This window comes from Alphaproteobacteria bacterium HT1-32, from assembly GCA_009649675.1.
Lineage (GTDB): Bacteria > Pseudomonadota > Alphaproteobacteria > Rhodospirillales > HT1-32 > HT1-32.
Window position 1 is genome coordinate 57,672 of sequence record WJPL01000005.1, and the last position, 43,803, is coordinate 101,474.

At 57.4% G+C, this 43,803-nt stretch carries 40 protein-coding genes (1 of these 40 cut by a window edge); 26 read left to right on the top strand and 14 right to left on the bottom strand.

Annotated features, from left to right (window positions below; all coding sequences use genetic code 11):
- Positions 1 to 711, bottom strand: partial view of a Rieske 2Fe-2S domain-containing protein gene (locus tag GH722_20365; GenBank protein MRG74120.1) — the 5' portion only. It extends 567 nt beyond the left edge of the window; the window shows 711 of its 1,278 coding nt (coding positions 1-711); its start codon is at positions 709 to 711; its stop codon lies off the left edge, out of view.
- A gap of 140 nt (positions 712 to 851) precedes the next feature.
- Between GH722_20365 and GH722_20370 the strand changes: the two genes are divergently transcribed.
- The 6 genes from GH722_20370 (at position 852) to GH722_20395 (ending at position 7,741) form a co-directional block, all read left to right on the top strand.
- Positions 852 to 1,802 carry a 2Fe-2S iron-sulfur cluster binding domain-containing protein gene (locus GH722_20370; GenBank protein MRG74121.1) on the top strand — a complete coding sequence of 317 codons (951 nt, stop codon included), beginning with the start codon at positions 852 to 854 and terminating at the stop codon, positions 1,800 to 1,802.
- Positions 1,795 to 3,000 (top strand): gfo/Idh/MocA family oxidoreductase, encoded by a 1,206-nt coding sequence (locus tag GH722_20375; protein MRG74122.1) that lies wholly within the window; start codon positions 1,795 to 1,797, stop codon positions 2,998 to 3,000. The genes GH722_20370 and GH722_20375 overlap by 8 nt, the downstream gene beginning before the upstream one ends.
- Before the next feature lie 112 nt (positions 3,001 to 3,112).
- Entirely contained in the window at positions 3,113 to 3,985 is an 873-nt protein-coding gene (locus tag GH722_20380; GenBank protein MRG74123.1) for an ABC transporter substrate-binding protein, read from the top strand.
- Between the two features lie 137 nt (positions 3,986 to 4,122).
- Positions 4,123 to 5,118, top strand: a complete 996-nt coding sequence (locus GH722_20385; protein ID MRG74124.1) for a TAXI family TRAP transporter solute-binding subunit — start codon at positions 4,123 to 4,125, stop codon at positions 5,116 to 5,118.
- Positions 5,119 to 5,192: 74 nt separating this feature from the next.
- Entirely contained in the window at positions 5,193 to 7,037 is a 1,845-nt protein-coding gene (locus GH722_20390) for a TRAP transporter fused permease subunit (protein MRG74125.1), read from the top strand.
- The gene (locus GH722_20395) at positions 7,034 to 7,741 is read left to right on the top strand and encodes a class II aldolase/adducin family protein (protein ID MRG74126.1); all 708 of its coding nucleotides are present in this window, start codon (positions 7,034 to 7,036) and stop codon (positions 7,739 to 7,741) included. Before GH722_20390 ends, GH722_20395 begins: the two co-directional genes overlap by 4 nt.
- Here the strand turns inward: GH722_20395 and GH722_20400 are convergent, their stop codons facing one another.
- Genes GH722_20400 through cueR form a run of 4 tightly spaced genes read right to left on the bottom strand, consistent with a single transcriptional unit; the run spans position 7,742 to position 10,466 of the window.
- The gene (locus GH722_20400) at positions 7,742 to 8,206 is read right to left on the bottom strand and encodes a c-type cytochrome (GenBank protein MRG74127.1); all 465 of its coding nucleotides are present in this window, start codon (positions 8,204 to 8,206) and stop codon (positions 7,742 to 7,744) included.
- Entirely contained in the window at positions 8,203 to 9,585 is a 1,383-nt protein-coding gene (locus tag GH722_20405) for a multicopper oxidase domain-containing protein (GenBank protein MRG74128.1), read from the bottom strand. The genes GH722_20400 and GH722_20405 overlap by 4 nt, the downstream gene beginning before the upstream one ends.
- A gap of 24 nt (positions 9,586 to 9,609) precedes the next feature.
- Positions 9,610 to 10,071, bottom strand: a complete 462-nt coding sequence (locus GH722_20410; protein ID MRG74129.1) for a hypothetical protein — start codon at positions 10,069 to 10,071, stop codon at positions 9,610 to 9,612.
- The gene (gene cueR, locus GH722_20415) at positions 10,068 to 10,466 is read right to left on the bottom strand and encodes a Cu(I)-responsive transcriptional regulator (protein ID MRG74130.1); all 399 of its coding nucleotides are present in this window, start codon (positions 10,464 to 10,466) and stop codon (positions 10,068 to 10,070) included. The genes GH722_20410 and cueR overlap by 4 nt, the downstream gene beginning before the upstream one ends.
- A gap of 179 nt (positions 10,467 to 10,645) precedes the next feature.
- On the opposite strand from cueR, the gene GH722_20420 reads away from it, so the two are divergent.
- The 3 genes from GH722_20420 (at position 10,646) to GH722_20430 (ending at position 16,237) form a co-directional block, all read left to right on the top strand.
- Entirely contained in the window at positions 10,646 to 13,111 is a 2,466-nt protein-coding gene (locus GH722_20420; GenBank protein MRG74131.1) for a heavy metal translocating P-type ATPase, read from the top strand.
- Positions 13,112 to 13,294: 183 nt separating this feature from the next.
- Positions 13,295 to 14,827 carry a hypothetical protein gene (locus GH722_20425; protein MRG74132.1) on the top strand — a complete coding sequence of 511 codons (1,533 nt, stop codon included), beginning with the start codon at positions 13,295 to 13,297 and terminating at the stop codon, positions 14,825 to 14,827.
- 105 nt (positions 14,828 to 14,932) lie between these two features.
- Positions 14,933 to 16,237: an FAD-dependent oxidoreductase gene (locus GH722_20430; GenBank protein ID MRG74133.1), complete on the top strand. Its 1,305-nt coding sequence runs from the start codon at positions 14,933 to 14,935 to the stop codon at positions 16,235 to 16,237.
- Positions 16,238 to 16,266: 29 nt separating this feature from the next.
- Here GH722_20430 and GH722_20435 read toward each other — a convergent pair whose 3' ends face one another.
- Positions 16,267 to 17,274, bottom strand: a complete 1,008-nt coding sequence (locus GH722_20435; GenBank protein ID MRG74134.1) for an MsnO8 family LLM class oxidoreductase — start codon at positions 17,272 to 17,274, stop codon at positions 16,267 to 16,269.
- A 106-nt stretch (positions 17,275 to 17,380) separates the two neighbouring features.
- Here GH722_20435 and GH722_20440 point away from each other — a divergent pair, with 106 nt between their 5' ends.
- The 4 genes from GH722_20440 (at position 17,381) to GH722_20455 (ending at position 20,101) form a co-directional block, all read left to right on the top strand.
- Positions 17,381 to 18,082 (top strand): hypothetical protein, encoded by a 702-nt coding sequence (locus GH722_20440; GenBank protein MRG74135.1) that lies wholly within the window; start codon positions 17,381 to 17,383, stop codon positions 18,080 to 18,082.
- Between the two features lie 64 nt (positions 18,083 to 18,146).
- Positions 18,147 to 18,512 carry a hypothetical protein gene (locus tag GH722_20445; protein MRG74136.1) on the top strand — a complete coding sequence of 122 codons (366 nt, stop codon included), beginning with the start codon at positions 18,147 to 18,149 and terminating at the stop codon, positions 18,510 to 18,512.
- A 68-nt stretch (positions 18,513 to 18,580) separates the two neighbouring features.
- The gene (locus tag GH722_20450) at positions 18,581 to 19,075 is read left to right on the top strand and encodes a hypothetical protein (GenBank protein ID MRG74137.1); all 495 of its coding nucleotides are present in this window, start codon (positions 18,581 to 18,583) and stop codon (positions 19,073 to 19,075) included.
- Between the two features lie 69 nt (positions 19,076 to 19,144).
- On the top strand, positions 19,145 to 20,101 hold the full coding sequence (locus GH722_20455; protein MRG74138.1) for a response regulator: 957 nt from the start codon (positions 19,145 to 19,147) through the stop codon (positions 20,099 to 20,101).
- A gap of 138 nt (positions 20,102 to 20,239) precedes the next feature.
- Here the strand turns inward: GH722_20455 and GH722_20460 are convergent, their stop codons facing one another.
- The 4 genes from GH722_20460 to GH722_20475 all read right to left on the bottom strand — a co-directional run bounded on the left by GH722_20460 (position 20,240) and on the right by GH722_20475 (position 22,214).
- Positions 20,240 to 20,989 carry a hypothetical protein gene (locus GH722_20460; GenBank protein MRG74139.1) on the bottom strand — a complete coding sequence of 250 codons (750 nt, stop codon included), beginning with the start codon at positions 20,987 to 20,989 and terminating at the stop codon, positions 20,240 to 20,242.
- A gap of 40 nt (positions 20,990 to 21,029) precedes the next feature.
- Entirely contained in the window at positions 21,030 to 21,287 is a 258-nt protein-coding gene (locus tag GH722_20465; GenBank protein ID MRG74140.1) for a hypothetical protein, read from the bottom strand.
- A gap of 154 nt (positions 21,288 to 21,441) precedes the next feature.
- The gene (locus GH722_20470) at positions 21,442 to 21,780 is read right to left on the bottom strand and encodes a DUF2794 domain-containing protein (GenBank protein MRG74141.1); all 339 of its coding nucleotides are present in this window, start codon (positions 21,778 to 21,780) and stop codon (positions 21,442 to 21,444) included.
- 89 nt (positions 21,781 to 21,869) lie between these two features.
- A complete protein-coding gene (locus GH722_20475; protein MRG74142.1) occupies positions 21,870 to 22,214 on the bottom strand; it encodes a hypothetical protein in 345 nt (114 codons plus the stop codon).
- Positions 22,215 to 22,345: 131 nt separating this feature from the next.
- Between GH722_20475 and GH722_20480 the strand changes: the two genes are divergently transcribed.
- The 6 genes from GH722_20480 (at position 22,346) to GH722_20505 (ending at position 29,752) form a co-directional block, all read left to right on the top strand.
- Positions 22,346 to 22,900, top strand: coding sequence for a redoxin domain-containing protein (locus GH722_20480; protein MRG74143.1), 555 nt, complete (start codon positions 22,346 to 22,348; stop codon positions 22,898 to 22,900).
- 78 nt (positions 22,901 to 22,978) lie between these two features.
- Complete coding sequence (locus tag GH722_20485; GenBank protein ID MRG74144.1) at positions 22,979 to 23,638, top strand: tetratricopeptide repeat protein; 660 nt, start codon at positions 22,979 to 22,981, stop codon at positions 23,636 to 23,638.
- Positions 23,635 to 24,969, top strand: a complete 1,335-nt coding sequence (locus GH722_20490; GenBank protein ID MRG74145.1) for a PQQ-binding-like beta-propeller repeat protein — start codon at positions 23,635 to 23,637, stop codon at positions 24,967 to 24,969. Before GH722_20485 ends, GH722_20490 begins: the two co-directional genes overlap by 4 nt.
- Positions 24,970 to 24,987: 18 nt before the next feature.
- Positions 24,988 to 26,379, top strand: coding sequence for a ribosome biogenesis GTPase Der (locus tag GH722_20495; protein ID MRG74146.1), 1,392 nt, complete (start codon positions 24,988 to 24,990; stop codon positions 26,377 to 26,379).
- Positions 26,372 to 27,229, top strand: a complete 858-nt coding sequence (locus GH722_20500; GenBank protein MRG74147.1) for a peptidase P60 — start codon at positions 26,372 to 26,374, stop codon at positions 27,227 to 27,229. The genes GH722_20495 and GH722_20500 overlap by 8 nt, the downstream gene beginning before the upstream one ends.
- Positions 27,230 to 27,370: 141 nt before the next feature.
- A complete protein-coding gene (locus GH722_20505) occupies positions 27,371 to 29,752 on the top strand; it encodes an AAA family ATPase (protein MRG74148.1) in 2,382 nt (793 codons plus the stop codon).
- 118 nt (positions 29,753 to 29,870) lie between these two features.
- On the opposite strand, the gene GH722_20510 is transcribed toward GH722_20505, so the two are convergent.
- Together GH722_20510 and GH722_20515 are read right to left on the bottom strand one after the other, a co-directional pair.
- Positions 29,871 to 30,266 carry a hypothetical protein gene (locus GH722_20510; GenBank protein MRG74149.1) on the bottom strand — a complete coding sequence of 132 codons (396 nt, stop codon included), beginning with the start codon at positions 30,264 to 30,266 and terminating at the stop codon, positions 29,871 to 29,873.
- 24 nt (positions 30,267 to 30,290) lie between these two features.
- Complete coding sequence (locus GH722_20515) at positions 30,291 to 32,390, bottom strand: hypothetical protein (protein MRG74150.1); 2,100 nt, start codon at positions 32,388 to 32,390, stop codon at positions 30,291 to 30,293.
- A gap of 97 nt (positions 32,391 to 32,487) precedes the next feature.
- Between GH722_20515 and GH722_20520 the strand changes: the two genes are divergently transcribed.
- The 6 genes from GH722_20520 (at position 32,488) to GH722_20545 (ending at position 40,088) form a co-directional block, all read left to right on the top strand.
- Entirely contained in the window at positions 32,488 to 33,552 is a 1,065-nt protein-coding gene (locus GH722_20520; protein MRG74151.1) for a hypothetical protein, read from the top strand.
- Positions 33,553 to 33,629: 77 nt separating this feature from the next.
- A complete protein-coding gene (locus GH722_20525) occupies positions 33,630 to 35,321 on the top strand; it encodes a 4Fe-4S dicluster domain-containing protein (protein MRG74152.1) in 1,692 nt (563 codons plus the stop codon).
- Positions 35,315 to 36,133 carry a hypothetical protein gene (locus tag GH722_20530; protein ID MRG74153.1) on the top strand — a complete coding sequence of 273 codons (819 nt, stop codon included), beginning with the start codon at positions 35,315 to 35,317 and terminating at the stop codon, positions 36,131 to 36,133. Before GH722_20525 ends, GH722_20530 begins: the two co-directional genes overlap by 7 nt.
- Positions 36,097 to 38,100, top strand: a complete 2,004-nt coding sequence (locus GH722_20535; GenBank protein ID MRG74154.1) for a hypothetical protein — start codon at positions 36,097 to 36,099, stop codon at positions 38,098 to 38,100. Before GH722_20530 ends, GH722_20535 begins: the two co-directional genes overlap by 37 nt.
- A complete protein-coding gene (locus tag GH722_20540; GenBank protein MRG74155.1) occupies positions 38,090 to 39,355 on the top strand; it encodes a 2Fe-2S iron-sulfur cluster binding domain-containing protein in 1,266 nt (421 codons plus the stop codon). Before GH722_20535 ends, GH722_20540 begins: the two co-directional genes overlap by 11 nt.
- Before the next feature lie 46 nt (positions 39,356 to 39,401).
- Positions 39,402 to 40,088: a 5-formyltetrahydrofolate cyclo-ligase gene (locus tag GH722_20545; GenBank protein ID MRG74156.1), complete on the top strand. Its 687-nt coding sequence runs from the start codon at positions 39,402 to 39,404 to the stop codon at positions 40,086 to 40,088.
- A 29-nt stretch (positions 40,089 to 40,117) separates the two neighbouring features.
- On the opposite strand, the gene GH722_20550 is transcribed toward GH722_20545, so the two are convergent.
- Complete coding sequence (locus GH722_20550; protein ID MRG74157.1) at positions 40,118 to 40,942, bottom strand: hypothetical protein; 825 nt, start codon at positions 40,940 to 40,942, stop codon at positions 40,118 to 40,120.
- A 371-nt stretch (positions 40,943 to 41,313) separates the two neighbouring features.
- On the opposite strand from GH722_20550, the gene GH722_20555 reads away from it, so the two are divergent.
- The gene (locus GH722_20555; protein MRG74158.1) at positions 41,314 to 42,774 is read left to right on the top strand and encodes a hypothetical protein; all 1,461 of its coding nucleotides are present in this window, start codon (positions 41,314 to 41,316) and stop codon (positions 42,772 to 42,774) included.
- Positions 42,775 to 42,883: 109 nt separating this feature from the next.
- On the opposite strand, the gene GH722_20560 is transcribed toward GH722_20555, so the two are convergent.
- Positions 42,884 to 43,405 carry a hypothetical protein gene (locus GH722_20560; protein MRG74159.1) on the bottom strand — a complete coding sequence of 174 codons (522 nt, stop codon included), beginning with the start codon at positions 43,403 to 43,405 and terminating at the stop codon, positions 42,884 to 42,886.
- Positions 43,406 to 43,803: the final 398 nt, after the last annotated feature.

A 43,803-nucleotide genomic window follows, 5' to 3' on the forward strand; every position in this document is an offset into this window, starting at 1 on the left:
AGCCTTCTTGATCGGACGGCGGATCGCCGCGTAATGGAAGCCATAGGGCGTGCGTTCGATCTGCATGCGCGGTGAACGGTCGGTCGATGGCCGGTACCAGCTTTTGTCATCGGCCGCAGCGCCATCGACGCGGGCCGGTTTCATGTCGGAATGGTGCAGTGATGAAGAATGGGCGGAATCGATCTGTCCTTCTTCGATCTGTGCCCAGTTGCAGGGGATGCTGATCTTCAGAATACTGACCTGAACATCGTCACTGGGTGCAAAGGGCGGGCGCTGAAATTCAGGCATTTCTTCTGCCGGGCCGATATAGGCCCAGACGAATCCGCCACATTCCTGCACCGGATAGCTGTTATGTTTGACCTTGTCCTTGAGGTTGCTCTCCGGCGGCTCTGACGCCATCTCGGTGACGTTGCCCTCAACATCGAACTTCCAGCCATGATAGAGGCAGCGCAGACCGCACTCTTCGTTGCGGCCGAGATAAAGCAGCGCACCACGATGCGGGCAATGGCCGTCCATGACACCAAGCTTACCCTCGCTGTTACGGAAGGCGACCAGCTCTTCACCGAGAATACGCAGGCGTACCGGTGCGCCATCCGGCTCGGCCACTTCTTCTGACATGCAGACCGGAATCCAGTGGCGTTTCATCAACTCACCCATGGGTGCCTTGTTTTCCACCCGACACAGCAGATCGTTTTCTTCTTTCGTGAGCATGACCGGTCCTCCCGCTTGTTTTTTCTAATATCGTTAGATATCTAAGAAAAATGTAGCGCAGTCGAAACCAGCCGTCTAGTATGTTTTGCAGGCCACAGAGAGGGCCGGTGCGGATGGCTGATAAACAGCAGGACCAGGGAATAGAAAACGTCATAATGCTTGATCTGAAAGTTGCTGAAAAACGCCGGCTTGCCGAAGGCATCTGGCTGTTTGATCTGGTTCATCCTGAAGGTAATGACTTGCCGCCTTTCACTGCGGGCGGGCACATTCCGGTGCGTACACCGTCTGGTGCGATGCGCCATTATTCGCTCAGCAACAACCCGTCAGAGCGGCACCGTTATCAGATTGCAGTGAAGCATGAACCGAACAGTCGTGGCGGTTCCCGGTCAATGGTTGAAGAGACGGCGGTCGGGGACCTGTTGTCGGTTGATGAGCCGGGAAACGACTTTCCGCTTGGTGATGCTCCAGACTATCTGCTGATTGCAGGTGGTATCGGCATCACACCAATTCTGGCGATGGCCCGACAACTGACAGATCAGGGTAAAAGCTTTCATCTCGTCTATTGCAGCCGGTCGGCGGATCAGGCCGGGTTTCTGGATGTGCTGAATTCTGACGCGGTCAACGGCAAGATTACCATCCATCACGATGACGGCGATCCGGATGCTGTCTACGACTTCTGGGATTTGCTGGAGACACCGTCAAAGACGCATGTTTATTGTTGTGGCCCTAAACCTCTGATGGAAGAGATTCTGGGGATGACCGGGCACTGGCCTGAATCGGCCATTCATTTTGAAGATTTCTCGCCGGTCGAGCGTACCCGTGCCGAAGATAAGGCGTTCAGCGTTACCCTTGCGAAGTCTGGCCAGAGGGTTGAAGTGGCGGCAGACCAGACAATTCTTGAGGCGCTGCGTGAGGCTGGATTCAAGACAGTTTCTTCCTGTGAGAGTGGCACCTGTGGCACCTGCAAGACGGGTTTGCTGGAAGGTCAGGCGGACCATCGCGATATGGTGCTGATGGATGAAGAAAAGTCGGGCCAGATCATGATCTGTGTTTCCCGGTCAACTGACGGAGATCTGGTCCTTGATCTCTGATACGCCGGTGCGGCTGGGCGTGGCTGGTCTGGGGCGTGCCTTCATGCTGATGCTGCCGACGTTTCGCAATGATCCCAGAGTGCGGCTGACGGCCTGTGCTGCGCCGCGTCTGTCTTCTCGGGAGACATTCCTCCGCGATTTCGGGGGCAGGGCGCATGATACGGTTGAAGCTCTCGCCGAAGACCCGTCCGTTGATGCCATCTATATCGCGACACCGCACCAGATGCACCGTGCTCATGCTGAAGCGGCGCTGGCCGCAGGCAAGCATGTGCTGCTGGACAAGCCGCTCTGCGTTGATCTGGAAGATGGCCTTGCCATCGCAAAAGCGGCGCGGGAAGCCGGGCGTCATGTCATCGTCGGACCAAGTCACAGCTTTGACCCGCAGGTATTGCTGGCGCGTGAACTCATTGAAAGTGGCCGGTTTGGCGATGTCCGGATGATCCATGCGTTCAATTATACAGATTTCCTGTACCGGCCCCGGCGACCGGAAGAGCTTGATACGGCCGAAGGTGGCGGGGTGCTGTTCAGTCAGGGTGTTCATCAGATTGATATTGTCAGGCTGCTGGGTGGCGGACTGGTCCGTTCCGTCCGGGCCTCGACCGGGAAATGGGATGCTGGCCGTCCAACCGAATGCGCTTACTCGGCTCACCTGACTTTTGCGTCAGGGGCATTCGCGTCGCTGACCTATTCGGGCTTTGCGCATTTCGACAGCGATGAATATTGCGGCTGGGTGGGTGAACTGGGTCGCGACAAGAATCCCGACTGCTATGGTGCGGCGCGCAAGGCGCTGGCGGCGGGCCTGTCGCCAGAGCAGGAATCTGCGCTGAAGTCGACACGTACGTACGGCAGCGCCGGTGAAGATCCATTACCGCGGCATAACGAACATTTCGGGTCTGTCATTGTCAGCTGTGACGGGGCGGACCTGCGGCTGACACCGGATGGCCTGTGGATATACGGGCATACAGAGCGGGAGTTCCTGCCCCTCCCGGTGACGGATGTGCCGCGCCGGACAGTCATCGATGCCCTGTATCAGGCAGTCATGAATAACCATCCGCCGGTTCAGACGGCAGAGTGGGGTCTGGCCAGTCTTGAACTTTGCCACGCCATTCTGGAATCGGCATCGGCCGCGCGCGAAATTGAACTGAAACATCAGACGCCGGTGCTGCCGGCAGCGAACAGGGAGGACAGAAATGAGTAAGCTGACATTGTCGATTGCCATGGGTGACTATGACCGTACCCGGGCCATTCATGACGGACGGGTGCAGATCGACGGGGTTGACCCGGTGACCATGCTGCAGGTGCCGGAGGAAATGTTTTTCCGGGCTTTCCGTCATCACGCCTATGACGCTTCCGAGATTTCCTTCTCGTCCTATGTTGTCAGCCTGACCCGCCCGGATCCGCATTACATTGCCATCCCGGTCTTTCTGTCCCGGGCCTTCCGGCATACGTCGATCTATATCAACACGGAAAAAGGCATCACCAAACCGCAGGACCTGAAGGGTCGCCGTATCGGGATTGCTGAATACCAGCTGACCGCAAATGTCTGGGTCCGGGCAATTCTGGATGATGAATATGGCGTCAAACCGTCGGATGTGACCTGGGTGCGGGGCGGCATGGATACGCCCGGCCGGCCAGAGAAACTGAAACTCGATCTGCCATCGGATATCAGGATCGAACAGGCTCCGGAAGGGGCAACCCTGAATGCAATGCTGGCGGCGGGCGAGATTGATGCCTTTGTCGGGCCGCGCTGGCCACGGGCCTTCAATGAAGGTGATCCACGGGTCGGTCGCCTGTTCCCGGATACGGTCGCCGTGGCTGAAGATTACTATCGCCGGACAAAGCTGTTTCCGGTCATGCACCTGCTTGGCCTGCGCCGCAGCCTGGCTGACGAACATCCCTGGCTGCCGGGGGCATTGCTGAAAGCCTTCAACGCTTCAAAGGCGATGGCGCAGGAAGCTCTGGACGATACCTCGGCAACCAAGGTGACCATGCCCTTTGTCGAAGATAACCTGCAACGTGCAAGACAGCTCATCGGCAAGGACTTCTGGTCCTATGGAGTTGCCCCGAATCACGGGGTTCTCGACTATTTTCTTGAGCAACATCACAGGCAGGGATTGTCGCCCCGGCGTGTGACGGTGGAGGAATTGTTCCATCCATCAACCTTCGAGGCTTACAGTTTGTAAGCCTGCATGGTCCCTAACGTTAATTGACAGGGACTCGGAACTGCACTTAGAATACTTAGACATCTAAGAATAATAATTACTCGCTATCAAAACTGGCGGGACTCTGATGTTCACGAACCACTGTCTGGGAGGACAACATGAACAAGACACTCCGGAATATCATGCTTGGTGCAACGGTCGCTGGCGGAATGGCTCTGGCCGTTCAGCCCGCACAGGCCGAATATAATCTGACGCTTTGTGGTGCGAGCCCGGGCGGTCTCTGGTCGCTGCTTGGCACCGGTGTCGACAATGCGGTGAAGGAATCCTTTCCGGGTTCGACGATCACCTATCAGACATCCGGCGGTGGTTTCGCCAACATCGTGCAGCTTGATCAGAAGAAATGTGATCTGGCGATCATTCATGATGCTGAGGTGAAAGCCGCCCTGTCCGGCAAAGAGCCGTTCAAGAGCCCGGTCGACAGCATGCGTACCCTTGCTGTCATGTACACCTGGGCGCCGCTGCAGCTCATCATGTCGAAAGACTACGCTGAGAAGAACGGCGTGAAGAGCATCGAAGATATCGCCGCGAAAAAGCTGCCGATCAATATTCTGCTCAACCGCCGCGGTAATGTGGTGAGTGACATCGGCGCATCCCTGCTGACCGCAGCCGGTGCCTCGGAAGAGAACATCAAGTCCTGGGGTGGCAGCGTTACCTATGCCGCGTCGAAAGAGCAGGGCGAACTGATGCGTGACCGTCGTGCCGATGCGATCCTGAATTCCCTGTTTGTTGGCCATCGCTCGATCAGCCAGCTGGCTTCGGCGATTGATCTGGCACTGATCCCGGTCGGCAAGGAAACCGCCGAAAAAGTCATGAAGGAATGGACCATCGGTGCATTCACCATTCCGTCCGATGCCTATGCATGGGCACCGAACGCAACGGACACCGTCACGGTTTCGGCCCAGCTTTTCGTCCGGGCGGATGCGGACCCGAAAATGGTCACCGACCTGACGGCGGCACTGCTGGATAATGCTGACAAGGTGGCTGGCGTCCATAAGGCGATGAGTGCACTGGATACCAAGCTGATGGCCTCCGCAACTGCGGCGCCTTATCACCCGGCTGCTGAAGCCGTCTATAAAGCCAAGGGTCTCCGGTAGACTCTGATCATCGTTGATCATTACGGGCCGCATACAGACACTGATCTGATGCGGCCCGGTTTTTCTGAAGGAATATAGCGGTGTCCCTGATTGCACTCGCCTTTGATACCGGTCTGCGCCGCAAGCCAGACGGACTGGTTGGTCTTGCCGTCAAAATTTATGCAGGTGCTGTCGCGGCCTGGGTGATCTATGCCGCCGGGTTTTCACGGGAAGATGTGCTGTCGCTGACCATCATCTTTCTGGCCCTGATGCTGGTTCTGACCTTTTTGCTGATAACACCGACCGCAGAAGCCGACCCGCAACGCTTGCCCTGGTACGAATGGGTCCTGGCACTGATTGCACTGGCCTGTGGTGTGTATTTTGTGTCTGAGAGCGACAGTATCGCCCAGCGGATCACCTTGCTGGACCCGCTGTCGGATTATGACTTCGCGGCCTCGCTGGCGATTATCCTGCTGTCGCTGGAGGCCATGCGCCGGACGGTGGGAATTGGCCTGACCGCGATTGTCGTCAGTTTCATTATTTACAATCTGTTCGGCGACCTGCTTTCCGGTCCGCTCAGTCACGGTGAGATTACGCTGACGCATTTCCTCGATATCATGGTGTTCACCACGGATGGGCTGTTCGGGGTGCCCCTGCGTGTTGCGGCAACCTACGCTTTCATTTTCGTATTGTTTGGCACGACGCTGGCGAAGACCGGTGGCGCCGACTTCTTCTTTGATCTTGCGGCGTCCCTGACCGGACGGTCACGCGGTGGTCCGGCAAAGATCGCGGTTATTTCGTCGGGCCTGTATGGCACCATTTCCGGCAGCCCGACTTCCGATGTTGTGACCACCGGGTCTGTCACGATCCCGATGATGAAGCGCCTTGGCTACAACCCGGCTTTCGCCGGTGCGGTTGAGGTTGCAGCATCAACCGGTGGCAGTCTGGTGCCGCCTGTTATGGGAGCTGCGGCCTTCATCATGGCGGAATATACGGGTATCCCGTATGTCGACATTGCCTTTGCGGCATTGTTGCCGGCGCTGCTGTATTATCTCCCGATCTATCTGCAGGTCCACTTGCGGGCTGAAAGAATAGGCCTTGAAGGGCTGGATGCAGACAAGATTCCAAAAATCAGTGCGACCTTGCGGAAAGGCGGCCTGTTCCTGATCCCGCTGATTGTGATTACCTGGACCCTGCTGGAAGGCTATACGCCGACTTATGCCGGTATCTATGGTACCTTGTCGGTTATCATCGTCTCGATGTTCCGGCGTGAAACCCGCCTGACCCCGTCGAAAAGTTTCGACATTCTGTCCGACACCTGCGTCAAAATGGTTGCGGTAACCGGGGCCTGTGCGGCTGCCGGGCTGGTGATCGGCGGGATCACCATGACGGGGCTGGCCTCGAAATTTTCAACGGTGGTATTCCTGCTGTCAGGGCAGAATCTGCTGATCTCGCTGCTGGTGGCGGCCGGTCTGACAATCCTGCTGGGGATGGGGATGCCAACACCCAGCGCCTATATTCTGGCGGCGGTTCTGATCGCCCCGGTCATGGCTGATCTCGGGGTACCGGTGATGGCGGGCCATCTGTTTCTGCTCTACTTCGCGGTGATGTCGGCACTCACACCACCAGTTGCGGTGGCGGCTTATGCGGCGGCGGCGATAGCGGATGAAGCGCCACTGAAGATTGCGGGGATGGCGGTTCGTATTGCCATCGGTGCCTTTATCGTACCCTTCACCTTTATCTATGATCCGGCGCTGATCCTTGAAGGAAGCTGGGTTGATATCACCAGTGCCTTTATTCTGGTTTCTGCGGGGCTGGTCGTTTTTGTGATTGGTCAGGAAGGATATTTCCGGACATCGCTTGGCACTGCCGCCCGTCTGGGCTGTATCGTTGCCGGCTTTGCCCTGATGTTTGCCCGGCCGCTGCTGGGGTTTGCCTGATGACCGGGCATATCGACGAGCTCCGGGCTGATCTGGTACGGGCCAACCATATCCTCGCCAATGAGGAAGTGCTGGATGTCTTCGGGCATATCAGTGTTCGTCATCCGGACAGGCCGGACCGTTTTCTGCTGTCCCGCTCTCTCGCTCCCGGACAGGTAACCGATGCCGACCTGATGGAGTTCGATCTTGAAGGCCGGGTAACGGCAGGCGACCAGCGTCCGTATCTCGAACGCTTCATTCACAGTGCCATCTATGCCGCACGACCGGATGTGCATTCAGTTGTTCATCATCACGCCCCCTCGGTATTGCCTTTCACCCTGACCGATCAGCCCCTGAAACCGGTGTTTCATCTGGGCTCGGTTGCCGGGTTGCAGGCTCCGTTGTGGGACAGTCAGGATGATTTCGGGGACACCTCCATGCTGGTTGCCTCGCCGGAAATGGGGGCGTCGATGGCACGGGGACTGGGGAGCAATCCGACTGGCCTGTTACGCCGTCATGGTGCGATCTGTGTTGGTCCGAATATCCGTCAGGTCACCTTCATCGCGATCTGTATGCGTGATAATGCGGAACTGCTGCTGAAGGCGCTGGCAATCGGTACGCCGGATTACCTGTCTCCCGGCGAAGTCGAAAAGGCAGCGAAGGCACATGACGGCGGTCGACCCGTTCAGCGCGCCTGGGACTTCTGGTCCAGCCGGGTAAGCTGATCAGTCATTCGTGGCCGTCAGTTCCGCCTGCTTTTTCCGTGCCCGTTCAGACCAGCGGGACCGGATATAGGCAAGGACATCCCTGATTTCGTCGTCTGACAGAATACCCTCAAAGGCTGGCATGGCGCTGGTGATGGCAGTGATGCCGTTTTCATCCAGATAGGCCTGACCGCCAAATTTCGTATAGGCGAACAACACGCTGTCCGGATGATGCCATGTATGGCCGCTGTCATCATGTGGCGGGGCGGGCAGGGTATTGTCCGGCCTGCGCTCACGCCAGCCTGGCTGGCCCTGAAGGTTCGTGCCGTGGCAGGAGGCGCAGTTGGCTGCGTATAGCACTGCGCCCTGCACAGGATCGGATGCTGTGGTGGTAACGGGCAGCTTGTCTGTCCAGAAACTGTAGGCTGTGATGATGAGGCCGGTGGTAACAACGGCACCAATTGCTGTGACGATCATTGGTCTCATGATACGCGAAACCAGGTCATCATACCGGCGGCGGAATGTTCGACCATATGACAGTGCAGCAGCCAGTCGCCGGGATTGTCCGCGACGAAGGCTATCTCGGCCGTCTCGCCCCGGTTGACCAGCAGGGTGTCGCGCAGCGGGCCGGTTTTGCCGCCATCAAGAACCTGACGGAAATGGTGCCCGTGCAGATGCATCGCATGTGGCCAGGCCGTCTCGTTGGCCATTCTGATGCGGACGGTCTCTCCCCGTGCTGCACTGAGCAGCGGGTCGGCAGGCATATCGGCCATGCCGTTGAAGGACCAGGCTTTGCCCTGACCGACCAGATCACGGATGCCCATCATTTTGCCGCCCATCATGGCGCTGCCCATACGGCCCATCGCGCCACCTTCCATTTTAAGGTCTGTGAGTCTGGCTGATGCGACATCCCCGAGCGGCGGAAGCAGGTTCGGGGGAAGCGATGCAGGAGTTGCCAGCACTGTGCTGCGGGCACGACCGGTGACGGTGAAGGTTGCCATGGCGTAGCCGCTGTCTCCTTCGGCAGAGGCCAGAAAGGCTTCTCCACCATCGGCAGCAAGTATATCGACGATCAGGTCTGCCCGCTGTGCCGGTGCCAGTGTGATCGTCCCGGCGGATTCCGGCGTTTCAAGCGGCTGGCCATCCAGCGCAATGATCCATCCGGCCATCTGGCGGAGCTGAACTGACAATATCCGGGCGTTTGATGTGTTGATGAGCCGCAGGCGCAGGCGCTCATGCTGTTTTACGTCCAGCCGGTAATCACCGTTGCCATTGACCGTCAGCCAGTTGCCAAGCCGCCCGCCATGGGACCAGTCATGCATGGCACCGAAATTTTCAGCAATGCTGGCATCTTCGGTGAGGCGCCAGTCATCAATCAGCAGAACTTCATCGCGGTCGGTTTGCGGCGGGTTCGATTCTTCGACGATCAGCGCACCATAAAGACCACGGGCCAGTTGTTCCCATGTCCGGTTATGCGGGTGATACCAGTAAGTCCCGGCGTCCGGGGCAACAAAATCATAAAGGAAACTGTCGCCTGCCGGAACAACTTCCTGTGTCAGACCGGGGACGCCATCCATAGCATTGTCGATACGGATGCCATGCCAGTGAATGGTGGAGGCCTGCGGCAATTCGTTGACGAAACGTCGGACCAGTCGTTCGCCCTGCTTTACCCGTAAGGTCGGGCCGGGAACAGTGCCTTCATAGCCCCATATCTTCGTCGGTGCATATTTCTCGGGAGCAATCTGCGCAGTGCCGGGGCGAGCGTGAATTTCAGGTGCCGCGGCTCTGGCCAGATGAACGGGCAGGGCGGCACCGACACCGACAGCGGCTGAACCGGCGAGGAAATGCCTGCGTGATGTTCTCATCTTCTTGTTTCCGGTTTTCTGTTTCTATTTCGGACGTCGGAATTGTCGATGGCAGGAAGTACAGGAAGCCGCCAGTTGCCTGATTGCTGTCATCATCTCCGCCTGCTCAGCCTGTGCTGAAGCGAGCTTTGTCAGAGTCTCCGCCTTGCGCAAAAGGCCGGATGCTTCTGACTGGAAAATATCCCATTCCTCCCAGATTATTGCTTCTGCCTCGCTTCGCATCGTTTTGCTGCTTTCCGGAAACAGGCGGGTCATATTTTCACCGCTATGTTTTGCGATACTGCGAGCCAGAATGATGATTTCTTTCCGGTCATAATTCTCGCCGGAGCGGATGATCCCGGCGATTTTTTTGAGACTGGTTTCCATCTTGGACATCTGGTTCATCCGCTGTTTGACGATACCTGTCGCCCCTTCGTGCGCGGTGACCGGTAGACTGACCAGAATTGCCAGAGCAGCGAGTGAGACACAGGCGATGACAGGGTTCATTCGGCGACCGATGCTCCCGCCAGGTCATTCAGTATGGGACAATCCGGCCGGTCATCGCCGTGGCAGCGTTTCACCAGGTCCCGGAGTGTTGAGCGCATGCTTTCAAGCTCGGTTATTTTGCGGTCAATTTCTGTGAGATGCTGCTGGGCAAGATCTTTGACATCGGCGCTGGCCCGCTCGCGGTCGGCATAAAGAGCAATCAGCGCCCGGCAATCCTCAATCGTAAAGCCTAGCGATCGTGCGCGGGCTAGAAAGGCAAGCTTGTGAATGTCAGGGTCAGAAAACTGTCTGTACCCGTTAAGGTCGCGGCCCGGCGTGATCAGGCCAATATCCTCATAGTACCGGATGGTCTTTGCCGGCAGCCCGCTTTTCTCTGAAACCGTACCGATATTCATGGCCGTTACTCCTGGATATATGCAGATGATAAGGGTTCCGGTAACTGGAAGGTCAAGGTTGTTGCTGTGGATCAGCCGGTCTCATCCGGAATCAGGTTTGTTATGGCGTGAAATGCGTCTCAGAGAGACCTCTTGACCTTCCAGTGACTGGAAGGATTAAAACGGCTGTCATCAGATTAATGTTTGCTTTGGAACAGGCCATGACAACAACGACTGAAACCATCACCCGCGACCCGGTTTGCGGGATGACTGTGGACCCGGCGGCGGACAAGCCGGTGCATAATCACGATGGCCACGACTATCATTTCTGTGCACAGCGATGTCATGACCGCTTTGTCGACAAGCCGGAGGACTTCATTGAAGCAGAAGACCCGGTCTGCGGCATGAGCGTATTCCGGGCGACGGCCAGACATATGGCAAAGCATGAGGGCGGGCGATTTTATTTCTGCTCGTCACGGTGTCAGTCGCGGTTTGAAGATGCGCCGCAGGATTATCTGGGCGACCGGGCAGCAGCCGAGCCGATGCCGGAGGGTACGCAATACACCTGTCCGATGGATCCGGAGATCATCCGGGATGAACCGGGGGATTGCCCGGTTTGCGGAATGGCGCTGGAGCCGATGACACCCTCGGCTGATGCCGGGCCAAACCCTGAACTGGTCGATTTCCGCCGCCGTCTCTGGATCGGGGCACCCATGGCGCTGGCCGTATTTCTGCTGGAAATGGGGCAGCATGTGGGGTTGCCGGTTGTCGATTTGTTTGGACCTGCCCTGCATCTTTGGCTGCAAATGCTGCTGGGTACGCCGGTAGTCCTGTGGGTGGGCTGGCCGTTTCTGAAACGCGGCTGGTCTTCGGTTATCAACCGCAGCCCGAACATGTGGACCCTGATTGCCATCGGTGTTGGTTCGGCCTGGCTGTTCAGTATGGTCGCTGCACTGGTTCCCGGTATTTTTCCGGCCAGTCTGCTGGGCGCACACGGAACGCCGCCAGTCTATTTCGAGGCCGCAGCAGTGATCATCATTCTGGTGCTGATCGGGCAGGTGCTGGAACTGACGGCACGTGACCGCACCGGCGATGCCATTCGTGCTTTGCTGAACCTTGCCCCCAAAACCGCCCGGAAGGTAACGGATGACGGTGAGCAGGATGTGCCGCTGGATGAGGTGAAGGCGGGCGATCACTTGCGTGTGCGACCGGGTGAGGGTGTGCCGGTTGACGGACATCTGGCCGAAGGCTCGTCATCGGTTGACGAGAGCATGATCACCGGTGAGCCGATTCCGGTTGAGAAACGGAAAGGTGATGCGGTCATCGGTGGCACCCTGAACCGGACCGGCTCTTTCGTGATGGCGGCGGCGCGGGTGGGCTCGGAAACGACGTTATCCCGTATCGTTGATCTGGTGGCAAAGGCACAGCGCAGCCGGGCACCGATCCAGTCGATGGTCGACAAGGTTGCTGCCTGGTTTGTGCCGACGGTGGTTGGCGTCGCTGTTATTGCTTTCGCAGCATGGATGGTCATCGGGCCGGAACCGGCCCTGTCCTATGCCATCGTTGCGGCTGTCAGTGTGCTGATTATTGCCTGTCCCTGTGCCCTGGGGCTGGCGACACCGATGTCGATCATGGTGGCGACCGGGCGTGGCGCGCAGTCCGGTGTACTGATCCGTGACGCCGAAGCGCTGGAACGGTTTGCCGGGGTTGATGTTCTGGTTGTCGACAAGACCGGTACCCTGACCGAGGGTAAACCTGCTTTGACGGATGTCATCACGACGGGCGATGTGGCGGATGCCGACCTGCTGGGTGTTGCAGCCGCGCTGGAGAAGGGGTCTGAGCATCCGCTGGCAGAAGCCATTCTGGAAGGTGCGAAATCACGGGATGTGGTGGCAGAAAGTATAGAAGATTTTGATGCGGTCACCGGGAAAGGCGTTCGCGGCAGGTTAGGGGATGTCGAAGTCGCCCTCGGCAATGCGGCGCTGATGCGCGATATCAGTGTTGATATCAGCGCGGTGACAAAGACGGCAGAAGACCTGCAGAGTGATGGCAAGACCGCCATGTTCGTTGCGCGGGACGGGCAGATTCTGGGTGTCATCGCTGTTGCCGACCGGATCAAGGAGACCACCCCTGACGCCATCATGGCGTTGAAGGAGCTGGGGTTGCGGATCGTCATGGCGACCGGCGACAGCCAGCGCACGGCAAAGGCTGTGGCTAAGACGCTGGACATTGATGAAGTTCATGCAGATGTCAGTCCGGAAGATAAGCATGACCTGATCACCCGGCTGAAGAATGAGGGACACAGCGTGGCCATGGCCGGTGATGGCGTGAATGACGCACCGGCGCTGGCGGCGGCTGATGTCGGGATTGCAATGGGAACCGGCGCTGATGTTGCGATGGAAAGTGCAGGTATCACGCTGGTGAAGGGTGATCTGGACGGCATCGTCCGGGCCCGTGCGCTGTCACAGGCAGCCATGCGGAACATTCGCCAGAACCTGTTTTTTGCCTTCGCCTATAATGCGGCGGGCGTGCCGGTTGCCGCGGGGATTCTCTATCCGGTCTTCGGTCTTCTGCTGTCACCGATGATAGCGGCAGCAGCGATGAGCCTGTCCTCGGTCTCGGTTATCGGCAACGCCCTGCGGCTGCGGGTGGTGAAATTGCGGTGAGGTTATGGAAATGCATGCAATGTTGTGCCTGTTTTCCGTGAGCAGGGGAAAAACTGATTTCATCAACGCAAAAATGCATGCAATACTTTCCTGATCAGATGCATATCAAAGGAAAGTCCGATGCCAGACAGCAGCCCGAATCCGTTTGCCCGTGGACCCCATCGTCCGGGATCGCCGGATAGTCTGCCGAGTTTTGCATCACCGCCGTTGCAGTCTGCACGACCGCCGCGTTGCCCGCCTTTTGTCGAGATCACCAATTCTGATCAGTTGCTGCCCTATCTCGAACATGTGGCGCAGCGTCCTTATAACCACGGCCTGAATGCCTGCTGGGATTTGCAGGAAGGCGAGCGGGTCATGCTGCGGGTTGATAACTGGCATTCCGAACTGACCATCGAGGCCTGCAAGAAGATCCTCGAAAAGTACAAGGTGAAGTACGAGATCAAATATATCGACCGGGGGCCGGTGCCGCAGTGGGTCGGGGCTGATGAGGTTGATTACTATCTGTTCCGCACCAAGGAGCTCGCGGAATGGATGGACATGTGGGAAGAGGAAGAGAAAAAGCAGCAATATGACAAGATCCTGATGGGCTATGGCGGACCGGTGCTGGCCGAACGCTACATCAAGATTCAGCGTATGCCTTTCATCACACCGGAAATTCTGGCTTCTCCGGCTCATGCCATGCCGATTGAAGTGCTGAATGCCATTGACCGCTGGACCTGGGACCGGGTGCGAACGGCGAAGCGTGTACGAATTACCGATCCGGAAGGCACGGATATCGAATTCACCAACCATGATGAGTACTGGGACGAAAACCGGGAGTTCTATAACGCGGAGCTGACGGCAGCGACCTGGACCACCAATGAGCATTTCGGGAAACAGTATCTGCCCGGCCATATCACGGGCCGTCCCTGGATGTTCCATCCGTTCAAGGAAGATGGCTGCGGTATCATCGCCGGGACGACCAACCATATCGCCCCCTGCGACTGGACCCGGCTGACCGTTGAAAATTCCAAGATCATGAAGATCGAGGAAGGCGGCGAGTTTGGTGACAAGCTGCGCGACGTCATGGAAAAGACCAAGGACATCCAGTATCCGACCTTCCCGAGCAAGGGCATCATGCACTGGTGGGAAGCCTCCATCGGTACCAACCCGCATATCCACCGCCCCCGGAAAGATTTCCCGTCGGGCTTTGTAAACTGCCTGTATGAACGGGTCCGTTCCGGCGTTATCCATATGGGATTCGGGACCATCATCTCGTCGATGGCGGAACGTGAAGCGGCCCGTGCCGGACATCTGGTCGGCCACTGGCATCTGCATCTCTATTTCCCGACCTATACGACAGAGCGGGAAGGCGATAATGAACCGGTCATCGAAAATGGCCGGTTGCTGGCGCTGGATGACCCGAAGATCCGCAAGCTCTGCGCCAACTATGGCGATCCTGAAATGTGGCTGGATGAAAGCTGGAACCCGGCTGTGCCCGGCATCAACATGGATGGTGAATATTGGGAACATTACGCGAAAGACCCGCTGCACTGGGTCAACACCGAGCTGGAGGTCTGCCGGAACTACCACCCGATGTTTATGAAAATGACCGGCGCAGATGACAAATATTGCCACGGCGCCGGCGCGGACTGGTGGAAGGGCGGCTGTTGTGATCATAGCGGTGTCTCGGCACCGGTATTGCCGGGTAATTGCTGCGGCCACGATCACGACTGACCTGCCGACGGCTGTCCGGATACCTCCCCCGGACAGCCGGTGCTTGGCCCGGGGGCTCTCTGCTCATAGTCTCTCCGTCACGAATAGTGCAGGAGAGGCGAGCGTATGACCGACAGTTATGATGCCATCATTATTGGTGCAGGTGTTATCGGTGCCTGTACCGCCTATGAGATGGCTAAGAAGGGCTGGAAAACCCTGAATATTGATCGCAATCCGTCTGCCGGATATGGCTCGACTTCTGCTTCCTGTGCGATCATCCGGACCTATTATTCCGTCATTGATACCTGCGCACTGGCCTATGAAGGCTGGTTCTACTGGAAGGACTGGGCGAACTATATAGGCTCGCCGGACCCGCGCGGGATGGTGACCTACCACGATGTCGGCTGCATGGTGACAAAGACGGCGCAGAATGGCGAGATGGCCAGTGTTCTCGCCATGATGGACCAGATTGGCTGCCCCTATGAGCATCTGACGCCCGCTGACATGAAGGAACGCCTGCCGTTCATGGATACACGCCTGTATGGCCCGGCAAAGGCCCCGGAAGATCCGGATTTCGGTCTGCCGACGGGCAGGGAGGTGATTGGCGGGGTGTTCTTCCCGCGTGGCGGTTATGTCAGCGATCCCGGACTGGCGGCGCAGAATGCGGAACATGCGGCGCGCGGGGCTGGCGGATCGTTCCTGTTCAATGCTGATGTTGTTGAAATCCGCAGGGCAGGAGGTCGCGTGCAGGGTGTCACGCTGGGTGATGGCCGGCAGATCGATGCGAAGGTGGTGATCAATGTGGCAGGGCCGCATTCTGCCCGGATCAATCAGATGGCGGGCGTGTTCGACAGCATGAAAATGAAAACACGGGCATTGCGGCACGAAGTTGCTCATGCCCCGGCCCCCGCAGGCTTTGATTTTGAGGGAAATGGCTGCGTGACATCGGATAGCGATATCGCGACCTACGCCCGTCCCGAACTCGGCAACCATGTGCTGATCGGCTCGGAAGACCCGGAATGCGACAGCCGCGACTGGGTTGATCCGGATGACTATAATACTGATCTGTCAGATCAGGCACGGACACAGGCCCTTCGCATGGCGCAGCGATTTGAAGGGCTGGGAATTCCCAACAGTATCCGGGGGGTGGTGGGCCTGTATGATGTCACCGATGACTGGATACCGGTCTATGACCGCACGGATCTGGATGGCTTCTATGTTGCTATCGGCACCAGCGGCAACCAGTTCAAGAATGCGCCGGTTGTCGGCAAGCTGATGACGGCTCTGGTTGAGGCCTGTGAAGGCGGTCAGGATCATGACCGGGATCCGGTCGATTTCACCTACGACCATATTGGCCGTACGCATTCCCTCGGTTTCTTCTCCCGCAACCGGGAAATCAATCCGGACTCCAGTTTCTCCGTTCTCGGCTGACCTGAAAGCTCCCGGTCTTCCGTCCGGGGTCAGGCCATTCCGAATTCTCGGGCCAGCAATTCATAGGAACGGCGTTTGGCGGCGGGGTCGTGGCTCCAGGTCAGGACGACGATCTCGTCGACATCATGTTCTTCTGACAGCGCCCGGAGTTTGTCACCAACCTCATCGGCAGTACCACAGATGGCATCCTTGCGGAGTTGCTCCATGCGGAGTTTCTCGCTGCCATAATATTTAAAGTCAGCCAGCGCCTCCGGTGACTGAACCGGGGTCAGCTGGCCCCGGTCGCGCGTGGCTTTCCAGTGGGCACGGGGGATGAACACATGGTCTGCTTCGGCTTTTGTCTCCGCCGCAATTGCCCAGACGCAAAGTGCGACATGGGGTTTTGGGTGGGCTTCGCTGGGCTGATAATTCTGCCGGTAGACATCAAGGGCGCGGGCAACGCCGCCGCCATCTGTAATGAAATGGGCAAAGCAGTAGGGCATGCCGAAATGCGCGGCGCATTGCGCACCATAGTCTGACGTTCCAAGCATCCAGACAGTCGGTGAGGTGTCGCCGGACGGGAAGGCCCGGATGTTCTGGAAAGGATGGCCTTCACTCAGCGGTGAACCGGAGGTCCAGGCCATCAGGTCGCGAACGGCTGCGGGGAATTGTTCATGCGCCCGGGCGGCATTCGGGTTCAGGGCAAAGGCGGTATGTCCGTCAGAACCGGGAGCCCGGCCGACACCGAGGTCGATCCGATCCGGCGCGAGGGCATCAAGCACCCGGAACTGTTCCGCAACCTTGTAGGCAGAGTAATGAGGCAACATCACGCCCGCGCTGCCGATGCGGATTTTTGATGTCCGTGCGGCGATGGCGGCCATCAGTATTTCCGGGGCTGACCCGGCAATGGTGTCATGGTTGTGATGCTCCGCGACCCAGAATCGTTTGTAGCCAAGTGCTTCGGCTGCTTCGGCCATAGCCAGGGTATCGCGGATGGAGTCGCCCTGTGGACGGCCGGCAATGGCGACGGATTGATCGAGGACGGAAAGCTGGAGCATGTTGAAACCATTCGATATGAGTGCGTCTTGCGCTGTTGCCTGACTATAGGAGCCGTATCCGGATGGTAACAGCGGTCTGGCCATTTAACCTGTAATCCGGCATGTCATGACGATGTTCGCGAATCACCTTCTGCACACCTATATGACCACCCGGCTGGCCGGGTCCGACGGTGTCGTGCTGGACCTCGGGGCCTCGACGGCTGATTTTTCCGCCCATATCGTGGGGTTGTATGATCTCGATTGTCTGGCCTTTGAGGCGCATCCCGGAAAGCTGGAGCGGATGGCATCTCATCCCCGGATCAGTCTGTTCAACCGGCTGGTCAGTGGCACTGATTATGAACAGCGCAATGTTGCGGAGCAGGATAACGGCTATGTCTGGGTCAGTGAACTTGAGACCGAGCTGGGTGGTGAGACGGCCCGTTCCGTGAATGTCGCATCAATCAACCTCGCCGGTATTCTGGCGCTGGTCGGAGACCGGCCGGTCGCTTTGGCGAAAGTTGATATCGAAGGCTCGGAATTTGCGTTCTTTGAAGCCGCCACCGACGCCCAGATCCTTCGGGTTGAACAATTCACCATCGAGTTTCATGACTTCCTTGATCCGGCGTTATCGCCTGCTGTCGATGCGGTTCGCCAACGGCTGGAAGGGCTTGGATATCAGTGGATGAAGTTCACCCGCCATACCAACGGGGATGTGCTTGCCGTGCGTGCCGACTGTCTGCCTGCCGGCTGGAGGCTCCGCTATCTGTTTGAAAAATACCGCTCCGGGATATCCCGGATATTGCAGCGGATGGCCGGCAAGGCTGCCTGACGGCTTGTCGCAGGGGGGGCTGCCGGTTCATCATGCCTGAAATGACGAATCAGAAGGCAGGCAGATGAAGCTGATATCAGGAATTGTCGGACTGGCGTTGCTGGGTGTGTCCGGCATCGCAATGGCCGATGAAGAGAAGGCCGAAGTTAAACATTGCATGCGCATGGCCTATGCAATGAAAAGCCACAACTTTGCGAAGTTTGGCGTTCAGGTGAAAAGATATCGCAATATTGCCGGGACGATCCGGGTGAATCTGGCATATGCCGGTATTGATGCAGACGGGGCCGGAACGACCGGGTCTTTCGAATGCCGGTTCCGCTCAACCGAAGTCCGGGCCGGAACCCTGGATGCCGCCACAGTGTTTATTGACCGGGGCAGGCTGACCAAGGAGGCACTGGCCAAATATAACGCTCTGGCAAGGGGCGAATAAGGCCGGCTCTTAACCGGATACTAACCATCCCGAAGGATAGTGCAGGACAGGCACCTGCGATTCGGAACATGGACGGATATACAAACGCTGAAGAACGCGCTCTGGAGGTTGTCCGCCAGCTCGACCGCTTTATTCGTGAAGGACGGACACCCGGCAAGGGGATGAATTACAATCAGTGGCAGGAACTTGCCCTGATGGAAATCACCAACGCTGTCCGCGATGCGGAGAAAACAGTACGGGTTCGTGAACATCATAATCTGCGGCTGGTTTTTACCGTTGTTTCCTGCCTGACCACGATCGGTTTCTGGGGTGGCGGATTGATGGTGAACGCTGCCTGGGGGCCTTTTGCCTTTGCTATCTGGACGGTTATTGGCCTGATTTTGCTGATTACCGTGGCCGACCGGCTCGGGCGTCGGCAGATATCGAAATATAAACACAGGCAACGGCTGGGCCGGCTGGAGCGGATTTCAACGCTTGAAGACGAACTGAAGGAACTGGAGGCACAGATCAAGGATCGGAGAAGCCTTGCAGAACAGCTTGGGGCCGATCTGCGGGGGCATTGATCAATGCGTCCGGTTGCTCTTGTAAGACAGTTCGTTGACGCCTAAACCTGCTGTCGAAGGTCAGGGACTATGGCGCACAAGACACGCAGAGATTACAAATACGAAGATATCAGGGTGCTGCTGGTGGAGCCGTCGCGCAACGTGCGGCTGGCGCTCAGGGCATCGCTGAGTGATCTGGGTTTTCGTGATATTCGCGATCTGGGCGAAGCGTCCAGTCTGCGTGAACGGTTCAGCGAACTGAAACCGGACCTGCTGGTTATCGATACGGCAGACATCGGACCGGAAATCTGTGAGCTGGTTCAGGAAATCCGAAATCAGGAAATCGGCGATGATCCGTTTGTGCCGATCATCACCACGACCTGGGAACCGACAGCGGAACTGGTGCGCGACATCATCAACAGTGGCGCTGACGATCTGCTGGTGAAGCCGGTTTCCGTGCAGAAGCTGATTGACCGGATTCAGGTTCTGATTCGCAACCGGAAGCCTTTTGTCGTCACCAGCAATTATATCGGCCCGGACCGGCGTAAAAGTTCCGAACGTGATTCCAGCATACCCCTGATTGAAGTACCGAATATTCTGGCGCTGAAAGCACGCGGCGTTGACGACTGGGTTGAAATTCAGGCGATCGTCGATGCCGCGGTCGGGGACGTTAATAACCAGCGGATGGAGCGTAATGCCTATAGCATAGCCTTTACGGTCCAGTTGATTCTGTCTGCCTACGAAAAGGCGCAGATTGATGAGGAGATCGAGGAGAATCTTGATCTTCTGGTCCGTGCGGTGACGGATCTCAGTCGCCGGATGGTGAACACACGTTTTGAAAATGTCTCTGATCTTTGCGGTCCAATGCTGGTGGTGGTCAGTTCGTTGCAAAACAGCTGGCGCAAACCGTCCCGCAAGGATCTGGAATTGCTGACGCCGTTGTCTCAGGCAATTCAGGGGGCGTTCAATCCGGACGCAAACGAGGTTGATCTTGCACTGGATATTTCCAGAGCCGTCACCGACTTCAACGCACGCCGCAACAGTTAACTCTTCATCAAGGACTGCGGGGCATCCTGTTCCGGGGCAGGGAAACTGCAGGGAAGGACCGAATCTGATGACTGTATTCAAGGCGCTGCTGATTGCGTTGCCGCTGGCACTGTTTGCGGCTTTCGCCGTGTCGAACGGCTATTCCGGCGGGTTCTGAGGCTTTTTCTGGTCTTTTATAATGGCACGAAGCTGCTCTTCGGCTTTGCGCAGATCATGGTTGTTCAGCTTTCGCCGGACGGTTTCCAGTGCGGCACGGGCATCGAAGTTCATGCTGACCGCTTCCAGAATTTTGGGGTCTTCCCGGGCGGCAAGGCCGTACCAGATGTATGAACTGATCAGGTCCTGCTTAACACCCCAGCCCTGTTCCAGCAGCGCGCCATAAACATATTGTGCCGGCGCATACCCGCCGCGTGCAGCGGATATATAACTTTCGATAGCCTTGAGATAATCCTGTGGCACGCCCCGCCCGTGGAAATACATCTGGCCAACGGCGAAATAGGCTTTGGGTAATCCGGCATGCCTGACGGCAAGATTGTAATAACGTAACGCCTGAAGATAGTCCTGGCGCATTCCGTCGCCATTTTCCGACATGCTGCCCAGAGCGTAAAAAGCTTCCGGATAGGCCTGTTCGGCGGCAGCACTGTACCATTTGATGGCACTGGCAAAGTCCCGCCGCAGGATACGTCCCTTGCCCCGTTCATACAGACGCCCCAGTTCGAACTGGGCCCGTTTGTCCCCGGCCTCGGCAGCCTGTTCCCACAGCTCACGGGCCGCCGATACCTGATCAGCCTTGTAGGCCCTGAGGCCGTCTTCATAGCTGGCCGTTGCCGGCACGGTTGCCAGCAGGCTGATTGCAAGGGATATGGCAGTCAGGAGCTGAATTCTCATACCCCTAATATAAGACGCTTAACCCGGAAAGAAATGCGCCTTACCCATATTGGCTGACCGGATGAGGGACCGGCCAGTCAGGGCGGGTTGCAACATCCTTGCTGCCGCAACTGCTGCATCGCATCTGTGTTCCAGTCTCCGGGGCCGGGAAATGTGGCCCGAGTTGTCCGGCCAGCAGGGCCGAATCGGTAATGGCGTAATGTCCGCATCGGTTACACCAGCAAACGAGATTAACCCGAGCTTCGGCCAGTTCCCCCAATGTTGCCGGTGAATAGGCCTGTCGATCCTGTCTGCGCATCTGTCTGTCCTTAATCTTGCCCATGTCTGCCTGATCATTCTGATTGGAACAAAACAAGAACATATATGCGCAAGAAAGCTGATTTGGCGCAAGCCTTCTGACTCACTGTAATGGTTTCAATCGGGGAGGTTCGGGGATGCCCGGTACAGGGCTGTCAGCGTTTGAGTTTGATGAGCTTGGCTTCGAAAACTTTCAGGACTTCACCCAGATCTGCGCCCTGTTTGAGGATTCGCGGGCCGCAGAAGACCTTGTATTTTCCGTTCCGGGCATTTGCCCCGCCAACCTTGCTGATCGCAAACAGAGGGGTTTCATGCGTGCTGCGGAAAACCGAGAAGGTTGCGGCGCCGGGGCCCATATCAATGGCGTAGTCACGCCATTCGCCGCGGGCTACCCGCTGGCTGTACATTTGCAGAAGCCGCATCAGCTCTGCCCGGTCGAATCTTACAACGGGCTGTCGTCGGCGATGATCGCGCAGATTGACGAGATTGCTCATGAACTCCTGAACCGGTTGCCGGTGACAGTCTGAACCTGTTTTCAGGATGGTTCCAGAGAGTTACGTGGCTGTCCAGCCTCTTGGCCGGGTTACTGACCGGGCGGCACCACGGCGGTTGCACCATCCGCATAGGGGTTTGGTTCACGATAGCAGGTGATGTCGCCCAGCGAGCGATAGCAGTAGACCGGCTCTGCCGCAGGCGGGATGCTGTTCGGATCAATGCAGTACTGGTTGCGGGTTTTTACCTTGATCGTCGAACAATCGCGCCCGGTAAGGCTGGAGGCGACGTGATCGGTCAGCGTTTTGTCGGTATTGACGATTGACGCGACTTCCGCTGTTCCGGCAAGTCCGGCGATCGACAGTCCGGCACAGCCGCTCAGCAGAAAGGAGCCCAGTAACAGGGCAGCCAGATAGGTGACGCGCCATAGTTTCATTGTTGTCTCTCGCCATGCCCCGATACTATCGACAGACTATTGCCGACTGTTCTAGCATGCCCGGCAGATGGTAAAGAAGGGGTTAACGCCTTTATCTGAAGCCAGAGCTAATTGATTGAGGGAACGATATCATGGCAGCGAGCGGACCGGAAATCTGCGATTTTGGCTGGAAAGCACCGGAGTTTTCCCTGCCCGGCGTTGATGGCGGTATGCACGGTCCGGCAACAGCAAGAGGAGACAGGGGGCTGCTGGTGATGTTCATCTGCAATCATTGTCCCTATGTCCGCAGTATCATTGATCGCATAGTTCGTGACACGGCTGATCTGGCGGAACTGGGTATCGGTTCCATTGCCGTCATGTCGAATGATACGGAGAGTTATCCTGCGGATTCATTTGACCGGATGAAAATTTTTTCCCGCGAAAATGAATTCGGATTTCCCTATGTCATTGATGAAACGCAGGCTGTTGCCCGTTCCTATGATGCGGTTTGCACGCCGGAGTTCTATGGTTTTAACGCAGATATGGAACTGCAATATCGCGGCAGACTTGATGAATCCGGGCGTGTGGCGGTGCCCGGTGCAAGGCGTGACCTGTTCGAGGCGATGCGTCTGATTGCCGAAACCGGGGGTGGTCCGGACCGCCAGATTGCCAGCATTGGCTGCTCGATCAAATGGCGGGCTGCGTGATTCGTTATTCCATCGTTTGCCAAGGTAGGTCTGCTCCCCTATTTTACCGCGCCCTAACCCAAGGTCCGGAGTGCCCGAATGGCGGACGATGCTGAACAGAATGCGCTAATCAAAGAAGTCGACGAAGATCTCCGTCAGGAGCGGCTTGAGCAATTCTGGAAGAGCTATGGCAAATATGTCATTGGCGCCTGTGTCGCTGTGGTTGTTGCCGTAGGTGGCAATCAGGCGTGGAAAAGCTGGCAGACCGAGCAGACCAACCGGGACAGCGCGACATTCCAGTCGGCGCTTGAAAGCCTCTCGGCTGGCAAGGCTGCTGAAGCAACGACAATCCTGCAGGACTTTTCGGGCGAAGCCTCGGCCGGATATCATGACCTCGGTCGCCTCACTGCGGCTGCGGCTCAGGCGCGCAGTGGCGACGTGAAGTCGGCAATCGCGTCATATGACAGCCTTGCAGCCGATGACTCCGCTGATCCGTCTGTTCGCAAGCTGGCGCGTCTTTATGCGGCAATGACCGCAGTTGGCAGTGAGCCGCATGCTGATGTCACTGCCCGCCTTGAACCGCTGGCCGGTGATCCGAACTGGCGCTTCCTGGCCTGGGAAGTTGAAGCATTGTCAGCCCAGTCCTCTGGTGACAATGCGGCGGCTGTGACGGCTTACAAGCGGATTGCTGATGCCGGTGAGGCACCTGCGAATATCCGGCGTCGTGCAACACAGATGATTTCGGTGCTGGGCGGATGAAACGGCTGACAGCATATAGCGTTGCTGCGATTGGCCTGACGCTGATGCTGTCTGGCTGCGAAAGCTGGTTTGGTGAATCGGAGGCTGATCCGCTTCCGGGTGACCGGATTTCAGTGCTGCTGCATGAACGGAACATCAATTCGGACCCGGACCTTGCAGGTCTGGAGGTCACATTGCCGAGACCCTGGCGGAATCCGGAATGGCCGCAGGCGGGTGGCGGTTCTAACCATGCGATGCATCACGTAGAAGTTGCTGCGGCGCCGAAGGAAGCCTGGAGCCGCGATATTGGTGAAGGTGCCAGTGACGAAGCACGGCTGCTGGTGACTCCGATCGTTGCAGACGGCGTGATTTACGTCATGGATGCAGAATCCGTTGTCACCGCCTACAGAACCGATGACGGCAAGGAACTCTGGGAAGTCGAGATCGCGGAATTATTTCCGGGTGAAGAAGATGACGGACTGTTCGGCGGCGGTCTGGCTGTTGAAGAAGGTCGTCTTTATGTCACCACAGGTTTTGCTCAGGTGCTCGCCTTCGATGCGAAAACCGGAGCTGAGATCTGGCGCAGCCCGACACCGACACCGATGCGGGCCGCACCGACAGTTCGGGGGGGGCGTGTGTTTGTCATGACCGTCGAGAACGAGTTGTTTGCGCTGAGTGCAGCAGACGGCTCGGTGCTCTGGTCCTATATCGGGAACCCTCAGGCCACCAGCCTTCTGGGTGCTGCGGCTCCGGCTGTTGATGGCGGTCTGGTCGTCGCGGCATTTTCCTCAGGCGACCTGTTTGCCTTTCGGGTCGATACCGGCAGCATCGTCTGGAATGATTCATTGCGGGCGGTCCGGCGGACCGAATCCATTGCCAACCTGGCCGATATTCGCGGACTGCCGGTGATTGACCGGGGCCGTGTTTATGCGGCCGGTCACGGCGGTGTGGTTGCGGCAATCGACCTGCGCAGTGGTCGGCGGTTCTGGCAGGCGGAATTCGTCAGTGCCCAGACGCCCTGGGTTGCCGGAGAATTTATCTATCTGCTCACTGTTGAAAATGAGCTGCTTTGTATCACGGCACGTGATGGCCGGGTAAAGTGGGTCAGTCAGTTGCCTTTGTGGGAAGACCCGGAGGACCGCAAGGATCGGATTTTCTGGACGGGGCCGGTACTGGCTGGTGACAGGTTGCTTGTCAGTGGTAGTGATGGCGAAGCCCTTGCAGTTTCACCCTATACGGGTCAGATGCTGGGGCGGCAATCGATGCCCGATTCAGTTTCCCTTCCGCCGATTGTGGCGGACGGCTCAATTTATTTCCTGACGGACGATGCGGAGCTGGTGTCGTACCGTTAGCGGGAGACCGGCTGTAACATGCCATTTACTGTTGCCATAGTTGGCCGACCTAATGTCGGCAAATCCACGTTGTTCAATCGATTGGCCGGCAAGCGGCTGGCGATCGTCGATGATCAGCCGGGGGTTACCCGTGACCGGCGCGAGGGCGAAGGACGGATCGCTGATCTGAAATTCGATCTGTTCGATACAGCCGGTCTTGAAGAAGCGGAAGAGCAGGCGCTCGAATACCGGATGAAACAGCAAACCGAACGCGCCGTGCGCGAGGCGGATGTGACGCTGTTCGTGGTCGATGGCCGCGCCGGACTGACGCCTATGGACCGGCATTTTGCCGACTGGCTGCGGCGTACATCGGCAACCATTCTGCTGGTTGTGAACAAGGCAGAGAGCAATGCCGCCATTCCCGGCATCAGCGAAGCCTGGCAGCTTGGTCTTGGCGATCCCATTCCGATGTCCGCCGAGCATGGTATCGGCATGGATGATCTGTATGAGGCGCTCAAACCCTTGAGCGAGGCAGCAAAAGCTGCTGAACGCACTGATCTGGACCAGCTGGCAGCGGATGAAGATGACGAAGACCCGGATGCCGAGGTCGGACCGCTGCGTCTGGCCATTGTCGGGCGGCCGAATGTCGGGAAGTCCACCCTCGTCAACGCATTGCTGGGCGAAGAGCGGATGCTGACCGGTCCGGAAGCAGGCGTGACACGGGATGCGATCTCCTCGGAATGGATCTGGAACGGCAGGCCGCTGCGGCTGGTTGATACGGCGGGGCTGCGTCGCAAGGCCCGGATCAATGACCGGGTCGAGGAGATGTCGGTTGAATCCAGTTTCCGCGCCATCCGGCTGGCACAGATCGTGCTGCTGGTGCTGGATGCGGACATGATGCTGGAGAAGCAGGATCTGACCATCGCCCGGCACGTTATTGACGAAGGCCGTGCGCTGATCATCGTGGTCAATAAATGGGACGCGGTGACTGACCGGTCGGCGCAGATGAATCTGCTGAAGGACCGGTTGCAGACGTCCCTGCCGCAGGTTCGCGGGGTGCCGATTATTACTGTCTCTGCACTGACTGGCCGGGGGCTGCCCAATCTGCCGGACCTGCTGTTTGAGACCTTTGACCTCTGGAATGCCCGTGTTTCCACGGGGCAGCTGAACCGCTGGCTGGATGCGATGCTGGAAGCCCATCCGCCGCCAATGGTTGGTGGCCGGGTTCTCAAGATCAAATATATCACCCAGGCAAAAAGCCGTCCGCCGACCTTTATCCTGTTTGTGAACCGCCCGGACGATATGCCGGAGAGTTATCTGCGTTATCTGACGAATGGATTGCGGGACAGGTTCGGGCTGGTCGGTATTCCCCTGCGACTGGTTATGCGACGCCAGAAGAACCCTTACATAGACGAGGCAGAAAATGGCTGATCTGGATGCCCGGCTGAACGTTTTTCGGCCAGACCTTGCTGATGAGCGCCTGAAGGGCGTCGTTGAGGCAAAACGTTTTACCAAAGGCAAGCTGCGGCAGGCATCTCAGGTGCTGGCTGTCCATCCGGAACCGGATATCGACAGCGGCATGCTGACCCAGTACCTGTTCGGTGAAACCGTTGAGGTGTTCGAGGAGAATGATGGCTGGGCCTGGTGCCAGAGCGGCGATGACGGTTATGTCGGTTATGTTGACGCTGCGGGTCTTGCGCCATCGATCATTGATTGCACGCATGAAGTCCGCGTTCCTCGAACCTATGTTTATGTCGAAGCCGACCTGAAGAGCCCGACCTTTGGTTTTCTGGGTATCTGTTCACGGGCACGGGTTGTCAGTGTCGAGGGCAGGTTCAGTCAGATTGAAATGCGTGGATCAGAAGATGGTGGCTGGATTTTCACCGACCATCTGGCGGCGCTGGATGATCCGGCGCTGGATTTCGTCGCGGTGGCTGAACAATTCATCAATACGCCTTATCTCTGGGGCGCGCGGGACGGCACGGGGCTGGATTGCTCCGGTCTGATTCAGATGAGTTTACGCCGGGCCGGACATAAGGCACCGCGGGATTCTGATATGCTCGCCACCTCTGTTGGTGATGTTGTCACCGGCTGGCAGGGCAAGCTGCAACGTGGCGACATGGTCTTCTGGACCGGCCATTGCGGCATCATGGTTGATGCGGACCGTCTGTTGCATGCACATGCAACGGCAATGCTGACAACGGTTGAGCCGGTGCAGACGGTCATCGACCGGATACAGAAAATCGAATCACGTGATGTCCTGACTGTGCGTCGCCTGTAACGGTCTTCCGGTTCCGGCAGACGGGTTTTCCTGACATATCGACCTGGTCCCGGTCGCTGTTTGTCGGCAAAGGCATGATGTGCCTATGCTGGTTGAAACAGCGATAATCATCGCAATATCTTTGCTTTCGGGAGGCATGTCATGACAGCGAAACAGATACCGGCATCAAAGGCTGGCCTTCCATCCTTCAGACTGGCAAAGGCCCCGGCGTCCCGGCAGTCCGTCACCGCCTTTGACCTGAGTTCCCACGAACGGGCACGTGCGGCGCTGGACTTCGGGCTCGGCGCCAATGACCCGGGTTTCAATATCTTCGTTGTCGGTGATGACCGTGCGGGTCGTATGACGGCGACAAGGGCGCATCTGGAAGCCTGGGCGGCGGCGCGTCGTCAGCCCCCGAATGACTGGGTTTATCTGAACAACTTCCGCCGTCCGCATAAGCCGAAGCCTTATCGTCTGCCCGGTGGGTCGGGGCGCCGGTTTCGTGACCTCATGCAGACCCTGGTCAAGGATCTGCGGGAACTGATACCGGCGGCTATCAAGGACCCGGGCAGTACCGAGGCTATCCGCGCCGAAGGCATGCGTCTCAATGCCGACCTGCAACGTGAAATTGACGATCTGCGGGAACAGGCACGGACGCAGGGAATTGATCTCAAGATGACTCCGCAGGGGCCGGTGGCAACCCCGCTTGGCGAAGACGGCAATCCCCGCAAGCCAGAGGACCTGACGGCGGAAGATCGCAATGCCTTTGCCGCGGCCATGGCCCCCATCGAGGCTGCGCTGACAGCCATCAATCAGCGGGTTATGGCACAGCAGGAGCAGCTTCGTGCCTCTGCCATCGGCGCACAGCGCCAGATTGTGGCAACCACCGTTGCACCGCGTATTGATTATCTGAGCACAGAGTTTACCGGCCTTGAAGGGCTGGGTCGCTGGCTGACGGAATTGCGGGAAGACATTCTCGACAATATCGCCCTGTTCATGGATGGGCCTGCGGAGACGGCGGGCGGGCATGCCGGTCCGCCAGCACCCGGCCAGCCGAACAGTGCGGAGCAGCGTTATGCGGTCAATCTGCTGTCGGATAATGCTGACCAGAAGACCATGCCGGTCGTGGTCGAAGCACGTCCGACCTATGAAAATCTTTTCGGATCGATGGAATACCGGGTTGATAACGGGGTTCTGGCAACGGACTTCACGATGATCCGGGCCGGTGCCCTGCATCGGGCTAATGGGGGAATTCTGATCTTGCGGGCGGATGCCGTCGCCTCTACGCCCGGTGTCTGGGAATATCTGAAAGGTGCCGTTCGTGACGGGGAAGTCCGGATTGAGGAACAGTACCGGACCGGCTCCATGCCGCTGACAGGTGCGCCGAAACCGAAGCCGATTCCGCTGAATGTGAAGGTCGTGCTCGTCGGCGCTCCCCGCTGGTATTACAGCTTTCTCAGCATGGACCCGGAGTTCTCCGGCTACTTCAAGGTCAAGGCAGATATCGATTCGGACATGCCGGCAACGGCTGCCAATGCACGGGTGTTTGCGGAACTGATTCAGCAGGAAGCGGCAAAGCACGGGCGTAGCTGTAGCACGGATGCGGTTGGCCTGCTGCTGGGGCAAAGCAGCAGATGGGCCAGTGACCGGCGACGGCTCGCAGCCAGTTTTGAACTGGTGGAGGATATCGTTGCCGAGGCATCCCACAGGGTGGCGGACCGGAAAAAATCTGTCGTTGAATTATCTCATGTTCGCGAGGCCATCGACGCCCGTCGCTATCGCAATGCCCGCATTGAAGACCGGTCACAGGAGATGATTGCCGATAATGCGGTGATGATCGCTACCAGCGGTGAAGCGGTGGGACAGATCAATGGTCTGACCGTGCGCCAGCTTGGAGATCATTCTTTCGGTTCGCCAGCACGGGTGACGGCCCGGACCTATGTCGGTGAACAGGGAATCATCAATATCGACCGGCTGACCGGACATGGTGGTCCGATTCAGCAGAAAGGCATGTTCATTCTGGGGGGATATCTGCACGGTCTGTTTTCACGAAAGCGTCCGATCTCCTTTTCTGCCACGGTCACTTTTGAACAGAACTACGGCGGTGTTGAAGGTGATTCCGCCTCGCTGGCAGAACTTTGCGCGATTTTCTCGTCACTGGGCGACCTGCCGGTTCGTCAGGATCTGGCGATTACCGGCTCTGTGAATCAGTTGGGAGAGGCACAGGTTATTGGTGGCCTGCACCACAAGATTGAGGGGTTCTTCCGGACCTGCGAAGAACGTGGCCTGACCGGCAGCCAGGGCGTTATTTTCCCCCGTGCGAATGAAGCCAACCTGGTACTGCGTCAGGATGTGGTTGATGCCGTTGATGCCGGAAAGTTCCATCTCTGGAGCGTGCGGACAGTTGGCGAAGCGATTGAACTTTTCACAGGCCTGAAATGCGGCAAGGCCGGCAAGAATGGCCGCTTCCCGGAAGACACCGTCTTCGGGAAAGTCCAGCAGGCTCTCGACAGTTTCGATACAGCCCTCGACCGGGAGTGCTGAATTTCAAATACCAGCGCAGATCAACCCAGCCTCAGAGAATAATATTTTTAGTTTTCCGATCCTGTACTGGTTTGAGGGAAATAACCCCCATTTGACGGGAAATTAGTGAGTTTTATTTTCAGTATCCCGCGAATGCTTGGATGATTCGTGCTGCTTCCCAGAGATTTTTCGGTTCATAACATAGAGCTGCTTTATATCTGAAGCCGGGGATTACTTCCAGATTGCTATGGCGCCCCGAATTTTCACCAGGTTTGTAGCTTGGGGAAGGTACTGGCGTGATGCCGATAAGGGGCCGCGATTTTGAACTAACAGATATTTCAGGAACCCATAATAAAGTTATGGTTTTATCTTCAACTACATGACCTATGCCGAAGGAGCTGTCGTTTAGAGTATATCTCTGGGTTTTTTTTGTGTGTGAGGATTTTATTAGGCCTGTTGCAGGTAGGGGGCGAAGTGATGGATGGCTGTCCAGCAGATCATTAATTCCGTCTTTCAATGCTTGAACAGAGGTCATTCAGATACCTTTTGAGGTTATAGTTCAGTTTTCCCGCGGCAGGGTGATGGTGAATTCGGTGTGGTTTCCGGGTTTGCTGTCGACGGTTATGCGTCCTCCATGACGTCGTACGATGTCATGGCAGATTGACAGGCCAAGGCCGGTGCCGCTGCCTGTGGGCTTGGTTGTGAAGAACGGGGTGAACAGTTTTTCCCGGATGCCCTCGGGAATGCCTGCGCCATTGTCGCGTACTTTCAGAATGACTGTGTTCCCGGATATTTCGGAGGACAGTGTGACCTGAGGTGAATAATCCTTCGGGCCTGCTGCCTGTCGCTCCCGGACCGCATCGAAGGCGTTGCCGACAAGATTGAGAATCACCCGGTTCAGTTCCTGCGGGACGACCTTTATTTCCGGCAGGTCATCGGACAGCGCATAATCCAGTGTGACATTGAACCCCCGGTCCTGTGCCCGTCTGCCGTGATAGGCCAGTGTGGCGCTTTCCCGGATCAGGGCGTTCAGATTGGTCAGTTCCGGGGCACCGCTGGATTCGCGGGCATGAGCCAGCATGCTTTTGACGATGCTGTCGGCCCTTTTACCGTGGCTGTCGATTCGTTCTGCATTGTTGCGGATATCCTCGATCAGTCCTTCGACATCATCACGTTCCTGCTCCGGGATGGTTTTGATGTAAGGGGCCAGGATTTCCTCAAGCTCTGTCGCCAGCTCGATTGAGCTTTGCGCAAAGTTGGTCACGAAATTCAGCGGGTTTTTGATCTCATGGGCGATCCCGGCAGTGAGGGCACCAAGCGATGCCAGCTTCTCCTGCGAGACGATCTGGTCCTGGGCTTCCCGCAGTTTTTTCAGGGCCAGTTCCAGTTCACTGTTCTTTTGCTGCAATTCCCGGGTGCGTTCATCAACAGCGTTGTCGAGGTTTTCCAGTGTTTCCGTCAGATGGCGCACCAGTGTCCGGTTCTCTTCAAATATTCTTGAGATCGTGGTGAACCAGGGCTTCCAGTTTTCCGGAACATCACCGGGGGCAGCCTCAGCAATATTACGGTTCTCTGCCTCAATATGAGAGATCAGTGCGCGGGCAGGCCGGATGAACTCCCGCTTGGCCAGCTTGTCGGAAATAAACAGCATCACGCCGAGAATCAGAATGACAATGAGAAGAACCCGGATGGCATCATCCTGAAAGGGTGGCTGGAGATAGGGAGAGGAGACGCTGCCAATGACTGCCGCATGAAATGGTGTACCTTCCACACGGGTGCCAAATACCCAGAGATCGCCCGCGTTTATAACCGATCCGGAGGGTGAGGTGGCTGCTGCCAGTACGGCAGGAGAAAGAATTTCTTCCATATCGGGGACAGCGTCGGGGCCGGTTACGCTATTTCTGTCGACAAGTGCGACCGGCGTGCCCTTGTGCAGGATCATGATGGTCAGATCACCAGCCTGTCCGGACAGGGGGGCCAGCAAATTCCCGATCTGCGCCGTTGCCAGAGCGGCGGCAACCAGACGACCGTTCTGCCGAACCGGCGAAGCCGCCGTAATCGTGAGGGGTTCCCGGTCGACGGTCCAGTCCCGTAATGTTCCCGCAGCCCAGGCCTGCTGCATGACTTTCCAGTCCGGCAACGGGCTGTTCATGGCCGATGTCTTCGCCCGTATCCGGACCTGCCAGCCTTCCTGTGTTGCAAACCGGAGGGAGTTCATCAGCGCGTTCTGAGCCACAAGCCCGGTGCTGATCCGGTCGAGGACAATGGAGAGGGACAATACGCTGTTCGGCGGGTCCATCACGGACCGGGCTTCAGGTGCAATGATTTCCACCGGTTCCCCCGCCTTTCCCTGAACAGGGACATTCAGGCGCCAGACAGACGGCTGACCGTCAGGTTCGGGTTGTGGCCGGGCGATGGCTGTTGCATCGAAGACACCGGCACCGGCCAGTCCGGCGATAGACAGGCGATCAACGCTCGCCGCGACACTGAGAATTCGCTCGCTCGCGTGATCCAGCAGTGACTGGCTTTCTGCCCGGAAGGCAATGCTGAGGTCTTTCGTGGGTGGCTCGCTCCCCAGAACCGCCCACAGGGTTGTCATGGCGCAGAGTGCAAGAACGGTAAACCGGAGGATGCGGCTATGTCGGGTCAGAAAGTTCATCCCTGATTATACGACGATCCGGGGGACGGGGGAATGCATCCCTGCCCTGATTGCCGCATCGTGGGCGGGATAAGGTTCTTGCGGTCAATTGGTAAGGATGAAATATTTGATATGTGGCAGTCTGTGGAATTCGGATTGTTGCAAGTCGGGGGAAGAATTCCAGGCCGGCAGAGTTTCAGGGGCAAGGGAGTTTGTTATGTCGCGCTTTGGATGGGTTTTGTTTTTTGCGACGATAGGGTTCGTTACCGGTACAGCCGGATCAGCGAATGCGCAGGGCTTTGATCTGTATTTTCAGGGGCCAAAAGTCTGCCAGGAATGTCACGAAGAAGAATACAAGGTCTGGGAACGGTCGGTTCACGGAACCGGGTTCCGGACGATTCACCGACGCAAGGATGTCTCCGCCAAGGATATTCTCGCTGCGGAAGGTGGCGAAAAAAACATCAGAAAAAACGATACCTGCCTGTTGTGTCACTTCACCCCCTCTCAGGCGAGTTTCGATGCCCCGACGAATATCAATGCTGGCCCGTCCTGCGAGACCTGCCATGGCGCCTCCTCGATCTGGATGCCGATCCATTCGGATTACGGTGGCAAGGACGTCAAGAAAGAGCAGGAAACCAAGGAACATAAGCAGGAGCGTATTCTCGCTTCCTCTGATGCCGGTATGATCTGGCCAAGCCAGCTGTTCGATATTGCCGAGAACTGCATGTTCTGTCATGGCATGACGAATGAGGAATATGATGCCCGTACACTCAAGAACATGATTGAGGCCGGACATCCGGTACGCGGAAACTTCGAGCTGGTGCTCTATTCACAAGGCTCGGTGCGACATCGTTTCTATGATCCGGCAGATCCAAAGAACAATCTGGAGATGACACCGGCACAGCTGGCCCGGATGTTCGTGACCGGTCATGCGGTTGGTTTCGTCAAGGCGCATAGCGCGAAGGACCGTATTCCGACCAAGAAATATGTCGAGGCGCAGCAGGAACGGATTGCGGCTGCCACCAGGATGCTGGAAGCGATCAAGGGCAAGGTGCCGCTGGCCGCCGAGCTGCTGGCCAATCCACGGGCCGGTATTGCCAGAAAGCTGGTCGCCAGCATCAAAGACATGGATCTGCATGCGGAAGTCAAAGATCTGCTGCCTGATCCGAAGGACTATAAGTAACCCTCCGGTCTGACACCGGAGAGACGGAGCAGGTGCGAAGAAGATCGGCCTGCGGCAGGGGGATTGTTTCATGACGTATGGGGACAGGAGGCGACATGGCTGATGTTGTGTCGGTCGCCCGACCCCAGCGATGGGACACCCCCTTTGGTCCGGATATGACGGACGGGGATGTCGATGACCTGCTCCGGCGTCCGGAAATTGCCTCCATCGATCTTGACCGTTTCCCGATACACACACCGCTGACGGGAATCCTGCGCAACGATACCCGGCTTGTGCGTTTTGCACCCGGCGACATCGTGGTGAGGGAAGGGGATTACGGAAATTCGGCCTTTCTGATTCTCGATGGCGGGATGCGGGTGGTGATTGCCCCCAGCCTGCCGCGTAACCTGCTGGGACGGCAGGTGGTCGAGCGGAAAGGCTTTTTTGATTCGGTTGCGCAGTTGTGGCGTAACAGCTGGGTGCCTGAAATCCGGGATCGTCCGGGAGAGTCTTCCCGTATGGTGCGGGATGCCGATCTGCGTGGCGGCGCCCGGGCTTTTCTGCAGGATATTCCGGCGATTATTGACCAGCACCGCACTGCATCGATCAATGCTGGAACCCTGTTTGGTGAACTTGCGGCGCTGGGCCGGATACAGCGCACGGCAACTGTGTTCGCTGAAACAGAAACGCTGGCGCTGGAAATCCGGTGGCAGGGGCTGCGTGAACTGCGGAAATATGACGAGGGCTGGCGCCGGCAGATCGATGCCACCTATCGTTCCAATGCACTGAAAAATCATTTTGAGGAAAATGCCCTGTTCAGGGGGCTGCGTTCGCAGGCGCTGGAAAAAATCGTCGAGACAACCCTGTTCGAAACCTACGGCAGTTTTGACTGGCATGCCTCCTACCGGCAAATGCGCCAGACCGGCGGGGATGTGCTGGATGACGAACCGATCATTGCGCGGGAAGGCAATTACCCGGACGGCTTGCTGCTCATACGGGCCGGCTTTGCACGGGTTTCGGTGAAGCTTGGTAATGGCCGGCGTACCCTGACCTATCTCGGTGCCGGTGATCACTACGGTCTCTCTGCCCTGTATGATGGCTGGAAGACGGGAGAGGCCGGAGCACTCGACACAACATTGTCTGCACTGGGATATGTTGATGTGCTGCGGGTGCCGGCGGGGATGCTTGAAGAACATCTGTTTCCGATTCTGACTCCGGCAGAAGTTCCCCGGGTTGGTGAGCTTGTGGCCCGGTCGCTCGATGAAGATGCGCTGATGGAATGGGCGGTTGAAGAACGCTACGTCAATGCCACACAGGCGATGCTGATCGATCTCCAGAAATGCACGCGCTGCGATGACTGTGTCCGCGCCTGTGCATCAACACATGAAGGCAATCCGCGTTTCATCCGGCATGGCCGGACATTCGATAATTATATGGTCGCCAATGCCTGCATGCATTGTATCGACCCGGTCTGCCTGATTGGCTGCCCGACGGGGGCTATTCACCGTTCGGTCGAAAGCGGGAATGTCATCATCAATGACGAGACCTGTATCGGATGTGCGACCTGCGCCAATTCCTGCCCTTATGATAATATCCGCCTGGTGGAGATACGTGAGGAAACCGGGGCGGTGATGACGGATCCGGAAACAGAACGTCCGATCATGAAGGCGACCAAATGTGACCTGTGTGAAGGACAGCTTGGTGGCCCGGCCTGCGTGCGGGCCTGTCCGCACGATGCCCTGCACCGGATCGACTTCCGTGAACTGGAAGAGGCGGCGAAGCAATGGTGAGCGGCCGGATGCGGGTCTATCTGCTGTGCTGGCTTCTGGCTGCTGTGACGCTCGGGATTGTCGTTCTGCAATATATACGGATCGATAATGCACTCGGGGACACCTCACTGCTGACCGGCTATGTGCTGTATGCGTCGCTGGTCTTTCTGGCGCTGTTCAATCTGCGTAAACGCCTGTCGATGGTGCCGCTTGGCCGTGCTTCCACATGGTTTGCGCTTCACATCGTGATCGGCCTGCTCTCGGTCGTGCTGTTCTGGCTGCATACCGGGACTTTCTGGGCTCTGGGGTTATATGAGCAGGTTCTGATGCTGCTGTTCTATGGTGCCTGTCTGACCGGAATAATCGGATATGCCATTCAGCGAATCATCCCGGCCCGGCTGATACAGACCGAATATGAGGTCCTGTTTGAGCGGATACCAGGTGAGATCGCGGAGATCCGGGCCGAGGTCGAATCGCTTATTCTGCGCTGTACGGATGTCAGCGGGGCAGACACCCTGGCCCGGCATTACACGGAAACGGCTGACTGGTATTTTCGTCAGCCGCGTTTCTTGCTCAGCCATGTGTTTGGTACGCAGGCCGGAGAGCACTGGCTGCATCAGAATATCGGGATTGTCCGGCGATATCTTCGCGATTCGGAACTGCCTTATCTCGACCGCCTGTATGAACTTGGCCAGCGCAAGAACCGGATCGACCAGCATTATGCCCTGCAGGGGCTGATGAAGATCTGGTTGCTGGCGCATCTGCCCCTGTCAACGGGCCTGATTACGCTGGCGACATGGCATCTGATCATTGTTCACGTGTATGCGCTATGATCGACTTTTCCAAATTCCGCTATTTTGCCAGCGCTTACGAACGGCCCACCTTCAAGTATCGCTGTGGCCGCATGGCGCGCTGGGGCAAAGCCTGTGCGCGGGGGCCAAATATCAATGGCAGTTGCGGGGGCATTACCGAATGTACCCCTCTGTTCCGCGATGGCAGACATTATTGCAGACGCCCGAAGCGTGCAGGTGGTGACTGTTTCGATGGCCCACTGCCGGATGGCGCCTGTTCGCAGAGCCATCCTCCCTGTGCGCCGAAGCGGACTCTCAGGGTCTGGCGGGGACGGGCAGCGCTGGTCGCGATCTTTATCGTGATCTCGCTGATTGCGATTTCAATGACCTCCCGTCCGGACGGGGTTGCCGGTCTGGCTTTTGTCGATCCGGGGCCGCTTTCCGGACATCACGCAAATCTGTCGATTGATGGCTCGGTTGCCTGTAGCGCCTGCCATGCGTCGGCAGAAGCCAGCGCAGATACCTGGCTGGCATCGGTCGTTACACATGCCGATATGGACGGACAATGTATCGACTGTCACGGCTTTGACGGTCCGTCGAATGTGCCCCATAACCGGACATTGTTCGGGGTGACCAGACCTGAACTGGGTGAGACCAATTGCCGCTCCTGTCATAAGGAACATAAGGGCGCGGAGGCTGATATCAGCAAGCTGACGGATGCCCAGTGCAATACCTGCCACCTGATTCGCTTCGACAGCTTCAGCAAGGATCATCTGGATTTTGTGAAGCCGTTTCCCTACCGGAAACGCAACAACATCATTTTCGATCATGCCTCTCATATCGGGAAGCATTTCTCGGACCCGAAGACAGCGGCCAATGCCCCGGCCAATTGTAATGGCTGTCATCTGACCGAGCAGGCAGCACGCTATGTCCCTGTCGTCGGATATCAGGAAGCCTGTGCCTCCTGTCATGAGGATCAGGTAGTTGGCCGGGAGATGGCCGTCCTCCGGTTTCCGGAATTCGATCAGAACTATCTTGAAGAATCGGATATTCTGGAGGCCTGTGGCCTGACCGGCGAACAGGCCGTTGATCTGGTCGAGCGGCTGAAAGCTTTCGAGCAGGGTGATCGTCCGGACCCTCGGGAAGCCGAGGAATATTTTGCTTATTCGCTGGAGCAGGCGACGACCATCGGTTCGTTCCTGACCGGTATCGATATTGATGATGTCACCGGGCAGAGCGAGCCGCTGCAGCAATTGTTCCTGGCAATGGCGAGAGCAGGGCAGGACCCGCTGGTTGACCTGGCGACAGGGCAGACGACAACAGCCGAGGCAAAACAGCTGTTTGCCGGACTGAGTCCGGAACTGGCAAGGCAGACAGCCTGTCAGTGGGCGCGGAATGTGGAATATGTCAGGCCGGATGCGGAGCGACCGCGCGGCTGGGGGGCAGATGAATTCAGTCTGCTGTACCGGGCGATTGGCCATGCCGACCCGGTCATGAAGGCATGGATGGATTTTGCGGCAACCGCACCGGGAAAAATCACGGGAGAAGAAGACAGGGAACGGGCACTGGCCATGCAGGCCTTGTTCGCAGACCGCAAAACCGGGCCGGGGGCCTGTGCCAAATGCCATGCACTGGAAGATGTCTCGATCAGTGACGGAGGCGAGCAACTGGCATTCAAATGGACCTATTACCGTGATGAGCAGAGATCACAGAAATTCTTTGATCATCGGCCCCATCTCGGGTTGTCCGGCCCTGAAACGGCCTGTGAAAGCTGTCACCGGCTGGATGCGGAAGCCGATTATGCGGGCAGCTTTGAAGGCTTTGATCCGACGCTCTTTATCAGTAATTTCGGTTCTATCGAACGATCAGGCTGTGTCGATTGCCATAATGAAACCGGCGTCCGGGAGGACTGCACACTCTGCCATCGCTATCATGAAGGTCCGAAATTCAACAAACCGGTGACCCGTTATATGGTCCAGCCGAAAGGGGAGGGTGGTGATGGATCCTGATTTTCTGGTCTCGGCAATTGCGACCCTGTTTCTTTCCCTGATTTCAGCCTGGGTATTGTGGCTGGGCATTGATGCCGTGCGAAGCCGTTCGATTGTCCGGCGTTCCGTGGAAGCCGAGCACAAATTTCTGCAGGCCCGTGTTGCCCAGATCATGGCCCAGAAAGACTTCGAGAAGGAAAAGAAAGAGCTCTCCTGGAACGGTTATCGTAAATTCGAGGTAACGGAACGGCGCAACGAGGGCGGGGATATCACGTCTTTCATCCTCCGGCCCCATGACAAGAAAAGCCTGCCCCCCTTTCTCCCCGGTCAGTACCTCACCTTCAGCCTGGCTGCCGGAGACTGGTCGAAGCCGCTGATTCGCTGCTATTCCCTGTCGGATTCTCACAAGCCGGACTGTTATCGTGTCAGTATCAAGCGCATCGATCGCAATCCGGATATTCCGAAATCACACCCCGGACGGGTTTCCAATCATTTCCATCAGATGATCCAGCCCGGCGCCATTGTCGATGTGAAAGCGCCGAGCGGACAGTTCTATCTCGATATAACGAAGTCACCGCCGATTGTACTGATCGCGGGCGGCGTTGGCCTGACGCCCCTGCTGTCGATGCTGAATGCGGTTGTCGAAACCGGCTCGAAGCGTGAGGTCTGGCTGTTCTACGGTGTTCGTGATGGCTCCCACCACATCATGCGTGAACATCTGGCACACCTGGCGCTGGAAAACGAGAACATCAATCTTCGGGTCTGCTACTCATCACCACGGCCCGGTGATGTCGAAGGCCGGGATTATCACCATCAGGGGCGGGTGACGGTTGACCTGCTGAAAGCAGAACTGCCCTCAAGCAACTACCGCTATTTCATCTGTGGCCCGGCCAATATGATGAAGCAGATGACCGCTGACCTGAAAGCCTGGGGGGTGCCGGAAAACCACATCAATTACGAAGCGTTTGGCGCGGCGACGGTCAAGAATGTCGCAGCCACTGCCATTGAGAAACCGGCCACGGCCCTGAAGGTGGAATTCACCCGGTCCGGCAAAATTCTCGACTGGGATTATGAGTCGGAGAGCCTGCTCGATTTCGCAGAAAGCCATGGCATCCCTATTGATTCAGGCTGTCGGGCAGGAAATTGCGGAACCTGCCTGACGGCCGTCAAATCCGGTGATGTGGATTATGTCACGGAGCCGGGAGAACCGCCGGAAACCGGTTCCTGTCTGACCTGCATTTCTGTTCCGAAAGCTGACCTGAAACTGGACGCCTGATCTGTTCCGGAGTCATACTGTCCCGGTTCCAGATAAGGAGGCATTGATGGCGGACGATGATGTTCCCTACCGGGGTTTTGCATCTCCCCCCTGCTTCATGCACGAAATTGATCCCGAATATATGGGGATCCCGCCAGAGACGGATGAACGGCAGGCAACAGATGTAAAACGCTGGCGCAAGGCTGAGCGATTGCGGCTGCTGGATGAACGCCGGAAGCTGGCTCCGAAAGTCCGGCAAACCCTGACCCGGCAGCTAGAGCAAAACCTGACGGCGTTTCTGGCGACTCTGGGAACCATCTGTATCAGTGGTTACTGGCCGATTCGCAGTGAGCCGGATCTGCGGGATGTCCTGAAGGATGTCATCGCCAGAGGGGGCAGTGCGGCATTGCCGGTTGTGGCACAGCGCAATCAGCCGCTGATATTCCGGGCATGGTCACCGGGTGACCGGCTGGAGCGGGGTATCTGGGATATTCCGACACCGCCGGCTGAGGCAGAGACGGTCCGGCCAGATGTGCTGCTGGCCCCCTTCCTCGGGTTTGATGGCGATTGTTATCGTCTGGGCCATGGCGGCGGCTATTTCGACCGCACGCTGGCGGCACTTGATTATAAACCTGTGGTGATCGGTGTTGGTTTTGCCATGGCGAAAATTCCGACGATTTATCCGCAACCTCACGATATTCCGATGTCTGTCATCATTACGGAGTCGGATATCCTGCGGCAGCCGCAGGGCTGAAATGCCATAGCGGCTGCCGGGGGCAGGGGTTAAAGCCAGGATGGCGGCGTGTCAGCCGGATGCCGGATCAGGCTGACCGGGCCGAGATCGGTTCGCAGTTCTGTATCAACTGTCCTGTCGGCAACGGCGATTGCGGCGATCCAGACAGGATCTGGCGCTGTGAGACCGGTCAGCTTCTCAGCTGTCGGGACATCGACAAAAGTCAGCGCGCCCCGGTCCAGTTTCAGGTTCCATCCGACAGCTGTCTCTGTGGCGTCACGACCGGTGAAGCGGGCGAATCGCCCCGCGGCTTCTCTGGGGTCGGGTCCGGCCACCAGAACACCACTGAGAGCCCGCGCACGATTTCCTTCGGCCAGATACCGGTCCGGCCAGACCGCATCCGGCGTATAGTGGGTGCAGAACTGGATACGCCCTTCCGGCATGCCGGGCGGTTGCAGGCGCAGTACGGTAAAGGCGGCCTCGCCGTCCGCCGTCTGGCGACGGAGTTCGACCGGCGACTGTAAACTGAAACCCTGACTGTCCAGGGCGCCAGCAGTCACATTGGCATCCGGTGTGGTGAAACAGATCAGATGCAGCCCTTCATAACGGTCAATCGCACTGTTCATCTGTGCGGCCAGCGGTGTGTCACTGACCGGTGTCAGAACCTCGATATAGCCGCGTCCGAACATGGCGCAGCGATTCGCCGTCCCTGCCGGCTTGCCGTTGTTCTGCTGTTCGGTGAAGGGGGTCAGCGTGATGTCGAGCCCGCCCATGGCCTCTGCAACCTTGTCGATATCCCGCACAAAGCAGCCGACATGGTCGAGAAACACCTGCCCGGAGGCGGGGAGTTGCGGGGCATCAAAGATATTGGTCATTACGTATCCTGAACAGATCGGTTGGAGGGTGTCGAAGGCAAAGCACAAACCGTTGCCCTGACCTTGTCTAATCCTCTCACCTCAACCGGTTTCGGGCAAACCTGTCGGAGCCGGAGACAGGCGGGTCTTGTCGTTTGTCTGGTGACATCTGCGGCTCGTTGACAAGACTTGAAGATGTTTGACTTGGGAAATCAGGGGAAAAATCAATTGTCTTTTAGGCTTATTTGAATTCAATCCCTTGGACTCTCCAAGCAGACGATCGGGAGTCCTTGATAATTACATAAGTTACTTTCCCTTTTTCTTGATCCGACACAACATCTGGTATACCAAATATGGTTAACCGAGTCGGTGTGATGGGGAGACGCCTTTTAATGTCTGTAATCAAGCGCATGAAACATCTGTCGATTGTCGGCTTGCTGGCTGCCAGTCTTGGCGGCTGTGGTCTGGCGCAGGAATCTGACAGTTTCTGGCAGAACGGGTTCTGGAACGAGAAGCCTTCTGCGAATGCGGTGGCGACTTCTACGGACCTTGGCCTGGCTGAACTTGCCAAGGGGAATTATTCGCTGGCGGAGGCACATCTTGCGGATGCGCTGCGCAAGGATCCGAATGATCAGTATGCAAACCTTGCCGCAGGCCTGTTGTACCAGAATACCGGACGTCCGAAGGAGGCCGCAGCCTTCTATCAGCATCTGTCGCGGCTGAGCCCGGCACAGGGTGCGATGTTTGCGGTTCCCGGGCGGGCCAATCTGCAGCCGATCGGTGATATCGCATCAACCAATCTGGCGCTTCTGACCGGTCCGGACATGAACACCTTTGGTATGCCGGGGACCACGAATGAAGGCTTTCCACAGGCTGCGGCACCGGTGGCAGCACCGATGCAGCCGGCGCCGGCAACATCTCTCAATCCGATGTCCTCAGTCGTAAATGCACCGGCCTCCCAGATGCAGTCAGGGCTTCAGACGGCTCTGGGTGAAGGGGGCGCGCAGATGTCAGATGCGGCTTTCCAGAATATCGTGACCCGATTCGAAGCGGTAAACCGCCTGCTGAATGTCGGCCTGATTACCGAAGATGAATTCCGTGATCGCCGCAGCTCCAATATCGGTGCACTGCTGCCGTTAACCAAGCCGGCTCCTGCGACCGGGCTGGATCGTCCTGTCCCGCCACCGAGCCAGATTGCCGGACGGCTTCAGGCCTTGTCGAAATCATTGCAGATGCGGGCCATTTCACCGCAGGAACATGCGGCTGAGCGCTCGATCATCCTGGATGCGCTGATGCCGGCGAATCCGAATGTCCGCTCTAATCCTGCTCCGCCGCCGACAGGACTTCTGGAAGCAGCGGATGCAGTGCGTCGACTCGGAAAACTACAGGCGGGCGGTCTGATTACGTCTGATGAATATTCCGCGGAACGTGCAGCGATTGAACGCGAGTTACAGGCAAATGGCGGTGCACCGGGTACGGTTGCAGAACCAATGATGGAGCCGAAAACGACGGGAGCCACGGCTTCCGGCCCGCGCCGGGTGACAGCACCGGGTGGTACGCCGCCAAAACCGGCCCTGCAGGCTTCTTCTGGTCCGCAGCCGGGGATTCACCTCGCCTCCTACCGCTCGCGTGGCGCGGCAATGGAGGGCTGGAAAACCCTGCAGCGTAAATATGGCTCAATCCTTGGTAATTTCGATGCCGAACTGAGCGAGGTGAATCTTGGGGCGACGAAGGGCACCTTCTACCGGCTTATTGCCGGACCGGTGAGTTCAACCGGCGACGCCCGGAGAATATGCTCGGGACTGAAGTCTTCCCGGCAGTTTTGTGAGCCGGCAATTTTCCCGCAGGGGTGACAATCTCCGGATGACCTGAGCGGCTGCTTGCCCGCAGAGAGACAGAAACGGCAATAAAAAGCCCCGGTCGCAAGGCGCCGGGGCTTTTCGTTTGTCCGAAGCGTGAAACTCAGTTCACGGTGATCAGTGGCTTGGGATCTTTGGCAACGGGGGCCGAATTGAACAGCCGCTGTGCAGAGGCGCTGCCATTCGGATTGCGGGGGGCGACAACCATCCGCACTTCAGAGCCACCGAGCTTCATCGATTCAATCTGGATCGTGGCGACACGTTCTTCACGTGTATAGGCCATAACCGACTGATTGGTTCTGACGGCCGTGATTTCTTCCCAGCCGAATTTGGGCATTTCACCCTTGAAGAAATCGAACATATCGGAGTGCTGATGGCCGGTATCCAGCACGAGCTGGCCTGACCAGGCATCATGACCGCCGAATACGACGGTTTCCGAGACGTTCATCTCGGCATCTTTCGGCACCGGGATATCTGTGAACTGGGCAAAGGACGGATACCCGCTCGGACCAGGGCCGGGTTTGGCCTGACTGGTCGGCTTCAGCTTGGTGAACTCGGCGCAGCCACCAAGCGCCGCAGTTGACAGTGCGGCTGCAGCCAGAATGGCTACCCCAACTTTACGCATGCCGGACTACTCCTTACGACATTAATTCCGAAACCAGTCCTACAGGATGAACGGTTAATGGATGCTGAATGTCCGGGAACTGGATGAGAAGATGTTCCTTTAGTCGTCAGAATATGGCGGGCTCACCATATCTGGTGGCGCTTGAGGCGCATTCCCTTACAGGAGCGGGCTGTAGTTGCGGGGGAGCAGGGCTCTCCATATAGTATCTGGCAAGGCGCAGGGCGCGCTTTCTGCGGCCTTTTGAAATTAAATGACTGAAATGTCATTTTTCTTTCGAAAGGCATTTGACAGGTAGGCGGTGCGCCCATATAAACCGCCTCCCGACGCGACGAGCATCGGGCCACCGGAAAAGAACGGCGGTTTTGGAAGCTGGTTTCGGCTGGTGGAAGAAGGCTCTT

Excerpts from the sequence above, each read along its gene's own strand:
- GH722_20380 (MRG74123.1), top strand. The coding sequence starts at position 3,113 with ATGTTTTTCCGGGCTTTCCGTCATCACGCCTATGACGCTTCCGAGATT.
- GH722_20385 (MRG74124.1), top strand. The coding sequence starts at position 4,123 with ATGAACAAGACACTCCGGAATATCATGCTTGGTGCAACGGTCGCTGGC.
- GH722_20400 (MRG74127.1), bottom strand. The coding sequence starts at position 8,206 with ATGAGACCAATGATCGTCACAGCAATTGGTGCCGTTGTTACCACCGGC.
- GH722_20405 (MRG74128.1), bottom strand. The coding sequence starts at position 9,585 with ATGAGAACATCACGCAGGCATTTCCTCGCCGGTTCAGCCGCTGTCGGT.
- GH722_20410 (MRG74129.1), bottom strand. The coding sequence starts at position 10,071 with ATGAACCCTGTCATCGCCTGTGTCTCACTCGCTGCTCTGGCAATTCTG.
- cueR (MRG74130.1), bottom strand. The coding sequence starts at position 10,466 with ATGAATATCGGTACGGTTTCAGAGAAAAGCGGGCTGCCGGCAAAGACC.
- GH722_20420 (MRG74131.1), top strand. The coding sequence starts at position 10,646 with ATGTTTGCTTTGGAACAGGCCATGACAACAACGACTGAAACCATCACC.
- GH722_20430 (MRG74133.1), top strand. The coding sequence starts at position 14,933 with ATGACCGACAGTTATGATGCCATCATTATTGGTGCAGGTGTTATCGGT.
- GH722_20435 (MRG74134.1), bottom strand. The coding sequence starts at position 17,274 with ATGCTCCAGCTTTCCGTCCTCGATCAATCCGTCGCCATTGCCGGCCGT.
- GH722_20440 (MRG74135.1), top strand. The coding sequence starts at position 17,381 with ATGACGATGTTCGCGAATCACCTTCTGCACACCTATATGACCACCCGG.
- GH722_20445 (MRG74136.1), top strand. The coding sequence starts at position 18,147 with ATGAAGCTGATATCAGGAATTGTCGGACTGGCGTTGCTGGGTGTGTCC.
- GH722_20450 (MRG74137.1), top strand. The coding sequence starts at position 18,581 with ATGGACGGATATACAAACGCTGAAGAACGCGCTCTGGAGGTTGTCCGC.
- GH722_20455 (MRG74138.1), top strand. The coding sequence starts at position 19,145 with ATGGCGCACAAGACACGCAGAGATTACAAATACGAAGATATCAGGGTG.
- GH722_20460 (MRG74139.1), bottom strand. The coding sequence starts at position 20,989 with ATGAGAATTCAGCTCCTGACTGCCATATCCCTTGCAATCAGCCTGCTG.
- GH722_20465 (MRG74140.1), bottom strand. The coding sequence starts at position 21,287 with ATGCGCAGACAGGATCGACAGGCCTATTCACCGGCAACATTGGGGGAA.
- GH722_20470 (MRG74141.1), bottom strand. The coding sequence starts at position 21,780 with ATGAGCAATCTCGTCAATCTGCGCGATCATCGCCGACGACAGCCCGTT.
- GH722_20475 (MRG74142.1), bottom strand. The coding sequence starts at position 22,214 with ATGAAACTATGGCGCGTCACCTATCTGGCTGCCCTGTTACTGGGCTCC.
- GH722_20480 (MRG74143.1), top strand. The coding sequence starts at position 22,346 with ATGGCAGCGAGCGGACCGGAAATCTGCGATTTTGGCTGGAAAGCACCG.
- GH722_20485 (MRG74144.1), top strand. The coding sequence starts at position 22,979 with ATGGCGGACGATGCTGAACAGAATGCGCTAATCAAAGAAGTCGACGAA.
- GH722_20490 (MRG74145.1), top strand. The coding sequence starts at position 23,635 with ATGAAACGGCTGACAGCATATAGCGTTGCTGCGATTGGCCTGACGCTG.
- GH722_20495 (MRG74146.1), top strand. The coding sequence starts at position 24,988 with ATGCCATTTACTGTTGCCATAGTTGGCCGACCTAATGTCGGCAAATCC.
- GH722_20500 (MRG74147.1), top strand. The coding sequence starts at position 26,372 with ATGGCTGATCTGGATGCCCGGCTGAACGTTTTTCGGCCAGACCTTGCT.
- GH722_20505 (MRG74148.1), top strand. The coding sequence starts at position 27,371 with ATGACAGCGAAACAGATACCGGCATCAAAGGCTGGCCTTCCATCCTTC.
- GH722_20510 (MRG74149.1), bottom strand. The coding sequence starts at position 30,266 with ATGACCTCTGTTCAAGCATTGAAAGACGGAATTAATGATCTGCTGGAC.
- GH722_20515 (MRG74150.1), bottom strand. The coding sequence starts at position 32,390 with ATGAACTTTCTGACCCGACATAGCCGCATCCTCCGGTTTACCGTTCTT.
- GH722_20520 (MRG74151.1), top strand. The coding sequence starts at position 32,488 with ATGAAATATTTGATATGTGGCAGTCTGTGGAATTCGGATTGTTGCAAG.
- GH722_20525 (MRG74152.1), top strand. The coding sequence starts at position 33,630 with ATGGGGACAGGAGGCGACATGGCTGATGTTGTGTCGGTCGCCCGACCC.
- GH722_20530 (MRG74153.1), top strand. The coding sequence starts at position 35,315 with ATGGTGAGCGGCCGGATGCGGGTCTATCTGCTGTGCTGGCTTCTGGCT.
- GH722_20535 (MRG74154.1), top strand. The coding sequence starts at position 36,097 with ATGGCATCTGATCATTGTTCACGTGTATGCGCTATGATCGACTTTTCC.
- GH722_20540 (MRG74155.1), top strand. The coding sequence starts at position 38,090 with ATGGATCCTGATTTTCTGGTCTCGGCAATTGCGACCCTGTTTCTTTCC.
- GH722_20545 (MRG74156.1), top strand. The coding sequence starts at position 39,402 with ATGGCGGACGATGATGTTCCCTACCGGGGTTTTGCATCTCCCCCCTGC.
- GH722_20550 (MRG74157.1), bottom strand. The coding sequence starts at position 40,942 with ATGACCAATATCTTTGATGCCCCGCAACTCCCCGCCTCCGGGCAGGTG.
- GH722_20555 (MRG74158.1), top strand. The coding sequence starts at position 41,314 with ATGTCTGTAATCAAGCGCATGAAACATCTGTCGATTGTCGGCTTGCTG.
- GH722_20560 (MRG74159.1), bottom strand. The coding sequence starts at position 43,405 with ATGCGTAAAGTTGGGGTAGCCATTCTGGCTGCAGCCGCACTGTCAACT.